Below are 57,671 nucleotides of genomic sequence, written 5' to 3'. Positions count from 1 at the left end.
AAGGCGCATAAATCATTGGATGTGTTCATCGATAAATATAGGTCAAGGATAGGAAAAAGTTTTGTTATATACACAAAAGATTATCTTAAAGAGGGAGATATAGAGTATTTGCCGATGTATTATACTCAGTTTTTGGATGAAATATAAAAATTTGCATTAAAAATTTCTTTTTATATAGAAAAGTGATTGACATTGCAATTGCTAACGAAAAGTGTTTTCATAGCTCGCTACGTCTACGAAAACTGATAATTTCTAAGCTTACTCACCTGTGGTCTCATATCCGTTCGCTTCGCTCAACTAGATGAGCCCACGGTCGGTTCGTTGCGCTAAGAAATTAAAGCAGTTTTCTCCGAAGGCTTCGCTCTGTAAAAGCACTTTTCTTTTATTTAATAGTGAAAAGAAAATTTTGATCTTAAATGTACATAGAAAATAAAAATCACTTTTCTAAATTTGCTCGATGTAAATTTTTTAACTGTAATCAATATTTTGTTCATGCTAAGCGGAAAATTTTATAAAATAACTCGATCAACTAAACGTGCCCCACCATAATCCCCTTTAAAATCATCTTGCACCACGTCCCATACTGTGTTATAATAAAGTTATAATCAAGGGAGGTTTATCATGAACAAGAAAATTACTTTTTTTGAGTACACTATACTCAAGCTGATCGTTGCGGGACTATTCTTGCTATTGTATTTTAATCCGGGTGTTTTTTGCCTTGAAGAAAATGTCATGCCTGATGCGGTTATTTACTGCAAGGCGGCGTCTTTAATATTTTCAATTCTAACTATTTCTCAAATTTTTGACGCAATTTATAAAGCATCTCTTAAGAACTAATCTACATAGAAGTCTTTTTTAAGGCTTCTTTTTTTTATAAAATGGCTCTGCCATACGCATAATTTATCTATTATATTAATATTTTTATAATTTTCTCTTGACAAAGCGCATCTAATTAATTATAATTACTATAGGAGTTTATGTACTATAGGAGGTGTATATAAATGAAGAGAACTTATCAACCTAAGAAAAGACAAAGAAAAGTTGAACATGGTTTTAGAAAAAGAATGGCAACTAAGTCTGGTAGAAATGTCTTAAGAAGAAGAAGATTAAAAGGAAGAAAGAAATTATCTGCATAATTAGCTATGCAAAGATATTTGAGTTTAAGAAAGAAAGTAGATATTAACAGGGTTTTCTTGTCTAAAAAGAAGGCCTTTAACGAGTCGTTTACAATATATTACCGCAATAACAATCTAGATAACCCTAGGTTTTGTTTTGCTATAAGTAAAAAGTACGGCAAGGCGAATAAGAGGAATTTATTAAAAAGAAGGCTAAAGGCGATTATCGAAGCTAATCAAAATGATTTTGAAAAGTCTTATGACATCGTTATTTCGGTTAAACCCTCTGTTTGTGACTACGATTTCTACAAGATTAGAAAAAGATTTCTTTCTTTGTTAAGAAAAATAAATGTTTTAAAGGATAAAGCTTATGAGTAGGATTATGGTTTTATTGGTGAAATTTTACCGCTTTGTGGCACATAAGATTTTTCACAAGAGGCCCAGTTGTATTTTCACTCCAACTTGCTCTGAGTATGCGATGGAAGCTTTTGAAAAATATGGTTTTTTCAAAGGCTTGTATTTGTCTGTAAAAAGGGTTTTAAGATGCAATCCATGGTCAAAGGGCGGCTATGACCCGCTTGTATAGTTTTCCTTTAGGCTTTATTTATCGTTAGGAGGATTTATATGTTAGGTAAAATTTTAGGTTACCTTTTTAATTTCATATATGATCAGCTTGCTAGCATGGGCGCGGAGCCTGCAAACTTCTCGTTTTTAGCGATGACTATCATAATCTCGACTGTTGTCGTGAAATTATTGGTTCTACCCTTACAAATTTCTTCTACTAAGAAGATGAAGAAGACTGCGGATTTGCAGCCTAAGGTTAAGGAGATTCAAGAGAAATATGGATATGATCAACAGATCGCTTCTCAAAAGGTTATGGAGCTTTACAGAAAAGAGGGCGCGTCAATAACTGGCGGCTGTCTTCCTCTACTTGTTCAGTTCCCTATCTTGATTGCGTTCTTCCAAGTTTGCCAAAATCCTGCTGTTAACGCATTTGGCGAAGCAAAGTATGCTGCGATGCAAAAGACTTTCTTCTGGATCAAGGATTTATCTTTAGTTGATCCGTATTGGTACGGCCTTCCACTAATTGCAACGCTTGTAACTCTGTTAATGAGTGTGACTACTCCAAAGGTCGGTATGACTGACCAGCAGCAAGCGAAGTCCATGAACATAATGCAGTATTTTATGCCATTAATGACATTTTTCTTTACAATTAAATATCCTGCAGGACTAGCTCTTTATTGGGCTGTGTCAAGCCTATTTGCTGCAATTCAACAATTTGTACAAAATAGGGTCATTAAAAAAGAGGAGGTAATTGTAAGTGAAAAGTAGATTTGAAGCAAAAACTGTTGAAGACGCTATAAAGAAGGCTGAAACTCAGCTTGGTATGAGTAGAGAGCATTTCACTGTTGATGTTATAAATGAGGATACTAAGGGCTTTTTAGGCATCGGCGCAAAGGACGCTGTGATTGAGGTTATCTACGAAGAAGTGAGTGAATGTCACTGCGGATGCCATGACCATGAACATGAGCATGACCATGAACATGAACATGAACACGAACACCATAATCATGAAGAACATGAAAATCATGAGCACCATGAAGATAATCATGACAATGCTGATGAAGAGCACATAAAGATATTAAAAAATTTCTTGGACGAGTTTTTAAGGCTATTTGAGGTAAAGGCTTCGTACGAGATTAATGAGTCTGACGAGATGATAAGCGTTTTTATCGATGGCGAAACATCTGATGATACATCGAAACTTATCGGCAAAAAGGGTTCTGTACTGGACTCTATGAACACGATAGCGCAAATCCAGCTAAACAAGAGTTTAACTGAGTTTAAGAGGCTTTACATCGACATCGGCGATTACAGAAAAAAAAGACAAGAAAAAGTTAGAGAGCTTGCTATACAAGGTTGTGAAAGGGCTAGAAAGTATGGTACTAAGGTTTCATTAGAGTACATGACTAGCTATGACAGACGTATCGTTCACGAAACCTTAGCAGGTATTGAAGGCGTAAAAACATTTTCTGAGGGCAACGAGCCTCACAGAAGAGTTTGTATCATAGCGAAGTAATTAGGAGGCTTATATAGCCTCTTTTTTATTTATGTGAATGGCAATGTTTATGCTAATGGATTTGCCACGATTAAAAAAAAAGAAAATTTACTTTGATAAATTTTCTTGCGATTTTAAATAATGATTTTTAAAATCTATATTAAAAAATACATAGCGTGTACACATCACGCACTAATATGATAAGAGAAGATAAAAAGAATAAAAAGGAGAAGAAATGAGAACGATTTGTGCAATATCAACTGCTATGCAGCCGGGCGCCATCGCCATCATCAGGATGAGCGGGGCGAATAGTTTTGCTATTGCGAATAAAATTTTTCGCTCGGCAAGCGGCAAAGATGATTTTAAAAATAAATACATGTACTTCGGCAGGATCTACGACGGGGACGAATTCGTGGACGAAGTTCTAATCACGTTTATGAAGGCGCCAAATACCTACACTACAGAGGACATGGTCGAAATTTATTCGCACGGTAGTGTAATTAGCCAAAGAAAAATACTTAATCTCTTACTAAAAAATGGCGCAGAACTTGCTGAGCGTGGTGAATTTACGAAGAAGGCCTTTATCGGCGGCAGAATCGACATCACACAGGCTGAGGCTGTCGCTGATATGATCAATGCCAAGACCGACATGAGCTATAATTTGTCTTTAAAAGCTTTTGATGGCTCAGTTCGTGACTTTATTAATGGCCTTGCAGATAGCCTTAAGATGCTCATTGCAAATATCGAGGTCGCTATCGATTATCCAGAAGAAGACATAGAGGAAATTAGCTACGAGCGCATCACAAATACTTTGACAGATGTGAAAAATAGTCTTGATGAGCACATCAAGCGCGCATCTACATCGACGCTTATTAAGGACGGCATCAAAACGTCCATAGTCGGCGTGCCAAATGTAGGTAAATCCTCGCTTCTAAACACATTTACCCGCGAAGAAACTGCAATTGTCTCAAATATCGAGGGCACTACGCGTGACATGATCACTGAGTACATCGACCTTGAGGGCATCAGCCTTAAACTTATGGACACGGCTGGCATTCGTGAGGCATCGGACGAAATTGAACGCATGGGTGTCGCCATATCGAAGAAGGCAATCAAGGACGCTGACCTAGTTCTAGCGGTTTTTGATTATTCAAAGCCAATGACAGACGGCGATAAAGAAATCATTGACATGGTTCAAGATAAAAAACACATATATATACTAAATAAGGTAGACGAAGGCGAAAACGGCGAGTATCTAGACCATTTCGAGCAAAATGCAAAATACATTTTAACGAGCCTAAAGACCGGCGAAGGCTTTGAAGCGCTTAAGGACATGATTAAGGAGATGTTTTTAGGTGGCGAAATTACTCAAGATGACCTTGTTTACGCCAATATCAGAGAGATGGACCTCTTAAATAAGGCACACTCTGCCATAAGCGAGGCACTAAATGATGCCGAGCATAAACAAGTCTACGATCTACTCATAGTCAACATCAGAGGCGCTCTCGATAGCCTTCTTGAAATTCTTGGCGAGAAGCTCGACAGCGAGATACTTGATAAGATTTTCCAAAACTTTTGCATCGGCAAATAGACTAAAGGAAGGGATTTTATGCAAAGAAGAGAAAAAACATATATTAGAGGCACGTTTGATGCAGTCGTAGTCGGCGCTGGACACGCTGGCTGCGAGGCGGCACTAGCACTTGCCCGCCTTGGCAAGAAAACTGCCGTCATCACCATCAGCCTTGACGCAATCGCTGCGATGAGCTGCAATCCTAACATTGGCGGCACTGGCAAGGGTCACCTCGTTCGTGAGGTCGACGCACTTGGCGGCGAGATGGCGAAAAACATCGACAAAACTTACATTCAGTCGCGTATGCTAAACACCTCAAAAGGCCCAGCCGTGCACTCTTTGCGCGTTCAGGCGGATAAGCAGGCCTACCACCGCGCGATGAAAAAGACGCTTGAAAACGAGCCTAACCTTACCATAATCCAAGGTGAAGTGGACGAAGTTCTTTTTGATAATGGCACAGCGACTGGCGTTCGCATGACAACAGGCGCTGTACTTGAGTCGAAGGCAGTAATTTTGGCGACAGGCACTTACCTTAAAGGAAGAATATTTGAGGGCGAGCTAAATTACGAATCGGGCCCCGATGGCCGCTTCCCTGCTCGCTATCTATCAGCGTCTTTAAATGAGCATGGCATTGATTTACGTAGAATGAAGACAGGAACACCAGCCAGAGTCCATAGGCGCAGCATCGACACGTCAAAGATGGCTGTACAAGAGGGCGACAAGACCATAGTCCCCTTCTCATTTATGAATGAGGCGGACGCTATTAAGAAAGAACAAGCAGTTTGCTACCTAACTTACACTACTAAGCCAATGCACGAATACATTTTGGCGCACATGGATCGCTCGGCGAGGACGCTTGGCGACATAACTGGCGAAGGCCCACGCTATTGCCCAAGTATAGAGGATAAGGTTCTTCGTTTCAAGGACAAGGATCAGCACCAAGTTTTCATCGAGCCAGAGGGCACGGATACTGATGAAATGTACATCCAAGGCGTTTCGACTGCCCTTCCTGAGGAGATGCAAGTTGAGATGTATAGGATGATAGAGGGGCTTGAGCAATCCGAGATTATGAGAAGCGCCTACGCGATTGAGTATGACTCGATCGACCCCACTTCCCTAAAGCTTAATCTTGAGTCCAAAAGTCATGATAATCTATTTTTCGCGGGCCAAATCAATGGTTCTTCGGGCTACGAAGAGGCCGCTGCTCAAGGCATCATGGCAGGCATCAATTGCTATCTAAAGCTTGAGGGCAAGGATCCATTCATTATCAAGCGTAGCGAGGGCTACATAGGCGTTCTAATCGACGACCTCGTTACGAAAGGCACAAACGAGCCGTATCGTATGATGACGAGCCGCTGTGAATATAGACTAAGTCTAAGGCAGGACAACGCTGATATGCGTCTTACCGAGTACTCTTATAAGATAGGTCTCGCAAGCGAAGAGCGTTATAATCGCATGCTTGAGAAGAAGAAACGCATCGATGGCGAGCTTGAACAATTGAAATCGAAATCCATTGGCCCTAAGGAAGAGACAAACGCTTACCTTGAAAGCCTTGGAACGACAGCGCTTAAGACAGCAGTAACGCTTGAAGAACTGCTTCGCCGACCAGAAATTCATTATAATAATCTCGCTAAGTTTATGGAGCTCGCACTAGATAAACCGGACGAAATACTTGAGCTCGAGACAATTGTCAAGTATGACGGCTACATCAAGAAGCAAAATAAAGAGATAGAGAACTTTTTAAAGATGGAAGAGCGTTCACTTAAGGACTTTGATTATAGCTTAGTCAAGGGACTAAAGACCGAAGCAAAAGAAAAGCTCGAAAAGTTTAGACCTTCAAACCTTGGTCAAGCATCGAGAATCAGCGGCGTTTCGCCAGCCGATATAAACAACATCATTATATATATGGAAATAAATAAACGCAAATGATTTATTTAATAATTGGCATCGCCTTGCTAACGGTACTCGCCTTCTTCATCATGTGGAAGAAAAAATTAGTAGTGAGCGAATACACAGTAAAAGCGCCGGTGGATATGGATTTGCTAATACTATCAGATTTGCACTCGATGGACTTCGGAGAAAATCAAAGAGAGCTGCTTGATATAGTCGATAGCATTCCCTTTGACGCGATACTAATGCCTGGCGATATATTTGATGACAAGGTCGACGACAAAAAGGGATATGAATTTATAGAAGGCATTAAAAAATACAAGTGCTACTACATTTTAGGCAATAACGAGATCATCTCCGGAAAGGCAGAGCTGCACATGAATAAGCTCGCGTCCATGGGCATCAAAGTTTTGGACGATGGCAAAGCCATTATCAAAGCAGATGAAAAAGAAATAGAAATTTGGGGTTTTAGAGATAGACACCCTTGGCGAATGAAAGATTATGCGGCGCATGTGGCTCGTAAGCTTGATTCTGACACGGATAAACATGATTATCGCATAGTTCTCTCGCATAAACCATTAACGAAGGATGAGTTTAAGGACTTAAATGCGGATTTAATTATCGCGGGCCACGCACATGGCGGTCAATGGCGCCTACCTCCTATAAATAACGGAGTTTTCGCGCCAAACCAAGGACTATTTCCAAAGTATGCTGGCGGCGTATATGAGGCGAACGGCAGATGCGAAGTCGTTTCGAGAGGCCTCGCGCGCGGACTAAAGCTTGTGCCTAGGCTAAACAACCCGCCCGAGATAGTTTTACTACACTTAAGAAAATAATGTTCCACGTGGAACATTTGAAAGGATATATATGCTAAAAGATTATTTGAATGAGATTAATATAAACGCTACGGAGAAGCAAATCTCTGAGCTTGAGCGCTTCAAGGACTTGCTTGTGGAGAAAAACAAGGTCATGAACCTAACTGGCATCACCGAGTCAGACGAGGTTGACAGGCTTCACTTTTCCGATAGCGCCTACCCACTTACTTTGCCTGAATTAAAAAATGCGAAGAAAATAATAGACGTAGGTACAGGTGCCGGCTTCCCTGGCATAGTTCTGAAGATACTCGCTCCAGAAAAAGAAATTTTACTTAACGATAGTTTATTAAAAAGATTAAAATTTTTGGACGAAGTTATCTTGGATTTAAACTTAAAGGATATAGAGACAGTTCACGCAAGAAGCGAAGACCTTGCCCACGTCGCAGCACATAGAGAAGCCTACGACGTAGCCATCTCAAGAGCAGTCGCTCGCCTAGCCACACTTACTGAGTATATGCTCGGCTTCGTGAAAGTCGGCGGATTTATGCTTTCGATGAAAAGCGGCGATATAGATGAAGAAGCAGCTGAGGCAAAGAAGGCTGTGACTGCAATGGGTGGAGAAATTGTAGATGTGCACAAGTATAGGTTATTTGATGAGTTTGATAGATCGATAGTGGTGATTAAAAAAGTTAGAAATACACCAAAGAAATATCCTAGGGGTAAGAATTTAGCAAAGAGTTCACCAATTATCTAGTTCGCATTCGATTTGCGCCTAAGGCTCGTTCCCTCCTCGACAATGCTCGAGTACTACGTGTACGCTCCGCTTGCCTCGTCAGTCCACTTCGCCTTATCCAGCATAGCGTAAAGGTTCTTGTCCGTTAGGACAAGGTTCTTCATCGCTCTGCGAACCAAGCTTCGTATGAATACAATTTAGATAAAATTTTTGAAGAATCACGTTTGTGGTTCTTTTTTATTCTTCCTATTATATATACTGTTAAAAAATGGATCAAAGCAATTTTAGATGTGTAATAAATTTTCGTTATTATCATCAAATTAATCACTTTTCGAGTACTATCGCTAAACAAACCCATTTTATCATTTCAATCAAAATGTTCCACGTGGAACATCTATCGTCACAAAACCATTTCCATAAAAAATGTTCCACGTGGAACATTTATATAAAACCATAAATAAAATTGATTTGTCAATCTTCCTATTGAATTTTAACCATAAATATGCTATTATTAACTTAGAGGTGATTTCATGTCCAAAACTATTGTCATATTTAATCAAAAAGGCGGCGTCGGCAAAACAACGACAGCCATCAACCTAAGCTATGCGCTTGCAAAGCTTGGTCAGAGGGTCTTGTGCGTCGATATGGATGCTCAGTCAAACCTATCGAGCGGTCTTCTTGAAGACTACAGCGAGGCTAGTTCCTCCACATACACGCTTCTTACAGACGATAAAAAAGACATCAGATCACTAATAAAGCCGACTAAGCTAGATAAGCTCCATGTCATCGATTCATCGACAGACATCGCGGGCCTTGAGATTGAGCTTGCACAAAAAGGCGATTGGAAAGACATTTTAAAGCGCCGTTTGGACGAGATTAAAAGTGATTACGATTTCATTTTTATAGACTCGCCGCCGTCACTTGGTATCCTTTCAATCATGAGCCTTGCAGCAGCAAACTCAGTCATCATCCCGATACAGGCAGAGTACTACGCACTTGAAGGCGTTTCGAAACTCATTAAGACCATAGAGCTAGTCAAAGAAAATTATAATCAGGCACTTACAATCGAAGGCGTTCTGATCACTATGTTTGACGCAAGAAATAATCTTCACACCGAAGTCTTCTCCGAGGTACAAAACTTCTTTGGCGCGAAGCTCTACACAGCTGTCATCAACCGCAACATCCGTCTTGCAGAGGCGCCCAGCTACTCGATGAGCATTTTCGAGTACGACAAAGCTTCAAAAGGAGCCGAAAATTACATGAATCTAGCCGAAGAATTTTTACAAAAGCAAGGAAGGTGATTATATGGCGAAAAAACTTGGCAAGGGCCTAGGCAGCCTCCTAGGCGTTGAAAGCATCACAGAAATCACAGAAAAGTCCAAAAACGAGCTAGTGGATATGGATATGGCATTGGTAGTGCCAACCCAGGCACAGCCGCGTCAGCTATTTAACGACGATACCATCAAAGAATTGGCAGAGTCCATAGAGAAAAACGGCTTACTTCAGCCAATAGTACTTAGACCAATGGCGAGTGGCAAATATCAGATCATAGCCGGCGAAAGACGTTACAGAGCCTTTAAAAAGCTAGATAGAAAAGTCATCCCAGCCATAGTCAGAGACTATAAAGATGAAGAAGTTGATAAGCTTCAACTCGTTGAAAATGTTCAAAGAGAGGACTTAAACCCTTATGACGAGGCCATTGCTTATTTAAAATTAAAAGAAAAGTACGGACTAAAGCAAGAGGACATCGCCAAAGCAGTTGGCAAATCCCGTCCATATATTTCAAATATGACAAGGATATTATCCCTTGAAGATGAGATACTTGAAATGCTTAAGATGGGCGAGATTACAGTATCACACGCAAAACTTATCTTATCACTTGATACAAAAGAAGAGCGATTAAAACTTGCTCATAAAATAAAAGACGCAGGCCTAACAGTTAAAAAGACAGAAGAAAATACACGTAAGCCAAAGAAGGAAAAGCCAGAAGACATCTACATCAAAGACATCCGCGAAAGACTTGAAGACTTTTTATCAACAAAAGTTTTGATCAAACACACAAAACGCGGCGGCTCCATCACCATCGATTATTACACAGATGATGACCTAACAAGGCTTACAGACTTAATCACGGAGGATTAGTATGGATCTACACGTATACATCGTCGATGCCTTCGCAACATGCCGCTTCGGCGGAACACCCATCGGCGTAGTTGCCGACGCAGAAGGCCTTAAAGAAGAAGAGTACCAAATCATCGCAAACGAGCTCAGAGCAAGCCTCACAGCCTTTGCAGAGCCAGTAGACCAAGACGTTTTCAGAACTAGATACTTCACTAGCAAAACCGAACTCGAAGGCTCCGGACAAGGCTCACTTGCGCTATTCTACGTGCTTACAAGCCTTGGCTACATCAAAGCCATTGAGAATGGTGTCAAGCTCGTCTACGAAGTGAACAGAAATTCTAAGAAGAAAGTCTACATCTATTACAAAGACTACAAGATAGAGAATTTAGAGATAGAAGTTTCTCGTCCAGAGATATTAAATACCTCGCCCGACATTTCAAATATGCTTAGCTCCATGAGCCTTTCAACAGCAGATATCGGTATCGATGGCGCAAAAGATGCCAGAGCAATGGTCGTGAAAGCAGAGGAGAATACACTCATCGTACCAATAAGGACGAGACAAGCACTTTATGGTTATACACTAGACGAATTCAAATTCAGAGACGCAGCTAAGAGCATAGGCGTCGAAAACGTACACCTCTTCTACCAAGCGGAAGACGGCTTCTACTATGTAAGGAATTACACAAAAGACCTTGCCTTCGAAGAAGATTCGTCCTCAGCATACGCTAATGCGGCACTGCACTATTATTTGATAAAAAATAAATTAACCACAAAGCTCAAAGCCAAGATGCTACAAGGCGAGACCATGAACAGACCGTCAAGAGTGCAAACGCGCTACTTAGAGGATAAGGATTCAGCGTTTATTACGGTTATGGGAATGGCACGGATATCGCTAGACGGCATTTTGAATATTTAAATTAATTCGCATTCGATTTGCGACTGGAGATCGTTAAGTCCATGCACCAAGAGAACGAGCGCTAGCGATGTTCGATTGGCTATGCATGCCTTATTCCAGAGATCACAAAGGTATGGAGCGAAGCGAACATAGCTTTGATTGATCTTACGGATCGTTTTTTTCAATGCTCACGTACCATTAGTACGCTGCGCTTGAAAAAAATCTCCACTTCGTCCCATACTAAAAATTTGCTCTGCGAAATTCGAAATATGATAAGTTCTTTCCTATTATATAGGCAATAAAAATTTAAAGAAAAAATTAAAAAATAACAAAAAACAAAAGCAAAAGAAAATTTATTCACATAAATTTTCTTGCGATTCAAAATGCTCACGCATTTTAAATCTAAATCACGGCTCAGCCATTCCACATACAAAAAAATCAAGGAGGAAAATTATGTTAATCGAAAAAACACTAAGAGATTATTTAAAAGAAGTTAGATCAGACTCACCAGCACCAGGCGGTGGCTCAGTTGCAGCATATTCATCAGCACTAGGTGCATCACTTACAAACATGGTCATGGCGCTAACAGAGAGCAAAAAAGCCTTCGCGGAACTACCAGAGTCCGAGCAAAACACAATGAAAGACTACTCCAAAAAACTAGTAGCAGTATGCACAGAGCTTGAAGACATCGTAGACACAGACTCAACAGCATTCAATGACGTAATCAAAGCACTTAAGATGCCAAAAGAAACAGACGAAGAAAAGAAAATCAGATCAGAAAAAATACAAGAAGGCTACAAAATCGCGCTAGAAATACCATTCAGATGCGCAGAATTAGGCCTAGAAGCCATGGCAATGCAAAAGATATTCGCACAAAACGGCAACATCAACGCAATCACAGACGTTGGCGTAGGCTGCCTACTATTACAAACAGGCGTTGAAGGCGCATTACTAAACGTTACAATCAACCTAAAATCACTTAAAGACGAAGCCTTCAGAGAAGAAACAAGAAAGAAAGTCGAAGACATGCTAGATGCTTCCAAAAAGTATAAAGAAGAAACACTTGCGATAGTATATAAGAGATTAGCAGAGTAAATATCACTTAAATTAAATAATACAAAACATAGACGCTTCACACGAGGCGTCTTTTTTTGCGTGTAGAATGGTCTTGCCACTTCGTAAGCTTGTCCCTCTACAAAATAAGACTATTGCTTAAACAAAGAACTTGTCCCTCGCAAATGTCCCTCGCAAAAAAAGAAGTCGGCCCTCAACAGAATGAGCATATAACAAGCTTACAAAGAATTAGATAAAAATGTCGCTCTAAAAAGGCCCTCTACTTATAAAACATGGCCCTCTACGAAATGAGATTATCACTTAATCATAAGAATTGTCCCTCAGCTTGTCCCTCACAAATGTCGCTCTACTTTGTTTTAAAATGTCGCTCTAGAGAAAAACGATGTCGCTCAGGAAAATGAGCATATAGCTACATCACAGGAAAATGTCGCTCGCAATGTTGCTCGCAATGTCGCTCAGGATGTCGCCCGCAAATGTCGCTCACAAAAGTCCCACGCAAAACCATTGCCATCATCCAAACAAAAAGGCAGTACACACGTACTGCCTTTGGGGATGGTATATTAAAGGAAAGCCAGGGGTAAAAGAAATCAATAATGAAGGAGGATTTCTTTATTTAACCCAAGCTTAGACATAGCCCGCGTCTAAGACCTCGATATAAGTAAATAATTCGTGATACGAGACTTGGGTAGCCCGCCCACAGACGGACCTACGAAGGAGAATCCCCTTGCTTCCCATGTAGCCACTAAAGTAAACTACATTGCGTATTATATTATAAAAGGAAGATAAAGTCAAGAAATTTATGCTTCAATACTATGCACATGGCTCTGCCACTTCGTAAATCATAGACAAATACACGTACATGTGAAAGATTGAAAATATTTATACCAAATATTCATACATATATAACCCCTATATATAATAAGAAGATTTTTTTGCAAAATCCTTTTTGCGATCTAAAATACTTGCGTATTTTAAATCTATAAAAATATTAATAATAAACATTCATACATATATAAGCCATATATAATAGGAAGACTTTTTCTAAATAAGATAAATTCTACATGCAAAATATATCCCCCTATTTAAAAGAAGGCTTTTTTTGCAAAAGCCTTCCTAATTATACGCAAGTAGTGATTTGCAAAAGTCGAAACACGCGCGAAATCAGTTTAGTAAAAATTAAAACGCATGCAAATCGAGTTTTGTAACACACTCTTAACAAACAAAACACATTTTCTGTGGTATAATGTAATTGTAAATAAAGTACCACTAAAATTGTTTGTAGCAAGAAAAGTTTGAAAGCGCCCACTTGTTCGCAAGAAACGGACATGAAAGCGTTTTTTCAAAGAGCAAATCGCTTTGTAATATATCTGCATTGTTACAGTTATATTACAGATAAAGGTTTTCTCTTGCAATATTCTTTTTTAGATGGTATAATACATTAAGAGTGTAGGCTTTTCCTACACAAATACAAAAGGAGGTCATTAGACATGAGTAAAAAATTACTTGCACTACTACTTGCATTAGTCATGATAGTAGGCTCATTTACTTCAGTTCTTGCTGAACCTGCTAAAGAACCTGTCAAAGAAGATAAGAAGACAGAAGAAAAAGCAGGAGAAAAGAAGGATGAAAAGTCTGAAGAAAAGAAAGACGAAAAATCCGAAGAAAAGAAAGAAGAAAAGACTGAAGAAAAGAAAGAAGAAAAGAAGGAAGAAGTTAAGGACGAATACCTAGCAAAAGCTATCGACGTTCTTAAGAAAGCTGGATTCATTTCCGGTTATTCAAAAGATTCAGACGACTTCAAGGTTGAAAAGAACGTAACTAGAGCAGAATTTGCTTCTATGATCGTTAGAGCTAAGGGACTAGAAGCTTCAGCTAAGGCTTTAGCTAACCTTCCTACAGGATTCAAGGACGTTCCAGCTAACCTTTGGGCTAACGGATACATCGCAGTTGCTAAACAACAAGGTTTTGTAAACGGTTACCCTAACGGAACATTCCAACCAAACAAACAAGTTTCTTACCAAGACATGGCTACAATGCTAACTATCGCACTTGGTAAAGCAGAAGCTGGTACAGTATATCCAGCTGGCTACATCGTAAAAGCTCAACAACTAGGTTTATTCAACAAAGTTGACGTTGCAGCTTATACAGATATGGCTACAAGAGGAAACGTTTTCAAGATGCTTTACAACATGGTAACAAGCAAAGAATTTGGCGAAAGAAAGATCGTTAAAGCTATCGTTCTAGAAAACAAGAGAGTTGAAAACTTAGCTGACGATGAAATAACTGTAGAAGTTCTTAAAGTTGTTCAAGAAGCTAACTGGGTAGAATCTAACAGAGTCAAGAGAGGCGACCAACACACTTACAAACTTGACAAAGATCTTAAGCTAGATGCAGAAGATTTACTTGGTAAAGTAATCGATATCACAACTAACAAAGACGATCAAATCGTTAACGTTACAGTTGATAAGACATTTGACTATGTTGAAGGTGAAATTGTAGATGTAACACCAAAGACATTCAATGTTGATGGAACAAAATACACAGTTGATTTTGACGAAAGATATGATTCAACAGATGAAAGAATCTTCAGAACTTATCTAAACAACAAAAACTATGCATACAGAGATTTTGCTAGAGATTATAAGAAACAATATGATTTTGCAAGATTTACTGTTAAAAATGGTAAAGTTATCTTTATCGATGCTTACCAATTCTATGACATAGCTCCAGTAGCAGAAGTTAAAGATGGTAATGTGTTCTACTATGACGACACTAGAAGCGCTAAGATAACTCAAGCTCCAAAACTAACAGGAGACATTATCTTCAAGTCAGGAGATGTTTACTCAGTAGGAGAAAGAAAAGAAATTGTTAAAGATGATGTTCTTCACTTCTATGAAAACTATAGAATAAACAGAAACATTAAATGCGCTATCGTTAGAAAAGACGCAAAAGTACAAACAAAATTAGTTAAAACTCACTTAGACAAATTGGGTACACAATGGGCTGTTGGTGAAAAGGATGAATACTGGTTAAATACAGATGAACCATTCAGACTAATTGCAAGCTATGAAGGAAAATACTTTGATATAATTACTTCAAGACATCAATTAAAGAAACTTATCGGTGAAAATGTTAAGATATTAGTTGCTCTTGATGGATCAGCTCAATTAATCCAATCTGACAAAGCTTGGAAAGACGGCATCCACGCAGTTAAGAGGATAACATCTGCAGGAGAAGTTAACTTACTTCCTCCAAGAACAGATGCTTTCTGGACTAAAGAAACTAGAAACACTAGATATATTCAACCGCTAAAAGTTGTTAATAACCAAAGATTATTAGACTTCAATTATGACGACATAGTTTATTATGAAGGATCAGAAGAAAACGAAATCGGATATATGGGACTTGTATTACCTAAGAATAACATTCTAAATGCTAATAAAGAAGTATTAGCTAAAGGTTATGCAGATAACTTCCAAAAAGCTGCTATTACAGCTAGATATATCACAAGCGGTTTAAAAGATTACAGATACTTTGATAACTTAAACGCTTACTACGTTGATAAACGTGGCAACTTACAAAACATTCCTGATTTTGCAGCATTTGCAAAAGATCAAAAGGATAATGCTAAACTTGAAGCTTATGTAATGAGCGAAGGTGAATTAAAGACTAACCTAGAAGGACTAGGACTTGAACTTTATAACTTCCTAAGCAATTCTAAAGAAATAGCAAGCGTTGTTGTATTCAAGAATGCAGTTGAAAAGATTGGCGTTAAGACAGTTTATGCAGTAGTTGCTGACGAATGGACTAAGTACACAGATGCACCTACTACAGATGTTAGATTTGTAGACGCAGATGGAAAAGTTTATGATGTTGAATTAGACTTTAGATTTGGTATCAGAAACTTTGTAAAGGGCGATATCGTTGAATTAAATCTTGACAAGACTACACTTGAAAAAGACCAATTAAAGGGTTATGTAGAAAAAGTTGTTATCTACAATGATTCTAAAAAATCTCCATGGTATCCAATTGAAACATTAAGACCAAGAGACACTTACAAGATTGGCGGAGTTGAAAAATACTTCTCAAAAGACACTCAAATCTTTAATAAAGAGTTTGGCGATCTTGTACAAGTAGCTTATGAAGATGACACTAACTTTGTTCTAGCTATTAGATATAAATCAGTAAAAGCTAACACAGTATATGATGTACTTGATCCAGCTACTGATTCATTAAATTTAGTATTAAGAAATAGAGATGGCGGACAATCAGTTTACAGAGTTAACGCTGGCACTGAATTCAGAGGACCAAAGAACGAAATGTATCCTGAAGGAAAGATTTTAGGATTCGGTTCATCATATTTAATGCAAGCAACTACTGGATTTAAAGCATTATATGAAAATGGTGAAGTAGAAGTTGTTGTTGATAAATATACTAATGCAGCATTAATGGTTAGAGGTATCAGAACAGGAGCTGAAGTCGAAGCTAACATCCATGAAGAATATCTAAAGAAAGCAGAACAAATTATAAAAGATCTTGGTAAAAAAACTTATCCAGCTGGAACAACTGGTGTAGCAACTTTATTAAGAGATGAAATAATTGAAAAGCTAGTAGAAGCAGGATTAAAACAAGAAAAGAATGCTGCATATAAAGCTGGAGATAAGGTTAAATTAGATTCAACAAGTGGTGGTAATAAAGTAGATGCTGATGGAAACGGAGTAATGACAACTGAACTTTCAAGCGCACCAGCTAAATCTATAAAAGTTGAAACACCATTCCACATGGCATCACAAAAAGAAGAAAATCAAGCTAAAGTTGATGAAGCTAAGAAATTAGCTAACAATGGTAGCATAACTTTATCAAAACCATTTGATATTACTAAAACTGCTGATAAAGAAAGAGCAGCAGAAGAAATAGCTAAAGTTATCAATGCAAAATTAACATTAGCAAACAAGAAATTCTCATTTACAAAAGCTGACATTACTAACTTAAAACCAGTTGCTGCAGATTCAAATGCATACACATTTGAACTAGTATATGGTTCTTCAGATCAAGGAAAAGCAGAATTAACATTTGATATAATGTTAACTGACTAATAAGTTAAAACTTAACTAAAATAAAAGAGGAGGGTCTTATGACCTTCCTTTTTTTGTACATAATTTTGTATTAATGTGTAATATGCCAAGTGTAAAATTGCTATGTATGATATTTCATCCTAATTATTCTATTTCATTTTCATTCATTTTCTTTTATAAAATTCTATGCTATCTAATATCATATCAAGTTTTAATTCATTGCATGCTATTGAATATAATTTAAAAACTATTTCTAGTGTAGAAATAAACTTTAACTTATTCTTGTATAGGTAATTAATCTTGTTCATATTGCTTAAAGCTAGATATTTATGCTTTATATGAAATTATAATGAAATTATGATGAATCTATAGAAAATAGACGCATCAAAATCGATTTTAAGGGGCATTAAATTATTTTTAGGTATAATACTACCCATTTATTAATATTAGGCTTATTTTGGCGGTATATGATTAAATGATCTCACAAAATCCATCGCACGAGCTTTATTTACAAAAGAAGACCCATAGCACTCCTTTACTCACAAAAGGGAGCTACGGGTCTTTTTAGATTTAAAATACGTAAGTATTTTAGATCGCAAGAAGACTTTTTTGGAAAAAGTCTTCATTTATATATGGTAATATATGGGATTATATATAAGGCGATTTATTTTCTTATCTATCTCTTTTTGAAACAAGAATCCATTCCCCCATCTCTTGTTTCAGAAACTCGCCTTTTTTTGAAACAAGGCTTTTTTTCTTGCAATCTTGTTTCAAATTGATCTTGAGGTGCAAATTTTTCACCTCAAGTTTTAAGTTTTTTCTACAAGTATCTTGTGGACGAAAATTTCGACCTCAAGTTTTAAGTTCTTTTTACAAGTATTTTGAGGTCACAAAATGTGACCTCAAGTTTATCGGCGCAAAGACATTGCCATTACCATTACCATTACCATTGCCATAATCATCATCTCAAGGCATAAAAAAAGGGGGAGTACTCTTGGTACTCAATCCCCGAATTTCTCGTCATAAGCTTTACTGATTCTGTCGCAGTCTTTGATTCTCTCTCTGATTGTTCTTTTCTTTGCGAGTACTGGTATTTTTGTTAGGCCTTGGATGTGCACGTATCCGTCTTCAATGTCGTAGATTAGCGATCTATTTAGGTAGATCATGCTGCCGTCGCTTTTGGAGCGTAGTTTTCTGCATTTAATGCCTACTAGTCTTGTGTCTCTAAGTACGATTGCGAGGCCGGTTTTTTTCTGGGCGATGCTTTTCGCCCACTTTTTGTACTGTTTTTCGTCTGTCATGTGCTCTCTAAAGAGTCTGGTGATTGCTGTCCTTATGGAAATGTGTAAGTTTTCAGCGCTCATGTCTTGGTATATGGCGACTGTCGTGTTTATTCCTTCACTATCGTAAGCTGGGATTAATGCCGCCAACATCTTTTCTGTCATAATTTTTTCCTCCTTATTATAGGTCTATTATAGTCCTTTATATTTTCTTTGTCAATAGCTTTTTCTTATTTTATGTCAATATTTGTCTATTATTCTAATTTTCATACTTTAGTATTATGTTCCTGTTCTTTGTATAATTTTCTGAGTTTTTTAAGTAGCCCCGATATTTTCTTGGCGGCGGTGCTTTTTGAGTATCCAAGTGCACGCCCTATGTCTTCGTAGTTCATCTCGGTGTAATAACGTAAATAGATGAGTTTTTCTTCTTCGTATGTGAGCTCTTTAAAAACTTTGCCTAGTGTGTCGTTGTAGAATAGTTTTTCGAAGTCGTCCATGCTGGTTTCGTCTTCTACGAGGAAGGCGTCGTCTAGTGGCTGTGTGTCTATGCCTTTTTTGTATTTACCTAGCAAATGGTATTTCATCCTGGATTTGATGTGTGCGAGTGCGTGTGCGCCTTTTTTGATGTCGAAGTCTTTGAGTGCCTCGAGCGCCACGATTCTGAGTTCTTGGATTAAATCTTCTACTTCTTTGTAGTTTGGGTAGTAGCGTCTGATCTGCGCGAGCATGAGTGGTTTGAGTGCTTCTATGGCGTCTGTCGCTACGCTTCCATTTTCCTGATAGATTTCTGCTATTTTGTCAAAATTAATTTTCATCTTATGTCCTCCTTTTCATTTTCTTAAGATTATTGTAGCGACTTGTACATGTGTTTGGCAAATGCTACCTCTCGCATAAATATTGGAACTCTCTGCAATTTTTAGACATTTCGCATATAAATTGGACGTTTGTGTGCGCACTTTCCATTATTATGGTGTTTATATGCGCGGGAAATATTACTCTGTTTTTGTATATATTAAGTGTAGGGCGAAAAGCTCTGGATGAAAGGGGGTGAATATTGTGAGTAAGGTAAGTGTAAAGGTTTTCTTTACTAATGAGCTTAACGGTGTTAAGAGAAATCTTTCTAGAACTGTTAACTATGTTAATAGTACTGCTTCGAATGATGATCTTGGCGCTTTTAAGGGTGCATTTTCTGCGCTTTTAGGTAAAGAGGTTAAAAGGGCTGTTAAGATCTCTGTTGAGGAATTATAGGTCTAAGCTATGTTTTTAGAAAGGGGGTGAAATGATGAAAAGATTACAAATGAAGTTCAAATGTGAGGACGGTAAGGCATATAACATGTCTCTACAAAATCCTAAGGACGGCATCCTTGCTAAGGATGTTAAGGACGCTTTCAATACTATTCTTGAAAAGAAACTTATCGTGAATAAGGATGGAAGTGAAGTTGTGGCTATGGATGGCGCAAAAATCATAACTACTACTACTGAAACTCTATTTTAGTTGAAAACTCATGTCGATAAAATAAAATAGTGCAGGTAATTAAGGGGGTTCGTATCGAAAGATATGGGCTCTCTTTTTTATTTCGCATTCACTTGGCGATCTTGGCTAGTTTCGAATTTTTTACTCATTGCGACGAACTTTATGTTCGAGTTAAGTCCATGCACCAAGAGAACGAGCGTTAGCGATGTTCGATTGGCAATGCATGCCTTATGCCAGAGTTTACAAAGAGACGGAGCATAGCGAACGTCGATTTGAATAAACTTACGGCCATTCGTAAAAATTCTGTCCTACGCCAATCTCATCCAAGTGTTCTGCGTAGCGCAAAGGTTCTCGGCCATTTATGGGCGAGGTTCTTCACTAACGGGATAGGGGAAGAAAAGAATATTCATGTCTAATGAAAAATAATTAAATAGTGCAGGTAATTAAGGGGGTTCGTATCGAAAGATATGGGCTCTCTTTTTTATTTCGCGTTCGATTTGCGATCTTGGCTAGTTTCGAATTGTTTTGTCGCTGCGACGAATTATTCATACGAGTTAAGTCCATGCACCAAGAGAACGAGTGTTAGCGATGTTCGATTGGCTATGCATGCCTTATGCCAGAGTTTACAAAGAGACGGAGCATAGCGAACGTCGATTTGATTAAACTTACGGCCGCTCCAAAAAATTCTGTACTACGCCAATCTCATCAAATCGCTTCGCATAGCGCAAAGGTTCACGTCAATTCATTGACGAGGTTCTTCAAGAACGGTTTAGGTGAAGAAACATACTTCGCGTAAAACATTTAGAATAGCTAATAAATATCTTGCACGCTTTAGGACTTTGTGGTATAATAGCAACGTATATTATAAAGGAGAGGATTACATGAGAAGTAATAAGAAAGCTATAATACTAGCACTAATCATGTGCCTAAGTATATTCATGAGTTTCGGCCAAGCTGTAGTAAAAGCTGGCCCATCCATAGACTTTGGCACTAAGACAAAAGAGGTCATCTTCATGGTTGACAGAAGCATGGCAACTGGCAAGGAAAGACTTGCTGAAATAAAAAACGAAATCAATGAGCTTAGCGAGAAGCTTATTGAGAGCGGCTCTAATCTAAGTGTTTCACTAATCTACTTCAACGGTAGAGCAGAAACTCTTGTAGAAAAGGCAAAGGATGCAGCGCTTATCAAAAACGCGAAGACTCCGGAGTTTGCACTAGGTTTTTCAAATCCGATAGCAGCTATCGAAAAGGCGAGAGCTATCGAAAAAGCACAAAAGAACTACCTTGTGCTTTACACATCGAGCTACCCAGCAATTGGCCCTATCACAGAAGACGGCCCATACACAAGTCGCGACCACTTCTACTTCGGAAACGCAAACGCGCTTAAAAACGCAGCTGATGAGCTAGGAAGTGATTACGACTTAATCACAGTTCTTGACATGGCTCGTTTGAACAATAAAGACTACGCTTTCACGAAGAAACTTTATACTGACTTATCCAAGAAAACTTATTTAGCTGGTGATTCTAAGGGTATCCTTGACTATGTTCATGGCGGAGCTGCTATAGACAAAGTAAGTGAAGATAAAAGACCTATAGTCTTCGTTCCAGGCATTGCAGGCAGCGAGTTATACTCCATTGACGAAAAATACGTAAGCGACGAAGAACGCAAAACTGGCATGATCTCATCTGATAAAGAATTTATTGGCAAGAGAATCTGGATCCCACTTGGATACGGAAAGTCTGAGCTAAGTGAGCTTCTTAATATAAAAAACAATGCATACGGACTGCAAGAAGGCGACCTTAGATATGCTAAGTTAATAACAAGACACACTGGACCTGCGGCATCATACACTTTGCTTATAGATGCGCTTATCAAGCACTTCCCAGATAGACCGGTATATCTATTCTCATACGATTGGAGAAAGTCTAACGAAATTACAAGCGAAAAACTTGATGCCTTCATCGACAGCATTAACGAAGGTGGCAAGCTAAAGGTTGACCTTATCGCGCACAGCATGGGCGGCCTTGTATCAAGCCACTATCTAGCTAAGCACGATGACAAGGTTGATAAATACATCTCTTTCGGTACACCATACGAGGGTGCTCCGCACGCTTACAACGAAATGACTAACGGCAACATCTTAGGAGGTATCGCGGACTTTTTCCTTAACAATTTCCTTAACATAGACAGCAAGGTTGTTCAAGACTACGACGGACTTCTTGAGCTATATCCAACAAAGAAGATGCTTGATAAGTATCCATACCAAGTTGTAATGAACCAAAAGCAGCTTGACAGCGAGCTTTTAAAGAACAATTTTGTGACATACGACTCACTTGTGAACAAGCTTCACCTAACATTTGCCTCGAGAAGCCTTGGATCAGATGACGTTCAAGAGCAAATGCAAGCCTACTTAGGACACGAAAGATTCACTGAGTTCTTAAGACGTGCACAAGCTTACAGAGAAATGGGCAGCATGGACGAAAGCGTTTACATGCTTCACAGACCAAATTCCATGTTCATAGTTGGAGATGGCATGGACACACAAGTTAGCGGCTACTACACAGAAAACGTAAGTGGTCTTAGCAAGGTTAAAAAGCTTATGACAAAGGAAGGCGATGGTCTAGTTCCGCTATACTCAGCAACTATGGGTATGGAGCTTGACGAGATGCCAGAAGAGCTTAGATCAAAGTTCAAAGTTGTTAAAGGAAGCCACATGGGCATACTTATGGATGCTAAGTGCCTAGACATGATGTGTCACTTCTTATTAGGAAGATAATTCAATAGTATAGGTAATGAAGGGAGCTGTATCGAGGGATGTGGCTCTCTTTTTTTATTTCGCATTCGATTTGCGATCTTGGCTAGTTTCGAATTATTTTGTCGCTGCGACGTATTTTTATACGACTCGCTCCAAAAAATTCTGTACTACGCCAATCTCATCAAATCGCTCCGCGAACTAACGGTATGTGGAAAAAAGTGAGTTGTCGACAATTTGCCCGTAAGTGAGTCGCTTACAAAATGTAACCATCTGAAAAAATTATAAAAAACTATTGACAATATGTGTAATAATACGTATAATATATTTGGGAGGTGCTTTATGAAATCTTTATCCTCGAGGGAGATTTTGAAGATACTCAGGGAACATGGATGGCAAGAAAAGGGTCCTCAAGAGGGTAGTCATTTATTTATGATACATCCTAAGCATCCAGAACTTGGTAAGGTGACCATACCTCATCCAAGAAAAAGCTTCCCAATAAAAACTATGAGGAGTATCGAAAAGCAAACGGGAGTTAAATTTTAACTCCCTCCCCAATATTTTAAGGAGGTAGTCTTATGAAAGAGTATAAGGACAAGTATATCTATCCAGCGATATTTGATTATGCTGACGATGGAATATCTGTAGAGTTCCCAGATTTGCCAGGTTGCTTAACTTTTGGAGATACTGAAGAAGAGGCTTTGTTGATGGCTAAGGAAGTTTTAGGTCTTTGGATGAAGAATGTTGAAAGCGATAACGAAGATGTACCAAAGTCAAGCTCTTTACTGGATATAAAGCTTGAAGACAATCAAAGGGCCGTACTGATCGATGTATGGATGCCTCTTGTTAGAAAGGCTATAATGAATAAAGCTATAAAGAAAACACTAACTATACCTCAATGGCTGGACATAAAGGCGAGGGAAGAGGACATTAATTTTTCTCAAGTATTGCAAGAGGGACTAAAAAGAGAATTGAATATCAAATAGAATTAAGATTGACAATATTGTAATATTCTGTTATTATAATATTGATAGAGGCAGTGTTATTAGCCAACGAGAGGGGATGCTTTATTAAGAAGTGTTCCCTCTCGTCTTTTAAGGAGTTAGAAAATGAAACCTTTTAAAACTATTGATGAGCAAATTAATATACTTAAAGACAGGGGTCTGGTTATTGACCTTAAAAATGTAAATGAACTACTTTTTAAAGACAAGATATATGAAGTATATTCCTTTTTTGGGCTTGATTTAAGTTGCAGCAAGTTGCACATCTGTGATTATTTGGATAGATTTACGATGTAAACCCAGTGAAATAAAGCTTTTTATGAAGTTAAAACAGAAAATTTAAGTTGCAGCAAGTTGCAATACGAATTCTCTGACATGGATTTGAGTTTTAAGACCATGATTGATATCGATATGGATGACTACATCAGAAGAACGAGTGCTAAGACCATTAAAAAGACGGTTACCATTCCGAGCTACTTAAATGAGATGGCTAAAGAATATGGCGTTAATTTTTCAAAGGTCTTGACTGAAGGCTTGAAGAAGGAATTGAATATTAAATAAGTAAGAGGGCTATGAGCTCTCTTTTTTTCTCTTTCGCATCCAGATTGCGCCTGAGACTCATTCACTCTTCGGCAATGCTCGAGTACCATTAGTACGCTCCGCTTGCCTTAGAGCTCAATTTCGTCTCATGCATCAATCTGCTTTGCAAAAGAGATGTGGTGAGAAGTGAGTTGCTTAAATTTTATAAGTGACTGAAAAAATATAAAAAACTATTGACACGTACTAATAATACGTGTATAATATAAGTGTAAGGAGGAGGACATACTATGGCCCGCACAAAGCCTTACAGAACAGTTGTTAAAGCAATGCGAAAGGCAGGATGGCGTCTAGACCATACTGAAGGATCTCATGAGATTTATTATAAGGATGGCCGTATCTGTCCTGTCAAATGCAATAAGAAGGATATTCCTTCTGGAACTTTAACAAGTATTGAGAGGATTACGGGGCTTAAATTTTAGCCCCACCTCTATAATAGGAGGTATTAAGATGAAAAAGACAGATGCTTATCCATGTGTTGTTAGATATGAGGACAATACTTATTATGCCGATTTTCCCGATTTTGATGCCTGTTTCACTGATGCAGATAGTCTTGGAGAATTATTTGTTAATACAAAGGAAGTTTTGAATGGAGTTTTATTCACTATGCTTGATAATGGTCTTGCTCTTCCAAAGACAAGTGACGGTAAAAGTATTAATCTAAAGAAGGGTGAATTTGTACTCTTAGTTGAAGCGCCTATTGCAAGTATTGAGGAAAGGCTGAATAAAAAATCTATAAAAAAGACTTTGAGTATACCAAAGTGGCTAAATGATCTTGGTATGAAAGAAAATGTGAATTTTTCACAAATTCTGCAAGAGGGATTAAAAAGGGAATTGAATATTAAATAGAATAGACTAGCAATATTATAATATTCTGATATTCAAAAGAGGTGTATCATTATGAATAAAAAAGATAAAACTAATTATGAAACTCCAAACGCTGAGACTATCGAGGCTATAAAAGAAGTCGAGGCGATGAAGAAGGATCCATCTATTGGCAAGACTTATGAAAGTATCGATGATATGTTTGACGATTTAATCCTGGAAGACCTTATAAATAGCGGCTTTGAAGGGGAAGAGCTGCTTAATGAGTTTAAAGAAATTAAAAAGAGCATGCCAATGGCCGTGAAAAAATTAAAACGTGATGTTTTGAATGAGTATAAAAATGGCGAAACTATTGACTATGAGGAGCTTTTTGATGAATAAGCTAGTACTATTTAAATTTAGTTAAAAGTTTAAAAAAAATTATTTGATGGCTAAAGAATATGGCGTTAACTTCTCAAGGGTCTTGACTGAGGCCTTGAAGAAGGAATTAAATATTAAATAAGTAAGAAAGGCATGTCATTAAACATGCCTTTTGCTATCTAAAATGAAAAATAGGGGGAATTTTCCCCTTAATTTTCACTCTGGTGTTAATAAAATCAATTAACAAAATATATTTAAGAAATGAAAAATGATAAGGCGTATACCTTATCATTTTTTATTTTTCTTCATTTTTTAAAGCATTTATAAACTCTTGCGGGCTCATGAACTGAACATCGTTGAAATAAACACCTGTGCAGGCTTTTTTAATATTGCACACATCTCTGTGTGCATTACTATTATTGTCTTTAGCTAAATTTTTGATTTTATTACTAAATTTATAATACTCGATATTTTTCTTATAGACTAGAATATAGCCTAAATTTTCTCTAACTATAGACAATTTTTCATCTATTATGTCAATATATATAAGCAAGCTGTCTCTTATCTTTCCGTATAAATCTTTGCTCTTTGGATTTTCTGTGCTTTTAAACTCTACGAAATAATCTTGTCCATTGAATGAGATAACGCTGTCGTTTGATTGACTATCTTTAATTTTATGTTTTTTGCAATATTCTTCTTTTACTTTGTCAAAATTGATTCCTTTGTATGAAGATTCGATAAAGGGCACTGTCTGATCCATTGACATGACTGAAATGCTGTCAATTACGTCGCTATATGAGTCCAAGTAATCTGTTAATTGCTTAGGCTTCATCGTTTAGAACCTCGTCAAGTTTGTCTAGCGGCTCTGCCAATAGTTTATATATCTTTGCTGTATTATCTGTTACATCGTCAATGTTTGAGCCATCAGAATCACGTGTAACTAAGTAGTACTTTGTTTTATCATCAACATCGTACTTCATTGAATAAACTTCTATGGCTCTTAAAAAGTATGGGCTGTGTGTATTAAGCAGTATGTGCATATTAAAAACTTTGTGAATTAATACGATGAGCTCTGCTAAAACTAATTGCCACTTTGGATGCAAATGTATTTCTGGTTCATCTAGTATTATAGTGCCTTTTTCTTCTAAGGATCCATTTTCTAAAAGTGTCTTTAATATAACGAAAGCCTTTAACCCTGTTGCTATGTTTCTTACATCTAGTTCAAGCTTAGTAAGTGGATCAGAGTATGTGTAAATGTTAAGATTATCCTCAAGTTTACCTAAATTGATACTTTCTAATTTTTCTAATATAGTATTTAGTTTTTCATTTATTTTAATGCCTTCGATAGCGTCGTTATTTTTTAATTTTAATTTTTCGCATAAGTCATCTCTGTGTGAGCCAAAACTTGTTCTAATTATCATTCTTGTATTTAAATCATCCAAAACGTATGGGTCATCGATGTAAACTATATCTTTTACTAGTTCTATAGGCTTGTCAATGCTCTCAACTTTATCGTTATTAATATTTACTTTAACTGCATCGCCTTTTATCTCAAGACTTACAGAGCCATTGCCGCCATTAAACTTATTTATGATTTCTGAATTAAACTCATTGTTAAAAGATATGTTTATGACACTGTTAAGAATAGCTGTATCTGATAACTTTAAACTTTCTACAATTCTGTCAGCAGTATCTGCAATAAATTCAAGATTAGCTGAATTTTCTTTATCTAGTTCTAAATAACTTAGCAAATCTTTTTTAAGTAAATTTTCATCTTTTAAATACTCTTCTTTTTTAGAAAGTACTTTATTTGCAAAAGCTTGTATCAATTCACTATCATATAGTTTTTCAGCTTCTTTACTGTTTGTTACAGGCAATTTTGAAAGCAAGTTTAAAATATTAAATATTCTTCTTTCTTTTATCTTTTCTTTATATGATTTCAATCCATGAAATATAGCATAGAGTGCCTTACCTACAGTACTCTTACCGCTAGCATTCTCTCCAGCAAGGACAGTTATGCCGTCAATTTCTACTGAAGCATTATTAAAAACTCCAATGTTATTTAATTCTAGTTTCATAGGCACCTCCATGTCTGATATGATATCTAATATATTGATTTTATCATAAAAAGCTTTAAAAATCAATATTTTGTATTTAATTAACTAAAAAAGAAGTTCAAGGTGCACTCTAACTTCTTTATGTGTATGAATTTTTTTATTATAATGGCAAATATGCCGCAGCCATCGCTACGATGAGCGCTGGAAGCATATTGGCGACGCTAACTCTCTTATCGAAAAGCAAATTTATGCCGATGCAAGCGATTAAGACGGAGCCAACGAGTGAAAGGTAGTCAATTGCAAGGTCTGTCATGTATGGGGCGATGAGTTTAGATAGATAGGTGATCGACATCTGCAAAATGAAGACTGGAACGAAGGAAAATGTCGCTCCCTTACCCATTGACGCGGACATGACGAAGACGACGATGAAGTCCAAAACTGCTTTTAGAGCCAAAGTTGAGTAGTCGCCTGCGATGCCTTCTTGCATGGATCCGACTATTGCCATGGCGCCGATTGAGACGGTTAGTGACGTTGTGACGAAGGCGGCGATAAAGCCTTGATCTGAATCGCTTTTTGTCTTTTTCTTAAGATAGGCACCGAAACGCTCGAAGCCCTCTTCTATGCCGATGATTTCGCCAATTAGCGCGCCTATCGCAAGTGATATCACTAGGAGCATGGTTCTGCCGCTTTTAAGTGTACCCTCTGAGATGCTGAGCATGCCTTGCATTGAACCTGCAAGTCCTATGAAGAATATGCTCACGCCGGATGATAGTACGAGCGCTTTTTGCACTTTTTTATTTAGTATTTTTGAGAATATCCTTCCCAAGATGCCAGCGGCGATGATGGCTGCGCAGTTAATTAATGTGCCTAGACCCATTAGCAAAGCGCTTTCTTTAAAACTTCTCTAAGTGCTTTTGCGTCAGGTGCGTATAAAACTTCATAATTTTTTGGTTTTGCGCCGAAGTAGATGGCTCTCATGCCGCTTGCAAGTGCGCCGAAAACGTCTGAGTCGATGTTGTTGCCTATCATTGTGGACTCCCCTGGTCTAACGCCCGCTGCTTTCATAGCGCCGAAGAAAAATTTTGTATCGGGTTTACCATAACCAAAGTCGCCTGAAGCGAATACGTGGTCCATAAGCGTGTCAAGACCAAGTGTTTGCGCCTTTCTGTGCTGAATTTCGCTGATGCCGTCTGTGATCACACCAAGCTTGTGGCCGGCAGCCTTTAAATCTTTTATAAGCTCTAGCATGCCGTCAATTGCTTCTGTGTAGTCGAAGCGTCTTTTCAAAAATGCCGCGAAAAATTCTTCTTTTGTAGTTTCGCCCAAAATGTCTTTCACATCGTCATAAACCCCATTCTTGAAAAGTTCAAGCCTTTCTTCCTCGTAAGGCTCTTCCATAAGTAAGTAGTCAAGTGGGTCTATGCCGATGGTTTCGTTGCAGGCAAAGTCCATGTGCCTAATCATGCGCGAGCGAAGCGCAGTTCTTATGCGGCCTCTAAACTCGTCCGCGTCCATGTCGATGTGCAAATCCATCTGTGCACGCTCGAAAATTAATAGATTTGTTTTTGCTGTATTTAATATAGTATCATCAAGGTCAAAGAATATCATTTATATTTACCTCCATATTTTTTATTTATTATTTATTGTTTATTTCATATATATTATAGCACAATTTTGAATAAACTATCATAGCAATATGCATTTATTATAATTGAAGAACTTATTATGGCGAAAAATATATAATTCATTCAAGAGAGCTTTGGCTCTTTTTTTGTGCAAAGACAATGAATAGATATTTCGCAGAGCAAATTTGATGATTGAGCGAAGTGGATTCTTCCTATACCCCGTTATTTTGCGAAGCGATTTGATGCACGGGACGAAGTGGAACGGAGCGGCCGACCGACATCGTACATAGAAGTACGTTGAGGGAGGGCGCGCAGCGAACAAGTTCCGTGGGCAAATCGAACGCAAAAGAACTTGCCAATAGCCTGTGATTGTGTTATAATCTTATATATATAAGGAGGTTTTACTATTACCACGGTATCAATCAATAAAAAATTTTTCTCCTATATAATTCCGTCGCTCTCAGCCATGATCATCTTTAGCCTATATTCAATGGTTGATGGCTTTTTCGTGAGCAAGTACGTCGGCGTCGAGGCTCTAAGCGCGGTTAATCTTTCAATGCCTTTCATCAACATCGTTTTTGCGCTTGGGATAATCGCTGCAGTCGGCTCGCAGACTATGTGCGGCGTTTTTATCGGCAGAAAAAATTACATGAAGGCTAATAAAATTTTTAGCTTCAACATAAAAACTGTAACGATTTCTTCAATAATATTGACAGTGCTTTTTTATTTTAATATGGACAGGATTGCGAGACTTTTGGGCGCAACCGAAGATCTGGGGCCTTTGGTCATCGAATACCTAGGTCACATCGTGTATTTTGTGCCATTCTTAATGATTTCATATAATTTTGAAGTTTTGGTCAAGGTCGATGGTTTTCCGCGCTTGGCGGTCGCAACGGTCATCACATGCGGTTTAAGTAACGTAATTTTGGACTACGTCTTTGTTGGTCTCATGGGTCATGGTCTTGCAGGTGCAGCAGTTGCAACGGGTATATCGCAAGTAATCTCTACAGTTGTCTATCTAATTCACTTCACAGTTGGCAAGTCAAATCTTGAGTTCGTAGAGGTAAAATTCTCTTTTGATACGCTCAAATCCATATTTTCCTTAGGTGTTGGCGATTTCGTTTCAGAGGTCGGCATCGCGATGATAGTTTTATTTTATAATATATTCATAATCAAATATTTGGGCGAAAAATCCATTGCGACATTCTCTGTCATAAGCTATGTCAATAACCTTGCCCTCACTTGTTTTGCGGGCATAACGCAAGGCACTCAGCCGCTTCTAAGCTATTATTATGGTAAAAAAGACTACGATAGTCTCAAAAAGCTATTTCGTTTAGCAACTGCGGCGATATTTGTAACGGGAGTCGTGTTCTTGGTGGCATCACAGCTATTTCCAGAGAGGATATTTAGAATATTTTTGGACGTGGACAAAGAGACCCTTAGCTACTCGGTCGAGTCGCTTCGTAAATTCTCGATATCTTTCATGATAACAGGCTTCAACGTATTGATAGCAGCCGTTTGCGTGTCATTCTTAAAGCCAAAGTACTCAGTTACCATCAATATCTTGAGAAGCTTCGTGACCATATATTTGGCGCTTTTCGTCTTGACCATGGTCGAGCCAACGCTAATATGGTTCGCTTCAGCACTGTCAGAGGCAGTTACACTTATCTTTGCATATTATTTTTATAAAAGATTAAGTCGCGAAAATCAAGAAAAGTACGAGTAATTTCTTGATTATGCGAAGCATCAAGGTTCTCGGGATCCATCCAAAGCTTTAGCTTTGATGATGGGTGAGGTTCTTCTTTATCTAAGAAATTAAAATTTGTTTATGTAAACAGCTCTTGACACATATAATTATATGTGCTACAATATGATTGTAGGAGGCAAAGAATGAAGAGTTATAGCTCGAGGGAACTCATAAGGCAATTGATGGACGATGGCTGGTATTTAGTCGATATAGAAGGTAGTCACCACCAATTTAAGCATAAGCTTAAAAAGGGACGTGTTACTGTGAAGCATCCTGATAAGGATGTGCCAATACCAACATTAAAATCAATTGAGAGACAAGCGGGGCTAAAGTTTAAATAGCCCTGTGCTTCCTATTTATAAAAGGGGTGTTTTTATGAAATTAAAAGAAAGATATTGTTATCCTGCAAAATTCATCTATGAAGATGGCAGAGAAATAGCTGTTGTATTTCCTGATTTAGATGTTGCTACAAGTGGGGTAGATGATGAAGATGCTCAAATGTCAGCACGTGAACTACTAGGCATGGTTATGAATGGCTTAGAAGAAGATGGTGAAGAGATTCCAGCGCCTACGCCATTAAACGAGTTAAAGCTTGAAGATAACGAAAAGAGCCTTCTTGTTGATGTATATATGCCAAGTATTAGAAAGGCAAATATAAACAAGAGTGTAAGTAGAACTGTGACTGTGCCTGCGTGGTTAAACGCAAGGGCGATGGAGTATGACATTAACTTTTCTCAAGTACTACAAGAGGGACTAAAAAGAGAATTAAATATCAAGTAGATAGTATATGAATAGCACGTTTAGGCGTGCTATTTTTATATAATCAAACAGGTTTTGCAGAGCAATCGGATGGATTGAACGAAATGGAGCTTCGAAGCAAGCTTGGCCGTAAGTTTAATCAAAGCTATGTTCGCTTTCGCTCCATACCTTTGTAAACTCTGGCATAAGGCATGCATAGCCAATCGAACATCGCTAACACTCGTTCTCTTGGTGCATGGACTTAACAACCTTTGCGCTATGCAGAGCGATTTAATGAGATTGGCGTTGTACAGAATTTTTCAATAATATTTTGTTATTTTTATATAATCAAACAAGTTTTGCAGAGCAATCGGATGGATTGAACGAAATGGAGCTTCGAAGCAAGCGCAGCGTACAGATGGTACGTGAGCATTGCTGAGAAGCGAATGAGTTCAAGGCGCCGATTGAATGCGAAACCCTATTCTTTAAAATTTTATTCTTTGGACCACACCTGCCACTTCTTCATCTCCCTCCGTCTCAGCTCTTTTTCATTATTATTATCTCTATACTCCTTTAGTTTTCTTATCAAATCCACTTTGCCCTCAGGGAATTTCGCAAGTAGTGGCAAGGGATTGGTTTTGTGCGTTGCCTTGATGACCGTATTTATCTCAAGATTTTCAAGTATATATATTTCTTCGTCTAAAACTTCTTTTATAGAAAGTCTTGTAAATTCTTTCGCACGAACGATGTCCTTAAGAGGCGCGCGCTTAAATATTACAGTCGTCACGAAAACTATTTCGAATGGCTTTATCTCGTTTAATAATTTTGCTGTCTCAATTCTATGAGCCATAGTCATCTCTTTACCGCCAAGGCCTAGCATTATGTAAACCGAGTAGCTAATTCCAAGCCTTTCAAGCTTTTTGCAGGCTCTTAGGCTATCATTCACGCTGTGACCTTTTTTGTGAAAGTTCAAAACTTCATCCGAGCCGCTCTCAAGACCCAAGCATAGCCTATCCATACCCATAGCTTTAAGCCTAAGCAGCTCCTCATCAGTTTTACGAAGAACGTCACTTGCGCGCGCGAACATTGATATGTACTGGGCTTCGAAGTATTTATGTATAAGAGCAAAGACATCTTCAAGGAAAGAGGCTTTTACGCATAAGGGATTGCCCTCAAGTAGTGTAAATTTCTTGGGGCTGCGCTTCATCTTGTCATATTTAATTTTTTCATTCCTAAGGTAGTCCTCAATTTCATCAAGTTTAAAAATGTGAAATTTTTGCCTAAAATTCAGATCGCAGTAGAGGCATTTTTGGTAGGAACAGCCAGATGTCACGGGCACCATCACATTGTGCATCTCGGGCATCGGCGTGTACATGTAGATTGGATAAAAGCCTTCCATTATATATATCACCTCTTGTAATAATATTACCACTAATGTATTTTTATGTCAAAATTCTTATATATATATATATTATTCAAGTTTTTATTCACTAAAATTTTAATTTTACAAAAGAAAGTAATTATTTATCTTTATTCACTAACACCATTTTTCTTAGATAAAATGTGATGATTGGGCGAAGTGGACCGACGAGGCAAGCGCAGCGTACTAAGCGTACGTGAGCATTGCTGAGGAAGGAACGAGCCCAAGGGCGCATTTTATCAAGAAACCTTAAGTTTTTCTTAAAAATATTTAAGAAAAACTTAAGGGAAAATTAAGAAATAATTAAGATTTGTGTATTATAATAAACTCATAAAGATAAAAAAGGAGTGAAAACTATGAAAGAAATTTTAAAGGTAAATTCTGTAAGCAAGGTTTACGGCTCTTTCTACGCACTAAAGGATGTCAACATGTGTGTAAACGAAGGCGAGATCTATGGTCTTGTCGGCAAGAACGGCGCTGGTAAATCTACTTTACTTAAAATCATAACTGGCCTTAGCTACCAAACAAGTGGCTCAATCGAGCTTCTTGGCGATGCGGGCGCAAATATTAACATAGCGAGGAGAAGGACAGGCGCTCTAATCAACAGGCCTTACTTCATTCCAACGCTTAGTGCAAGGGACAATCTTGAGTACATCGCGATCAACAGGGACATCAAGGACAGAAAGAAGAAGGTAGGCGAAACTTTGGAGCTTATCGGCCTTGAAAATACTAAGAACAAAAAGGCGAAGAACTTTTCCTTGGGTATGCAACAAAGGCTTGCCATCGGTATCGCGCTTATCGATGATCCGGTCTTTCTTATCCTAGACGAACCGATCAATGGTCTTGACCCTATCGGTATCAAGGAGATCAGGGACCTTATCAAGCTTGTTAATCAAGAGAGAAAGACTACTGTCATGATCTCGAGCCACATCTTGAGCGAGCTTAACATGGTTGCTACTAAGTACGGCTTCATTGACAATGGCAGACTTATCCAAGAGATTACTAAGGATGAGCTTAATGAAAAGCTTAAATCGTCTACAAAGATCAAGGTTGACGACGCTGCCAAGGCTACTATAGTTTTGGAAGAGGACATGAAGCTTCACAATTACAAGGTTTTAGCTGATAATGTTATAGCTATCTATGATAATGTTAATAGCAGCGCCATATTCAAGGCCTTCCAAGACGCAGGCGTTGAAATCATCGAGATAAATCAAGTTAAGGAAGAGTTTGAATCTTATTTCTTAAGCTTAGTAGGAGGTAGAAGAGATGTTTAATTTTATGAAAGCAGAATTATATAGAATCAGTAAAAGAAAATACAATATAGGTTTATGGCTTTTTGGTTTTGTGATGTGCGCCTTTGTTTTATACATCTTTGCAGGTCTTCAAAGGAGCGTCACTGGCGAATGGGGAGTAGATCGTGACCTTTCAATGATGTTCTTTACATTAGGTCAAATACTATCCTTAGCATCCGTACTAATACCTCTAATGGTGAACCTTACAGCGCTTGAACCATACGCATCGGGCGCCATCAACAACAACCTAGCACTTGGCCAATCAAGGATTAAAATTTATTTAGCAAACGCAATTATTTCCTTCCTATACGTTTTAGTCTACATGATCATCATGTGCGCTATACTTATAGGAGTCGGCGCAATCATCGCACCTATCAGCACTATGTCATTTGCAGATATGATGAAGAACTTCCTTATAGGCTTTGCATATTTACTACCATGCTTATGGTTTTATGTGTCACTTGTTTTGTTCTTCCAAATACTTACAAGACACAGATCATCAGCTATCGCCATCTCTTATGTTGCCATGTCGATCTTCCAACCAGTACTTTATATAATTATAAATAAATTTAAATGGGATCCAAGATTAATAATCTTAGCACCATCAAGAATTGTACAATCAATAACTGGAATGATGGGAAGCTACGATCTTGCCTTTTTACAAAGCTATAATTATACAGATAAGATTTTGAATGTTTACAATAATCTTTATATCATGCTTGGCTGGATAGCTCTTGTTTGGGCTGGCATCTACTTTGTAGGTAGAAAAAGAGAATTTTAATGAAGAGGATATTTCCTGCAATCATACTAGCAGCGGCGCTAATTTTTTTAGTAGCCGCTCTTGGCTTAGATTTGATGAGCGTAATGCTTATACTATTGGGACTTGTTATTTATCTTTGCTACACCATATATATATCAAGAAAAGAGCTTAAAGAGTTTCGTGAAAACCTTGAGGACAAGGAAGCAAGCGAGATTAAGGTCGCTTTGCAAAGCTATTCTTATACGGGTGAATTGAATGAGATCTGTAAGATAATTGAAGCGATTATTGACTCGAAGAACACCATGGGTCAAAAATACAACGCCTCTATTGAAAACCAAAACCTGATGATTACAAACATCTCGCACGATTTTAGAACGCCTCTTACGTCCATCATGGGCTACATCGATGTCTACGAGAAGACTAGGGACGAGAAGTACCTTGAGATTATCAAGAAGAAGGCCGAGGAGCTAAAGGGTCTCATCGACGGTTTTTATGATTTTTCAAGGCTTGTGTCGAAGTCCTACAAGATTGACAAGAGGGTCTTTAATCTCGATGACTTTATCAAAGAAGAGATAGTGAATTACTACGACTACTATATCGCCAAAGGCCAAATGATTGATGTCGAGCTTGATAGAGTGAGATGCTTCCAAGATGAGAAGAATCTTAAGATAGTTGTAGACAATTTAATATCAAATATGATGAAGTACTCCGAAGGCGAGGACAAGATTGAGCTAAAGCTGAAAGATGGCTACTTTGAGCTAAAATTTTCTAATCTCGCTCAGATTGAAACGGATGATAGTATAGAGAGAGTTTTCGAAAGGAACTACACTATAGATAAATCGAAGAATGATGCGTCGAGCGGATTGGGACTGAATATAGTCGAAAATTTGTGTGAATTGATGGGACTAGAAGCATCGGTTGATTACAAAGACAATATTTTTGCAATTACAATTAAAGGTAAAGCACTTAACAAATAAGTTTTAATTTAAAATCACTTCGTCCAATCCATCATAGCGCAAAGGTTCTCGTTTATTTATAAACGAGGTTCTTCTTTTGAAGAAGAAGCTGGATGGTGGCGGTGTAAAATTTTGAGCTAAGTAAGGGCAAAGCACTTAACAAATAAGTTTTAATTTAAAATTAATTCGTCCAATCCATCGTCCCTGAAGAAGAACTTGGTATTGCGACTAAAAGAAAATTTGATTAATATAAAAAGATTTAATATTAGTGAATAAACAAAATTGACTAAACAAATAAAAAATAAATTCATAATAAAACTCATTGAAGCGAATGATATTTAATTATCATCGCTTCTTTTTTTGCGATTTTTTCACTATTTTCATAGAAAAATAAAAAATATGTTTATATTTTCATTTACTGGGTATAAATAAGTCAGAGATAGTCAAAGGAAGTGATATTATGGAGTATAAAGATTATTATAAGATATTAGGTGTCGACAAAAAGGCCTCTGATGCTGAGATCAAGAAGGCTTTTAGGACGCTTGCCAAAAAGTATCACCCTGATTTGCATCAAGGTGACAAGGCGAACGAAGAAAAATTTAAGGAAATAAATGAGGCTTACGAGGTTCTTTCTGACAAAGACAAGAGACAAAAGTACGACGCTTTTGGCTCGAACTATGACTTTAGAGGCGGACAAAACTTTAACCCAAACGATTTTGGTTTCGGCGGTTTTGGCAATGCTGGTAATGGCGGCACTTACTACAGATACGAAACAAACGGCTCTGGTGGCGACTTCTCTGACTTCTTCAATATGTTCTTTGGTGGCGATTCTCAATCAGCTTCAGGAAAAGGATCAGGCTTTAATATAAATGACATTTTTGGCGGAAAAGCGCAATCTAATAAAAAATCGGGCTTTAATATAAATGACTTATTTAGAGGCAAGGCAAAAAAAGAGAGACAAAGATACAATACTGAGCTATATATATCGCTTGATGAAGCTTATAATGGCTCGAAAAGGTCAGTTTCTTTAAATGTTGACGGCAAAAATATTAATATAAATTTAAATATACCAAAGGGTATTACAGCTGGCAAGTCCATAAAAGTGGCGGGCGAAAAATGGGGCGTAAGTGGCGACATCTATTTCAAAATTCAATTCTTGAAGGACAGCCGCTACGAACTTGACGGCCTTGACATCAAAACTAGCGTCGAGATCTACCCGTGGGGCGCGTATTTCGGCTGCGAAAGAGTGGTCGAAGTCTTTGACAAGAAGATCAAGATCAAGGTGCCAAAGGGCTACGACGTAAGCAAGCTTATGAGGATCAAGGGCAAGGGCTTTACTGATATGAAGGGCGCAACAGGCGATTTATACATCAGATTTAACATGGTGAACCCAAAACTTGATGAGGAAAGCGAAAAATTATACAAAGAATTAGAAGAAAAATATAAATAAATATAATAGAAGGTGATATTATGAACATGGATAAATTAACGAAAAAAACAATTGAGGCGATAAATAATTCGAACGAGGCTGCGAGGTCACTTGGCAATCCTGAGATAAGACCAGCGCACCTACTAAAGGCACTACTTGAAGACAAGGAAGGCCTTATCAGAACTACGATTGAGGCGATGGGCGTAAATGTAGACGGCATGCTTATGGATGCCCAAGGTATCATTAATAATTTCCCTAAGCAAAGTGGTTCAAACATATACACATCGGCTGAATACAACAAAGTTTTGGAACTAGCAGAAGAAGAGATGAAAAACTTTCAAGATGAGTACCTAAGCGTTGAACATCTATTCTTAGGTATTATGGAAGTGAAAAATGCGAACATCGATGCCATTTTCAAGAAATATAATATAACGAGAGCGGCATTCTTAGATACTTTGAAGGGCTTTCGTGGCAATCAAAATGTAACGAGTGATAACCCTGAGATGCGTTATCAAGCGCTTGAAAAATACGGCAGAGACCTTGTGGAATACGCAAGGAAAGGCAATATGGACCCAATTATAGGCCGTGACGATGAGATCAGAAACGTTCTTATGATTCTTTCGAGAAGAACAAAGAACAATCCTTGCTTAATCGGCGACCCAGGCGTTGGTAAGACAGCCATAGTCGAAGGTCTAGCACAAAGGATAGTTAAGGGCGACGTGCCAGAAAATTTGAAAGACAAAACAATTTTCGAGCTTGACATGGGCGCACTAATCGCTGGAGCTAAGTACAGAGGCGAGTTTGAAGAGAGATTAAAGGCAGTTTTAAAAGAAGTCGAAAAGTCTGAAGGCAAGATAATATTATTCATAGATGAAATTCACAACATCGTCGGCGCTGGCAGAACTGAAGGCTCTATGGACGCTGGAAACCTTCTAAAACCGCTACTTGCAAGAGGCGTACTAAGAACCATCGGTGCGACAACCATTGACGAATACAGAAAATACATCGAAAAGGACAAGGCACTTGAAAGAAGATTCCAAAAAGTTATGGTCACTGAACCATCTGTTGAAGACACCATCAGCATCTTGAGAGGTTTAAAGGAAAAGTACGAGGTTTATCACGGAATCAGAATTTCTGACCCCGCTGTTATAGCTGCCGCAGTGCTTTCAGATAGATACATCACCGACAGATATTTGCCAGACAAGGCCATCGACCTAATGGATGAGGCCTCGGCGATGATTAGAACTGAGATTGACTCGATGCCAGAGGAGCTTGACTCGAAGAGAAGGCTAATTATGCAGCTTGAGATCGAGAGAGAGGCTCTTAAAAAAGAGGACGACGAGCGCAGCATGAAGAGGCTTGAAGAGCTTAACAAGGATTTGCAAGCACTTCAAGAGGAATACGACATTAGTCTAAAGAAATGGCAAGAGGAAAAAGACAGGATAGAAGACGTTAAAGAGCTTAAGAAAAAGATAGATGAGACAAAATACGAGATAGAAAAGGCTCAAAGAGAATACAATTTGGAAAAACTTTCCGAGCTAAAATATGGTAGATTAACGAAACTTGAGGCAGAACTTAAGGAAAAGAACGAAAATGTCAATGAAAAGCAAAAGTATCTAAAGCTTGAAGTTACTGAAAACGAGATCAGAGACGTTGTATCGAAATGGACTGGAATACCTGTTTCTAAGCTTGAAGAGAGCGAAAAGGAAAAACTACTAAAACTTGACGAGATACTTCATCAAAGAGTAGTCGGTCAAGATGAGGCGATAGAAGCTGTATCGAACGCCATCATCAGAAACAGAGCGGGACTATCAGACCCGAACAGACCTATCGGCTCATTCATATTCCTAGGACCAACTGGCGTAGGTAAGACAGAATTAACAAAGGCCTTGACACAAGACCTATTCGACGATGAAAAGAACATGATTAGAATTGATATGAGCGAGTACATGGAAAAATTCGCTGTATCTAGGTTAATAGGCGCACCTCCAGGATACGTTGGCTACGAAGAAGGCGGCGAACTTACTGAAAAAGTAAGAAGAAAACCATATTCGGTAGTATTATTTGACGAGATAGAAAAGGCGCATCCAGATGTATTCAACATACTTCTACAAGTTTTGGACGATGGTAGACTTACTGACAATCAAGGCAGAACAGTTGATTTCAAGAACACCATCATCATCATGACAAGCAACATCGGTTCGCCAGATATACTTGAAGGCATTAGCGAAGACGGCAAAATTACAGACGAAACAAGAGAAAAAGTTAATGACGAGATGAAGGCCGCATTCAGACCAGAATTCTTAAACAGAATCGACGAGATTGTTATGTTTAAGCCGCTTATGAAGGCAGAAATCTTTGACATAATCGAAAAAGAAGTTGACAAGATTAGAGTTAAACTTGAAGCAAGATCCATCACATTGAGCATATCAGAGGCCTTGAAAGAGTATATCCTTAAAGAAAGCTACTCATCAGCCTTTGGCGCAAGACCAGTTAAGAGATTCATCCAAAGAACAGTTGAGACAAAACTTTCTAGAATGATTATAGCTGGAGAAGTGCTTGACGGCGAAGCTATCACAATGGACTACGACGGAAAAGATATTACAGTAAAGAAAAATTAATATTTGCATAAGAAAAAGAGCTTGTACAAAAAATGTACAGGCTCTTTTTGTGTTTATTTGCTTTCATATTTTAAAAATCTCTTAGAAAGATACAAGGATATTAAGATCTCCACCGTTGCATAAAAAGCTAATAAGCCTAAATCGTGAAGATTTATAAATCTTAAGTTGTTTGACTCAATCGCCAAAAAGCTTAGTCCAACTATTTTGAGTGCCCTATACGCAGTTCCCAAACCAAGTATAGTAAATATGCTAGATAAAAGCACTATGATGCCGAAGGACTTTATCCTTATGGCAAGTGCGCTGAATATGGCGATTATTGGAAGTGATAATATTATGCTCATCATTATATAGTAAAAATATATGCTAAAGTTTATACTAGAGAAATTTGCTATAAATTTTCCTCCTATATAAAATAAGAAGAAAAAATATATTTGGCATAGACTCACTATGAAGAAGGCTAAAATCGTCTTTGCTAATATAAAGGACATATTCTTTTTTGGACTCAGTCTTATGAATTTAAGTCCTGCTTTGTGCTCAACTGACCACAAACTTGCTACAACGATTGCAATTAAAGGTATATAGAAGAAGGAGAAGTAGAATAAACTCACTTGAGCCCACAGACTTTGCCACTCGTGCGTTAGTGAAGCCTTGTTACCCATGTAGTTTATAAGCCCAAAGGCGTTAGCTAATAAGGGTATTATGAGGCTTACTAGCAAAATATTTATAAATTTTATCTTTTTTAATTCTAATTTTAACATTTTTCCTCCTAGTCCTTCCATAAATTATATGATTTCATTGTCTTTATATAAATTATCATAAGCACTAAAAATGCAAAGGCAATGATTATGGTGTAGAAATTTATTGGGTTTAGCACTTGAACGAAGTTTTGGTTTTCTATCACATAAGAAACATTCAAAAGAGATGCCATCCAAGCAAATGGGTTGATAAATGAAAGCACTTTAGATGTTAGCATGGTGATGATACCTGTAAGACCGCCTCTGATTGAGATAAATGAAAGGGTATATACTTTATTCGATTTCATCTCCACTATCATGAAAAATCCCAAGAAAAATAAATTTATTATCAGTGCTGATAAGTTTACAAGTAGAAATCTTAGGAGCATTTCGCTGTTCATATTGAAGTTTACTGATTTTCTTGCGAGCAAGATAAAGAATAGAGCTTCAAGCGCTTGCAGCAAAATTAATTTTAGGGATAAATTTTTAAATTTATTTATAAGTATATGATTAACTTTCTCTCCGAGCATAATTTGAATTTTCCACATATTATTTTTTTCTTCAATCTCTATAACTTTTTTCACAAGGGACGAGATCAGTATTGGGTTTATCAGTAGTGATATAAATAAATAAGTGTCTAGGATGTAGGCAAGTGGATAGGCACCTTCTGCAAACGATTTCGAGTGGCTAACGCCTGCCACCATCAGCATTTGAGCGATAAAAACTACTATTATTAAGAAATTTATTCCAAGTCTTTTATATTTTTTCCTCTCTAAATTTTTCATCTTAAGACCTGCTTTCTTCAATAAATAGCTTTTCTAGACTTTCTTTTTCTTCCTCTATCCTGTATATATCAACTTTTCCTGTTAAAAAATTAACTATATCTGCAATATCTTGGTTAGATTTTTTACCTAAAATTATTTTTTTCTCACTTATGCAGTCTATGTCAAGGTCTAAAAGTTCTCTAGCCTTGTCATTATCAGAAGTAATCATTGATATATATGGCGGATGAAGCCTTCTGTATTCGTCCAGACTGCCATTGTAAGTTAGGTTACCCTCTTTAAGTATACCTATGTGAGTGGAAATTTTTTCGATTTCATCAAGTATGTGCGAAGAGATAAGTATGCTGGTAGATGTGTTTTTCACGATGTTTTTAAATAAATTTCTCATCTCCTCAATCCCTTGAGGGTCTAGGCCGTTGATTGGCTCGTCTAATATCAATAGTTTTGGGCTGCCCATCAGTGCCATGGCTATGCCTAGCCTTTGCTTCATGCCTAGGGAGTAGTTCCTAGCCTTTTTCTTGCCCACATTGTTAAGGCCTACTAGATCTAAAGTTTTATTGATGCTCTCTTTTTTAATTCCTTTTAGGCTTGCGACTATCTCAAGGTTTTCGTAGCCACTTAGGTGCTCGTAAAATGATGGATTTTCAATAAGAGCGCCAAGATTTTTATTAAAATCCTTTTGGTTTTTGGCGTTTACCTCTTGATCGAAGACTTTAACTGTGCCAGCGTCTTTTTTCACAAGACCAAGTACAATCTTCATAAGAGTTGACTTGCCGGCGCCATTCTTACCGATAAGGCCATAGATAGAGCCTTCTTCGATTTCCAAAGAATCAATGTCTAGGACCAATTTTTTGTTGTAAGATTTTTTTAAATTTTTTACTTCAAGTATTTTTTTCATAATCATTCCTCCTAAAATTATAATAGCACGCATAGATAAATATAAAGTTTACACAAGCTCACTTTTAGATAACAAATTCAAATAAAGCTAAATATATTAAAAAAATGTTGTATAATAATCTTAATGAGGTGGGGTAATGGATTTTAGAAGTAATTTTAGTATATTGTTAGTCGATGATGAAAAAAGTTTATTAGAAAATTTATATAATTTTTTGAAAGATAAAGGCTTTAAAGAGGTTTATACTGCCAAAAACTTGAAGGAGTCCAGATTTAAATTAGAAAATTATAAAATCGATTTGGTGGTTTTAGACTTAATGCTTCCAGACGGTAGTGGCTTTGATTTATTAAAGGAGATAAGAAGCGCGTCTAATTTAGCGGTTATCATACTTTCAGCGCTTGATGGCATAGATGACAGAAGAGAAGGCTTTGAGAATAAGGCGGACGACTACCTTGTTAAGCCTTTCTTCCCAGATGAGCTGCTTTGGAGGATAGACGCAGTTTTAAGAAGAATTAAAAAAATTAAAAGCGACGAGAAAATAAATTTAGGTAAAGTAGTTTTTGATAAATCGAGAGGCATACTTGAAAAGGGCGGCGAAGAAATTCCCTTGACAGCAAAGCAATTTAAAATTTTGGATTATTTATCCCAAAATATAAATACAATAGTTTCAATTGACCGAATTTTAGATAATATTTGGAAAGACTCTTATGGCTACGAAAACACCTTGATAACGCATATATACAGGCTCAGAGAAAAGCTTGAGGATGATCCAAGAAATCCCAAGATTTTGATCACAATAAAGGGTCTTGGCTACAAACTAATTAAAGAGGATTAAAATGTTTAATTATATATTAAAAAGATTTAAAAAAATTGTCATCAGAATACTAAGTTTATTGTTTTTTCTATTATTACTACTTATGATATTTTTATACTTAAACTATAGATTAAATAATAAATATCCAAACCCTAATTATATTTACTCCTATGTGAATGAACATAAAACGGATACTTATCTAAACGAGAAAAATATAGCGTTTTTACAAGAAAAAGATATTTGGGCTATAAGACTGGACAAAGAGGGAAATCTTATAGAGAGCTTTAATAAGCCAAAAGAGCTTAAGAACAAGTTTGATATAAGAGATGTGGCGAGATTTGCGAGATACTACTTAGCTGATTACCCTGTATTTACCTATGTTTTAGACGATGGCATAATTGTCTTTGCCTATCCGAAGCATTCCTTGGACAAATTGCCTTCAAACTACTACAGTTACAGTAAATTTATTTTCAATATAATACTTGTTTTGGCATTTTTAATTTTATTCTTATTATTTGTCTATGTATTTTATAAGATAGATATTAAAAATATCCTTAAAAATATACTCCCACTGCAAAGAGCCATAGATAAGCTGTATGAGGATGACTACGAAAAGCTCGATGAATACGGCGACTTGAAAGATTTGACGAAAACCATAAACGAGGCGAATGAAAAATACAGGGAGCTAAAAAAGTCTCAAGGCAAGTGGATTAGAGGCGTGAGCCACGATGTGAGGACGCCGCTTGCAAAAATTTCTTGGGAAGTAAACAAAGAAAATCCAGATAAAAAACTTATACAGGACGAGGTTTTGAAAATTTCAAACATCTTAGAGGGGCTAAACCTCACTATATCACTCTCTAGCATTGATAAAGAGAATTTTACTAGTGAAAACCCATTAAAAATAATCAGAAAACTTATAGTTGATAAACTAAATGAAAATCCAGAGCGAGAAATTATTTTCGAAAATAATATTAAAACAGATACGAAAATTAAGATGGATGAGAATTTATTTTACAGAATGCTTGAAAATATCTTGAAAAATGCACTTAATTATACAGCTGGCAAAATTAAAGTTACGCTTGGAGAGGGTGAAGACGTGATAAGTATCACTATATCGGACGAAGGCAGTGGCGTAAGTGAAGATATTATCAAGAGAATTAACCAAGAAGATTTGACAAATATTACAAAACATGGCTTAGGTTTATTCATTTCTAAGCAAATAGCTGAGCTACACGACGCGAAATTTATTATAAAAAATAAAAACTCAGGTTTGGAAGTATCATTTATCTTTGATAAATAAAGTGAATAAAAAGGAAAAGAGCTTGTACAAAAAATGTACAGGCTCTTTTTGAAGGAGATATTTCAAAATGAAAAAATATTTTCATCAAATTATAATTAATGTTTCCTTTGAACTTTCTTATAGCTCCTTAGAAGAAAATAAATTATTGCAAGGCCAATAATTAGTCCCACGGCTTTCAAAATTAAATAATTATCCATATGTAAACCTCCTTAAGGTGCTTAGGAATCACTTGAGCGTGATAAATCGTTCAATTATATATACCCAAAATTTTTAATAATAAACATAATTTATAAATAAATTCGTGCATTTCCTTGACAAATTATTTTTCTTGTGCTACAATCATCAATGTAATAATTAATATTTTATCACTAGGGGAGCCATTGGCTGAGAGATTTATCGACCCTTACGACCTGATCTGGTTAGTACCAGCGTAGGCAAGTGCGAGAAAACTCCTAGTGACATCATTAGGGGGTTTTTTTATGAAAAAAATTAGTACAAAAATATTGACTGAAGCGGCTGTAATGATTGCTTTGTCAATAGTTCTTGGTAGATTCAAGATTTTTGAAATGCCTCAAGGCGGCTCAATCACTCTTGGACAAATGATTCCACTTTTATTTTTCGCAATAAGACATGGCGCTGGCTATGGTATAGTTGTTGGCGCTGTTTATGGCGTTCTTGACATGCTTTTAGGCGGCTACATCTACACACCTATCCAAGCTATACTTGATTATCCATTAGCTTTTGGCTTACTTGGACTTGCTGGATGCTTCTCTAAACAAATTGTTAGCGAAGGAAAATCATTCTACGTACCAGTTGCTGTTATAGTCGGCGTTCTAGGTAGATTCATCTGCCACGTATTATCAGGCTACATCTTCTTCGCAGAATATGCAGAAGGATCAGGCCACGGCCCACTTATGTACTCAGTTATTTATAATGGTACTTTCTTGGGAGTGGAAGCGGTAATTGCGTTTGTAATTATTTTAATTTTAGCGAAAAATGTTCTTTTATACGGATTGGATAAGAGTAGATAGGATTTACTTCGCAAAATCTGATTTTATTGGATAAGAACTAAGATCTTATTCTTATGAAAATTAAAATTATATATCTTTTGCATTGGCTACTATGGATTAAATTCTATAGTAGCCTTCCTTTTTTATTCGGATTTTGCGTTATTCCTCGAAAAGTGCATTGCACATCGAAAATTATTTTCTCCGAAGGCTGCGCTCGTGAAAATCAATTTTCTCACTATTGCTGTGAAAATAATTTTTCTTAGGCTCTATAAAATACTGGTAAAGTCGCCAAGAATGAATTTTCATCTCACATATAAAAGAAAAGTGTTATTAACGAAGTGACGCATCTGAACAAATTGTGAAATTTATTAGCGAAGAGCGCTGCCCAAGTGTCTTGCACCAAGGTTCTCGTTCTTAAGAACGAGGTTCTTCAAAATTCATCTAGTGAAGTGAAACGTAACGAATATGAATTTTCAAGCGATCGAGCTTTTAGAAATTTCCAATTTGAGAAGCCTAAGTCACGAGTAATACACTTTTCGTTATAGTAGCAAATCTATTTAAATAGAAAAAAGACAGGTGCTCAATAATATCAAGCACCTGCCCATCTCTTATTTAATTACACCTTCAACAAGGTATAACTTTTTAAACAATATTTTCTTGAATTTCAAAGTTAGCGTATCATCCATTGCCCTGACAGCAACAAAGACGTAAACCTTGAATCCATCTACTTCATAAAGACCGTAATCATCTTTATTACTAGGTTCTTCCAATTTCACGATTGGTGTTACTTCGCCTGCACCTCATTCGGAGCAGCCCGATAAATCAATCGTTACAGTGTTTTTTCCTTCGCTCTTAAGAGCACTCTTAAAACTATCTTCAAGAATAATCTTCATAATTGTAACCTCCTTTAATAGAGTTTAGTCCACAATTTCTTTTCTGTTGTAAATTTCTTCGTTTAATACACCAGTTCTCTTCGAAGCTATAACCCCAGCAAGTAGTGAGTCTGAGATGTTTAGAGCAGTTCTACCCATGTCTATGATTGGTTCAACTGAAATTAGTAGACCAACTAAGCCAACTGGGAAGTTTAGTGCACTTAAGACAACTATGGCAGTGAAAGTCGCTCCACCACCTACGCCTACAGTACCGAAGCTTGCTAGTACGCATAGTAGCGCTACTTCAACAAGAAAAGCTATTGACAATGGATTTATACCCATAGTCGGAGCAATCATAACAGCAACCATAGCTGGGAAGACTCCGGCGCAACCGTTTTGGCCCACGCTTGTACCAAGTGTCGATGCTAGGTTTGCTATGCCCTCTGGCACACCTAAGTTATTTTCTGCATTGTTTATGGTAATAGGTAGTGTTGCTGCAGATGATCTTGATGTGAAGGCAAATAATAAATTACTCATAGATTTTCTATAGAATGTGAATGGATTTAGTCCAGATGTCAATAGATATAGCATGTGAACTATAACCATGATTATCATTGCTGCGTAGCTGATTAGTATGAAGTTTACAAGCTTTAGTATAGCTTGCCAATCAGATGTTGCAGTGATCTTGATCATTAGAGCTAATACGCCGTATGGTGTTAGTCTAATTATGATTCTAACAAGGTGCATGATGACATCGGAAATGTCCTGTACCCCTTGAATGAACCTATCTGCCACGTCCTTTTTATAATTTTTAAGCTGCATAGCTGCAAGACCTATCATGAAAGCAAAGAAAACAACAGCAAGTGTTGCGTTATTGCCTTGACCAGTCAATGCATAGAATGGATTTGTTGGTATGATATTAACGATTTGCTCTTGCATAGGAAGTTTGCTGAAATCAGCTTGCTTTTCCATAAGCACCTCTTGTCTGTGCAATTCGTTTTCACCAGAGTTTAGTCCATCGGCATTTAGTCCAAAGACTGCTGATAATGAGCCAGAGACCATAGCCGCGATAAATACTGTGATTAAGAAGACAGCCATAATCCTAAATGTGCTCTTGCCCATGCCGCTTTCTTGCATAGCAACTGATTTAACGATGCTTATGAAGATTAGTGGGAAGGCTACCATAGTTAAAAGTTTTACATAGGCACTGCCAACTATAGAGATCCAGGATACTGATGTTCCAAGGACTTCCTTGTCTTTAACGATAATTTGTAATAGCACGCCAAAGATGATGCCGACTGCTAAAGCTATCAAAACTCTTGCGTTGAAGCTTAGGTTTAGCTTCTTCATGTAGCCAATTGCAAATAGCATACATGCAAAGATTGCAATAATTAGTAATATAAATAATAAAGTCATTTTTCATCCCTCCTTAGCTGCAGTTTATCACTTTTTTTATTACTTGTCAAGGATTGCACATTATAGTGCTATTAATGCTTATATAGTAAGATAAACACATAATTAACAAAGATAATATTATTAATTAACAACTTGCGAAAAGCTATAAAAAAACTAGAAAAAACTCTTCACATAAAAAATATTGGTGCTATAATATCAAAAAAGGAGATTGATGAAATGAAAATAAAAGAATTTTTACACAAGAAAAATGTACTGGTATCATACAAGGTCTACCTTATTGACGTGCTTGGCAACATGGCGATGGGCCTATTTGCATCGCTACTTATCGGCACCATACTAAACACGATCGGCACACACACTGGAGCGAAGTTTTTATCTGAAGAGCTTTGGCCACTTTGTAAAGACATGACTGGCCCAGCCATTGCCGCGGCGATAGGGGTCGCACTAAAGGCGCCAAACCTAGTTATGCTCTCATCGCTTGCAGTTGGCTACATAGGAAACCAGCTCGGCGGACCAGTTGGCTGCCTTATCGCATCGGTCGTTGCGATTGAGCTCGGCAAACTTATTTCAAAGGAAACCATGATAGACATCATTGCAACACCACTAACTGTAATACTTTCAGGCTTTGCCATCGCAAAATTCGTTGGCCCGTCCATAAACATGATGATGGTGGGACTAGGCGATATAATCATTGAAGCGACTAAGCTAAGACCATTCTTTATGGGTATCATAGTTTCTTTGATAGTCGGTATGGTTTTGACTCTGCCAATATCGTCGGCGGCTCTTTGCATGATGCTTGGGCTAAGTGATCTCGCTGCAGGCGCTGCAACTGCTGGCTGCTGCGCGCAAATGGTGGGTTTCGCCGTGATCAGTTTTAAGGTGAATCGCTTTGACGGTCTTCTTGCTCAAGGACTCGGCACAAGCATGCTACAGATACCAAACATAGTAAAGAACTGGAAGATATGGCTTGCGCCGTCACTTGCGTCCATGATAACTGGACCAATAGCGACTTGTGTATTTCAATTAAAAAATACACCGCTTGGCGCTGGTATGGGAACATCGGGTCTTGTGGGCATTTTAGAAACCTTCAATGCAATGCAAAATACAGATATGACCATGACAATGATTGGAGTTCTTTTGACATATATAGTGCTGCCAGCGGTTTTATCATTACTATTTCATAATCTATTTAAAAAATTGGGATGGGTTAAAGACGACGACTTATTACTTTCGCGTTAAATTATTTTTTATTCCAATTAGACATATTTAAGGACTATACTATAAAATGTGTAGTCTTTTTTATTATAATGGGTATTATTAACTGTAATAATTAAAATAATATTTCGTAGAAAAAATTTGATGATTGGGCGATGTGGAATCTTGATATAATTATACAAGTCACTTAAACTCTTAGTTTGCAGAGAAGTTGAGATGATTGAAGAACCTCGTCCATAAATGGCCGAGAACCTTTACGCTATGCGTTGTACAGAATTTTTTGGAGTGAGACGTATAAACATACGTCGCAGTGACAAAAAATTCGAAACTAGCAAAAGAGCTCAACTTAATGCGAAATAAGTGAGCATTGCTGAGGAAGGAATGGGCTCAAGGGCAAATTTTTTTAGAAAGATAAGGAGGTATTTTATATGGCATGTACAACTATTCTAGTCGGTAAAAATGCGAGCTACGACGGCTCAACTATAGTCGCAAGAAATGAGGACTCACCATCTGGCATCTTCTGCGCAAAAAGATTCGCGGTGATGAAGGCAAAGGACCAACCACGTAAATACAAAGCAGTTATTTCAAAGGTTGAGATCGATTTACCAGACGATCCGATGGACTACACTTATTCGCCAAGCTCTGACACAAAAGAGGGCATTTGGGGCGCTTATGGCGTTAACGCTAAAAACGTTACCATGAACGCTACTGAAACACTTACTACAAATGAGCTAGTTATGGGCGCTGATCCACTTGTTGAGTACCATAAAGATGAGGACGGAACTGAGCATTTTGGCGGTATAGGCGAAGAAGACCTAGTTACTATCACACTTCCATACATCAAGAGCGCTAAGGACGGCGTTAGAAGATTGGGCGCACTTCTTGAAAAATACGGCACTTACGAGATGAATGGTATTGCCTTCCAAGACGAAAATGAAATTTGGTGGCTTGAAACAATTGGCGGCCACAACTGGATGGCAAAGAGGGTTCCGGACGATGCTTATGTAATTATGCCAAACCAATTAGGCATAGATGAATTCGATTTTGACGACGCTTATGGCGATGAAAAAGAATATATGTGCTCAAAATCATTAAAAGATTTAGTTAAAAAAGCGCACCTAGATAAGAGAATGAGTGAAGAAGAGGTATTTAACCCTAGAGACGCCTTTGGTTCACACGACGACTCAGACCACACATATAACACACCAAGAGCTTGGGTTCTACTACGCTATTTCAATCCAAAAACATTCTTCTGGGATGGCTACGACGCAGATTTCAGACCAACTGACGACAATTTACCATGGGCACTAGTTCCAGAAAAGAAAATTACTATAGAAGAAGTTAAATGGGCACTATCTAACCATTATCAAGGTACACCTTATGACTGCTATGCAAAACACAAAGACGAAATGAAGGCAGGAATATTTAGACCTATTGGTATAAATAGAAATAACGTTTTGGGCTTAACACAAGTTAGAGGCTACATGCCAGACGATTTGAAAGCACTTCACTGGCTAGCACTTGGCTCTAACGTTTTCAATGCGATAGTACCATTCTACACAAAGGTTTCCAAAACTCCAGACTACGTTGGAAAGGCAGTTACAAAGCCATCTACAGACAATTTCTACTGGATCAACAGGATTATAGGCGCGCTTGCAGACGCACACTTTGCTGAAAATGCTTCAAATGTTGAACGTTATCAAATCAAGATCAATAATAAAATGAATGAATTGATTAATAAATTTGATGAGGAATATGCTAATGCAAAGGACAAAGAAGCCTTCTTTGAAAAAGCAAACCAAGAAATATCAGACTTTGTAGAAAAAGAAACTTTGGATTATTTGGATAAAGTATTATTTACTTCATCTTGTCTAATGCGCAACGGATTTTCGCGCAGCGACGCTTAGTTCTTATCAAAATTGCGACTAAGGCTTGTTTCGCTCGTTTGTGCCTTGCGGAGTGCGTCTAGCACGCCTCAGGCACTCACTCACTGTACTTCGCCTTATTCATCAATTTTGCCAACAGAACTAGAATTGCGGAGACATTGTTAAACTGTTATAATTTAATTTTACTAACGATTTTTAAGCTAATTTAATGACATTGTATTGACAAAGTCTTTATCAAGTGCTAGAATTATATTAAGGAAGGTGATTTTATGAGTAACACTAACTTAAATGTAAGGATAGATAAGGACATAAAAAAGGCTGCGGAAGAAGTTTACGCTGAACTTGGCTTTAATATGTCGACAGCCATAAATATGTTTTTAAGAGCAAGCATCAGAAAAGGTGGCATTCCTTTTGATTTAAAACTAGATGTGCCTAATAAAGAGACTTTAGAAGCGATTGAAGAAGGAAGACGCATGGCACTTGATCCAAATGTACCTTCTTATGATAATATCGAAGATTTAAGAAAAGCACTAGATGTATAAAACAAAGCTGTGAGATTATTTTTCTCACAGCTTTTATTTTTGCTCAAAATTTATTTTTTAAATCGTTTAAATAATATTTTTGCGACGATAATCACAAAAATAATTATTACTATTCAATCCGCACTAATCCCTCTATCACCATTACCATGCGATTCATCTTTCACCTCTGTCACTTCTTTTGGCTCTTCGCTCACATTTTTCCTTGCATTTTCCTTATACACATCATTTGCGAAAAATATTTTGTACTCGCCGTAGCCTTCCTTATCCATGTCCTCAAGCGGTACAAAGCGCAGAGCAGCGCCATCGATACAGTATCTTAGTCCACCCATCTCCTTAGGTCCGTCACTAAAAACGTGGCCTAGGTGATTCTTGCCGTGCTTGCTCTTGATCTCGACACGCCTCATTCCATGCGATTCGTCCCTGTTGTAGCTAACGCTGTCACTATTTATAGTCCTCGCAAAGCTAGGCCAGCCGCAGCCTGCATCGAATTTATCCTGTGAAGTAAAAAGCACTTCACCAGTTAATTTATCCACATAAATCCCAGCTCGCCACTCATCATTTAGTTCAGACGTATGCGGATGCTCAGTTCCTTCCTCCCTCATAACCTTGTAGCTAAGCTCATCCAAGAGCTTTTTTGCTTCTTCATCTGAAACTTCTTTGTACTCTTTTTCGAAAATGGGCTCATCAGCTTCAGCTAAATTGATATGGCAGTAGCCGCCCGGATTTTTCTCCAAATAATCTTGGTGGTAGCCTTCTGCTAATACGAAGTTTTTCAGCTCCTCGACCTCAACAGCGAGCTCGCCGTGAATTTTTTCTTCGTATTTATATACCTTGTCAATAATTTTTTTATCAGCTGGATCACTATAATAAATTCCAGTTCTATACTGTCTACCCCTGTCGCCGCCTTGCTTATTGACACTTTTTGGGTCAATGACCTTAAAGTAGCGAAGAAGTATTTCTTCTAGGCTCACAAGGCTTTTATCATAAGTTATTTCAACGGTTTCAGCGTGATCAGTCTCTTTAACTCTCTCGTAATTAGTGCTATCACCCTTGCCATTAGCGTATCCTACTTTTGTGCCCATAACACCACGTATTCTATTGAAATAGCCTTGCATGCCCCAAAAACAGCCGCCAGCTAAGTGTATGGTCTTGTTGTTATTATTCATAAAATCACCTCTATTTTCTCTCGTTAACAATATCTTCAAGTATCTCAAAGGACTTCGTAAGCTTGTCATACTCAGGAATATAGCTTACCGCAATCAATTCATCAAAACCGTAATCCCTCTTGAAGCCCTCATAAGTCTTCTTCGCGTCCTCATAAGTGCCGCCAATGTGCAGACCGCGCATAGCCTTAAGAGCAAATTTTTGCATGCTTGTAAGCTCTGGCGCGTCGTTCGGGTCAATCTTTTCGAACTCATCGCGATTGTCCACGTCTAGTATCTTTAAAAACACTTGCATCGCGTGAAACTCAAGCTCAGCCGCGTCCTTTTTATTCTCGCCAATGTTAGCAGAAACGCCTAAACTTGTGTATGGCGCGTCAAGGTACTTACTCTTTTTGAAATTATCTCTGTAAATGTCAAAGGCCGCTTTAACGGTGTGCGGCGCGAAATGGCCTGCGAATGAATATGGTAGACCAAGCTCAGCCGCTACATAAGCGGAGTTTATGGAGCTACCCAAGATAGTTATAGGGACTTTTGCGCCCATGCCAGGATAAGGCGCGCTCTTTAAGCCACTTGCATCGCCATCGAAATATTTTAGCATTAGGCGGATAGCGTCTAAAAACTTTTCTTGCTTATATGTGTCACGATAGATTATTTTTGCAGTTTCTATATCAGTGCCGGGTGCTCTACCTATGCCAAGGTCTACTCTGTGAGGGAAAAGCGCTTCCATAGTTCCGTAGCGTTCAGCAACTTGATATGGCGTATGATTTGGTAGCATCACGCCGCCTGCGCCGACCTTGATGCGCTCTGTTTGGCCTAGTATGTGAGTTATAACAAGTTCAGTCGCGCTCGATAGTACGGCGGGGCTGTTATGATGCTCAGCGACCCAATATCTTTCAAAGCTTCTTGAGTCCGCAAACTGAGCGAGTTTCACGGCTCTTTCGAAAGCCTCCTTTTTTGTTTCGTCCTTGTATTTCGGTACAAGATTTAGTATCGAAAGCTTAGTCATTTAATCACCTCTATATATCTATTTATCTAAATTTCACCATGCTTATGGACTAGCCATGACCAATAAAAACGAAGTGGCAAGGTCATAAACATAAATCTTATTTATAATATAGATACCCAATCGCTCTTGAAAACATTGCCCCATAGTGATATAATTAAGCTAGGTGATGAAATGAGAATTAGAAGAAACACGAGTGTTTACATAAATTTTGAGGGCAGAGGCGAAGGCCAAAGGGACAGGTCTAAGGTCTATGCTATCGTCTTAACTTTGGTATGTTTAGCGCTTTTGGCGATTTTTTATTTTTTGTATAAATACACGACAAGCCATGTATATATAAAGGAAGCGAGTGAGGATGCGAAAGTTTACGAGGAAATTTACAAGGATACCGTTCTTGACCGCGAAAAGTTTGACAAGGCCGACGAAAAATTTAAAATGAAGATAGATGATGCAAGTTTCATAAGGGCGCAAGCTGAGTATTTTATGCCAATTGAGCCGAAAGAGAAGCTTGACAAGAATTTCGCCAAGTCATACAAAAAAGTTTTTGAGGACGAATACCTTTTTAATGGCGATGCAAAATTGATACCAATGAAGCTCTTGAAAGCGCTATCGCGTAACGAGATAAGACTGATTAAGGCAGAAATTTTGGCTCGCCATGGCTATGAGTTCAAGACGAAGGAATTTGCCGATTACTTTAAGCAAAAATCGTGGTATAAGGTTGATGAGCATTATAATAGTGCGTTTTTATCGACGACTGAACAACAAAATATAAAGTTTATTATGGAGTACGAGCGCCAATTAGACAAAAAATAAAATTTCTTAAGAAATTTGCTCGGTGTATATATACTGATAAAATATTTAGGCAAAAAAAACACCCTCTTTACTGATTTTCAAGTAAGGAGGGTATTTTAATTTTTTTCTCTCAATTAAATTATTTAATCTTTTCTATCTCTCTACCAAAGTTTCTCGCTATATACATACTCGTTTCGCCATTTGTCTCGCTTACTATGAATGGGAACTCGGCTATATTTGTGGCGGCGCCCCATGCTCCGTCCTTATTTACTGCTATTACTGAGAAATCGCGCGGCACTTCGCCCTTCGCCCTAAGTTTTGCGTCTAAATCACTAACTGCCTTTGTCGCGGCGTCTTGAGGACTTAGTCCACTCGCCATTAAACTTACAATTGCATAGGATAATGTTCCTTTAATTATATCTTCGCCGACGCCTGTTGCAGCTGCGGCGCCTACTTCGCTGTCCGCATATAGACCTGGACCTACAAGCGGCGAGTCACCCACGCGGCCCATTTTTTTCATAAAGAGACCCGAGGTCGACGTTCCCGCGACGCATCTTCCGTCCTCTGCGATGAGGCCACAGACTGTATCGTGGCCCTTATAAACCTTTGGTTTTTTTGCCCTTTCTTCGAGCCAGCGCCTCTTTGCTTCGTATGTAAGCATCTCTTCTTCCTTAAAACCCATGTCTTTAGCGTGTTTCAAGGCGCCTTCGCCGACTAAAAAATTATTGTATTCATTATCAATGAGGGTATAAGCGACTGAGACAGCGCTCCTCATATTTCTAAGGCCAGCAACCGCACCAAAATGCAGATTGTCCCCGTTCATGATGGCTGCATCGCACTCAACCACGCCATCTTCGTTAGGTAGGCCGCTGTAGCCGACCGAGTGAAAATCTTCGTTCATTTCAACATCTTTTATTAAAGTGATTAAGGCTTCTTCAAGCGCAGCGCCCTTTAAAAGCGCCTCACGTGCGAGCTTTGTGCCCATCAAAGCCATTTTCCAAGTTGCTATAATCGTCATAAGTCCTCCTAAAAATCAGAAAAATTAGTCTTGCGCAGAACTTTTTTGTCCTTCATCTCAAGAATTCCCTTGCTGATAACTGTGTCAATACCATCATTATCATCAAGCGCCATAAGGTCCAGTGAAAGCCCTTCCTTGATATCGCCAGTAATTTTGTCTATTTCAAGCGCCTTCGCTGCGTTTGTCGAGGCAAGTTTAATCATATCCTTTAGCTCATAGCCATAATTTTTGCAAAGCATCTTTATAGTATCGAAAAGCTCTGTAATCTTTGCAGCGCCTATACCTAAGAGCTCTTTGTCCTTGGACCAGATAGGCACAGAGCCGTTTGAGTCGGATGAAAGCGTGATTTTATCGAATGGCGCGTTCTTTATCGCGTAGTCGATCGCATCAAGACCATCGTCACCTGCAGTGAAATCCGCGTATCCACCCATATTCATAAACTTAACGGCGTCGTCAACTATGTTTTTGCAATGCGTTGGCCTAAAGACCTTGATCGGAATTTCGTGTTTTTCAAGGACTGCGAAGACTTTTGAAAGGCCTTCCTTACCAAGTCCGCCCGTATGCATGTGTAATTCACCCACTTTGCCGGCGAAGAGGCCACCTAGGTAGCACTCGCTCGCTAGCCTTACGAGTTCGTCCTCTGTGACGTAACTTGCTCTGTGGTCTGAAATTGCTAGCTTACAGCCGATGATCTCACTTATGTAAGTGATGTCCTTTTTAACCGAGCCCGTTATGGTTTTAGAAGGAAACTCGTAGGCGCCAGTCAGTGCAAAGGCTCTGACGTTGTACTCATTTAGCGCCTTGACCTTGGATACGAGATTTTCGACCGAACGCGTCGTGCTGTCAGTCCCAAGCAGGCCAACGAGCGTCGTCACACCCGCCATAATTATGTCCTCGTACTTTATCTCGGGAACGCGCGACGTAGGGCCCATCTCTCCGCCGCCACCAGTCACATGTACGTGGCCATCGATGAGACTCGGAAAAACTCTTTTTCCCTTTAAATCAATCTCCTCAATCCCATAATAATTTTCTATATTTTCCTTTATCATAGTGATATTGCCATCTAAAGACAAGATGTCAACACCATTACCATTATAATTTGCATTTTTAACAAGCAGCATAAATCCACCTCCACTAAGTAAATCATAGCACAAAAGCATGACTATGACAATAGTTTTGGGTATAATAAAGTAGGTGATTTTATGAAAAAGACAAATGCGATGCGCCTACTTGACGCGGCGGGCGTAGATTATGAGGAGTTTGAATACGATGCGAGCCTTGGAATCAGTGGAACTGACGTCGCTCGCACTCTTAATGAAGATGAAAGAATGGTTTTTAAGACCCTAGTTACTGAGACGAATAAAGGGGAACATTTTGTTTTCATAGTGCCCGTGGCGATGGAGCTCGACCTAAAAAAGGCGGCTAAGGCGGCTGGCGCAAAGAAAGTGGATATGCTTAAGCAAAGGGATTTACTGCCACTAACAGGCTACGTGCACGGCGGCTGCTCACCCATTGGCATGAAGACGAAACTTAAGACATTTATCGACGCATCGGCGATGGATAAGGAATATATTTACGTGAGCGGAGGCAAAGTTGGCTTGCAAATAAAACTCAGTCCAGCAGATTTAATTAAGCTAACGGATGCGACCGCCATTGACATAGTCAAGAGCGCTGTGTTACAATAAGGATAATTGAGGTGATTTAATGAACGAAAAATTTTCTCTAGTAGAGAGTGGATTTATAGACGAAATAAGTTCAGCGTATAAGATTTTTACGCACAATAAGACCAAGGCTAGGGTCATCAAATTTGAAAATGACGACGACAACAAGGCCTTTATGATAGGATTTAGAACGATTCCAGAAAATTCAAAGGGCATAATGCACATAATTGAGCACGCAGTTTTGTCGGGCTCGAAGAAATACACAACGAAGGAGCCCTTCATGGAC

General features: G+C 38.1%; 59 protein-coding genes and 1 riboswitch (2 of these 60 cut by a window edge). Of the genes, 43 read left to right on the top strand and 16 right to left on the bottom strand.

Features of this window, described 5'->3' with window-relative positions:
• The 16 genes from AC2UOP_RS04170 to AC2UOP_RS04095 all read left to right on the top strand — a co-directional run.
• On the top strand, positions 1-147 hold the 3' end of the coding sequence (locus tag AC2UOP_RS04170) for an ATP-binding protein (protein ID WP_484832741.1). Its footprint begins 1,191 nt before the window's first position; the window shows 147 of its 1,338 coding nt (coding positions 1,192-1,338); the start codon falls outside the window, past its left edge; it ends in the stop codon at positions 145-147.
• 474 nt (positions 148-621) lie between these two features.
• Positions 622-837, top strand: coding sequence for a hypothetical protein (locus AC2UOP_RS04165; protein WP_019214995.1), 216 nt, complete (start codon positions 622-624; stop codon positions 835-837).
• A 164-nt stretch (positions 838-1,001) separates the two neighbouring features.
• On the top strand, positions 1,002-1,136 hold the full coding sequence (rpmH, locus tag AC2UOP_RS04160) for a 50S ribosomal protein L34 (protein WP_019214996.1): 135 nt from the start codon (positions 1,002-1,004) through the stop codon (positions 1,134-1,136).
• Positions 1,137-1,142: 6 nt separating this feature from the next.
• The gene (gene rnpA, locus AC2UOP_RS04155; RefSeq protein WP_283162600.1) at positions 1,143-1,493 is read left to right on the top strand and encodes a ribonuclease P protein component; all 351 of its coding nucleotides are present in this window, start codon (positions 1,143-1,145) and stop codon (positions 1,491-1,493) included.
• The gene (gene yidD, locus AC2UOP_RS04150) at positions 1,486-1,701 is read left to right on the top strand and encodes a membrane protein insertion efficiency factor YidD (RefSeq protein ID WP_019214998.1); all 216 of its coding nucleotides are present in this window, start codon (positions 1,486-1,488) and stop codon (positions 1,699-1,701) included. The genes rnpA and yidD overlap by 8 nt, the downstream gene beginning before the upstream one ends.
• Before the next feature lie 38 nt (positions 1,702-1,739).
• Positions 1,740-2,447, top strand: a complete 708-nt coding sequence (locus AC2UOP_RS04145; RefSeq protein WP_484832740.1) for a YidC/Oxa1 family membrane protein insertase — start codon at positions 1,740-1,742, stop codon at positions 2,445-2,447.
• Complete coding sequence (jag, locus tag AC2UOP_RS04140) at positions 2,437-3,195, top strand: RNA-binding cell elongation regulator Jag/EloR (protein WP_484832739.1); 759 nt, start codon at positions 2,437-2,439, stop codon at positions 3,193-3,195. The genes AC2UOP_RS04145 and jag overlap by 11 nt, the downstream gene beginning before the upstream one ends.
• 214 nt (positions 3,196-3,409) lie before the next feature.
• Complete coding sequence (gene mnmE, locus AC2UOP_RS04135; RefSeq protein WP_484832737.1) at positions 3,410-4,765, top strand: tRNA uridine-5-carboxymethylaminomethyl(34) synthesis GTPase MnmE; 1,356 nt, start codon at positions 3,410-3,412, stop codon at positions 4,763-4,765.
• Between the two features lie 18 nt (positions 4,766-4,783).
• On the top strand, positions 4,784-6,673 hold the full coding sequence (gene mnmG / locus AC2UOP_RS04130) for a tRNA uridine-5-carboxymethylaminomethyl(34) synthesis enzyme MnmG (protein ID WP_484832736.1): 1,890 nt from the start codon (positions 4,784-4,786) through the stop codon (positions 6,671-6,673).
• Complete coding sequence (locus AC2UOP_RS04125) at positions 6,670-7,470, top strand: metallophosphoesterase (RefSeq protein WP_484832735.1); 801 nt, start codon at positions 6,670-6,672, stop codon at positions 7,468-7,470. The genes mnmG and AC2UOP_RS04125 overlap by 4 nt, the downstream gene beginning before the upstream one ends.
• A gap of 46 nt (positions 7,471-7,516) precedes the next feature.
• Entirely contained in the window at positions 7,517-8,203 is a 687-nt protein-coding gene (rsmG, locus tag AC2UOP_RS04120; protein WP_484832734.1) for a 16S rRNA (guanine(527)-N(7))-methyltransferase RsmG, read from the top strand.
• A gap of 509 nt (positions 8,204-8,712) precedes the next feature.
• Entirely contained in the window at positions 8,713-9,483 is a 771-nt protein-coding gene (locus AC2UOP_RS04115; RefSeq protein WP_484832733.1) for a ParA family protein, read from the top strand.
• Between the two features lie 4 nt (positions 9,484-9,487).
• Positions 9,488-10,324, top strand: a complete 837-nt coding sequence (locus AC2UOP_RS04110) for a ParB/RepB/Spo0J family partition protein (protein ID WP_484832732.1) — start codon at positions 9,488-9,490, stop codon at positions 10,322-10,324.
• A 1-nt stretch (position 10,325) separates the two neighbouring features.
• Complete coding sequence (locus AC2UOP_RS04105; RefSeq protein ID WP_106018360.1) at positions 10,326-11,219, top strand: PhzF family phenazine biosynthesis protein; 894 nt, start codon at positions 10,326-10,328, stop codon at positions 11,217-11,219.
• A gap of 432 nt (positions 11,220-11,651) precedes the next feature.
• Positions 11,652-12,293, top strand: a complete 642-nt coding sequence (locus tag AC2UOP_RS04100; protein ID WP_484832731.1) for a cyclodeaminase/cyclohydrolase family protein — start codon at positions 11,652-11,654, stop codon at positions 12,291-12,293.
• A gap of 1,466 nt (positions 12,294-13,759) precedes the next feature.
• Positions 13,760-17,368, top strand: a complete 3,609-nt coding sequence (locus tag AC2UOP_RS04095; protein WP_484832730.1) for an S-layer homology domain-containing protein — start codon at positions 13,760-13,762, stop codon at positions 17,366-17,368.
• Between the two features lie 980 nt (positions 17,369-18,348).
• On the opposite strand, the gene AC2UOP_RS04090 is transcribed toward AC2UOP_RS04095, so the two are convergent.
• Both AC2UOP_RS04090 and AC2UOP_RS04085 read right to left on the bottom strand, forming a co-directional pair.
• On the bottom strand, positions 18,349-18,792 hold the full coding sequence (locus AC2UOP_RS04090; RefSeq protein WP_484832729.1) for a hypothetical protein: 444 nt from the start codon (positions 18,790-18,792) through the stop codon (positions 18,349-18,351).
• A 101-nt stretch (positions 18,793-18,893) separates the two neighbouring features.
• Positions 18,894-19,442, bottom strand: a complete 549-nt coding sequence (locus AC2UOP_RS04085) for a sigma-70 family RNA polymerase sigma factor (RefSeq protein ID WP_484832728.1) — start codon at positions 19,440-19,442, stop codon at positions 18,894-18,896.
• Between the two features lie 241 nt (positions 19,443-19,683).
• Here AC2UOP_RS04085 and AC2UOP_RS04080 point away from each other — a divergent pair, with 241 nt between their 5' ends.
• The 10 genes from AC2UOP_RS04080 (at position 19,684) to AC2UOP_RS04035 (ending at position 25,658) form a co-directional block, all read left to right on the top strand.
• Entirely contained in the window at positions 19,684-19,875 is a 192-nt protein-coding gene (locus AC2UOP_RS04080; RefSeq protein ID WP_019215015.1) for a DUF1659 domain-containing protein, read from the top strand.
• Between the two features lie 31 nt (positions 19,876-19,906).
• Positions 19,907-20,122, top strand: a complete 216-nt coding sequence (locus AC2UOP_RS04075; protein WP_484832727.1) for a DUF2922 domain-containing protein — start codon at positions 19,907-19,909, stop codon at positions 20,120-20,122.
• An 860-nt stretch (positions 20,123-20,982) separates the two neighbouring features.
• A complete protein-coding gene (locus tag AC2UOP_RS04070; protein WP_484832726.1) occupies positions 20,983-22,878 on the top strand; it encodes an alpha/beta fold hydrolase in 1,896 nt (631 codons plus the stop codon).
• A gap of 318 nt (positions 22,879-23,196) precedes the next feature.
• The gene (locus AC2UOP_RS04065) at positions 23,197-23,400 is read left to right on the top strand and encodes a type II toxin-antitoxin system HicA family toxin (RefSeq protein WP_070600626.1); all 204 of its coding nucleotides are present in this window, start codon (positions 23,197-23,199) and stop codon (positions 23,398-23,400) included.
• A 32-nt stretch (positions 23,401-23,432) separates the two neighbouring features.
• The gene (locus AC2UOP_RS04060; protein ID WP_070600625.1) at positions 23,433-23,840 is read left to right on the top strand and encodes a type II toxin-antitoxin system HicB family antitoxin; all 408 of its coding nucleotides are present in this window, start codon (positions 23,433-23,435) and stop codon (positions 23,838-23,840) included.
• A gap of 123 nt (positions 23,841-23,963) precedes the next feature.
• Positions 23,964-24,152 carry a hypothetical protein gene (locus tag AC2UOP_RS04055; RefSeq protein WP_484832725.1) on the top strand — a complete coding sequence of 63 codons (189 nt, stop codon included), beginning with the start codon at positions 23,964-23,966 and terminating at the stop codon, positions 24,150-24,152.
• A 78-nt stretch (positions 24,153-24,230) separates the two neighbouring features.
• The gene (locus AC2UOP_RS04050) at positions 24,231-24,416 is read left to right on the top strand and encodes a type II toxin-antitoxin system CcdA family antitoxin (protein ID WP_154648855.1); all 186 of its coding nucleotides are present in this window, start codon (positions 24,231-24,233) and stop codon (positions 24,414-24,416) included.
• Positions 24,417-24,682: 266 nt separating this feature from the next.
• The gene (locus AC2UOP_RS04045; RefSeq protein ID WP_070600620.1) at positions 24,683-24,874 is read left to right on the top strand and encodes a type II toxin-antitoxin system HicA family toxin; all 192 of its coding nucleotides are present in this window, start codon (positions 24,683-24,685) and stop codon (positions 24,872-24,874) included.
• A 28-nt stretch (positions 24,875-24,902) separates the two neighbouring features.
• Positions 24,903-25,301 (top strand): type II toxin-antitoxin system HicB family antitoxin, encoded by a 399-nt coding sequence (locus AC2UOP_RS04040; protein ID WP_070600618.1) that lies wholly within the window; start codon positions 24,903-24,905, stop codon positions 25,299-25,301.
• 51 nt (positions 25,302-25,352) lie between these two features.
• On the top strand, positions 25,353-25,658 hold the full coding sequence (locus tag AC2UOP_RS04035) for a hypothetical protein (protein ID WP_484832724.1): 306 nt from the start codon (positions 25,353-25,355) through the stop codon (positions 25,656-25,658).
• A gap of 274 nt (positions 25,659-25,932) precedes the next feature.
• Here AC2UOP_RS04035 and AC2UOP_RS04030 read toward each other — a convergent pair whose 3' ends face one another.
• From AC2UOP_RS04030 to AC2UOP_RS04015, 4 genes are all read right to left on the bottom strand, one after another.
• Positions 25,933-26,469 (bottom strand): hypothetical protein, encoded by a 537-nt coding sequence (locus AC2UOP_RS04030; RefSeq protein WP_070600615.1) that lies wholly within the window; start codon positions 26,467-26,469, stop codon positions 25,933-25,935.
• The gene (locus AC2UOP_RS04025; RefSeq protein WP_480021835.1) at positions 26,459-27,715 is read right to left on the bottom strand and encodes an AAA family ATPase; all 1,257 of its coding nucleotides are present in this window, start codon (positions 27,713-27,715) and stop codon (positions 26,459-26,461) included. The genes AC2UOP_RS04030 and AC2UOP_RS04025 overlap by 11 nt, the downstream gene beginning before the upstream one ends.
• A gap of 139 nt (positions 27,716-27,854) precedes the next feature.
• Positions 27,855-28,571, bottom strand: a complete 717-nt coding sequence (locus AC2UOP_RS04020; RefSeq protein WP_484832723.1) for a DUF554 domain-containing protein — start codon at positions 28,569-28,571, stop codon at positions 27,855-27,857.
• Positions 28,571-29,302: an HAD family hydrolase gene (locus AC2UOP_RS04015; protein ID WP_484832722.1), complete on the bottom strand. Its 732-nt coding sequence runs from the start codon at positions 29,300-29,302 to the stop codon at positions 28,571-28,573. Before AC2UOP_RS04015 ends, AC2UOP_RS04020 begins: the two co-directional genes overlap by 1 nt.
• 423 nt (positions 29,303-29,725) lie before the next feature.
• Between AC2UOP_RS04015 and AC2UOP_RS04010 the strand changes: the two genes are divergently transcribed.
• From AC2UOP_RS04010 to AC2UOP_RS04000, 3 genes are all read left to right on the top strand, one after another.
• Complete coding sequence (locus tag AC2UOP_RS04010; RefSeq protein WP_484832748.1) at positions 29,726-31,045, top strand: MATE family efflux transporter; 1,320 nt, start codon at positions 29,726-29,728, stop codon at positions 31,043-31,045.
• Between the two features lie 164 nt (positions 31,046-31,209).
• Complete coding sequence (locus AC2UOP_RS04005; RefSeq protein ID WP_480020397.1) at positions 31,210-31,407, top strand: type II toxin-antitoxin system HicA family toxin; 198 nt, start codon at positions 31,210-31,212, stop codon at positions 31,405-31,407.
• 34 nt (positions 31,408-31,441) lie between these two features.
• Positions 31,442-31,846: a type II toxin-antitoxin system HicB family antitoxin gene (locus AC2UOP_RS04000; RefSeq protein WP_304016749.1), complete on the top strand. Its 405-nt coding sequence runs from the start codon at positions 31,442-31,444 to the stop codon at positions 31,844-31,846.
• A 451-nt stretch (positions 31,847-32,297) separates the two neighbouring features.
• On the opposite strand, the gene AC2UOP_RS03995 is transcribed toward AC2UOP_RS04000, so the two are convergent.
• The gene (locus AC2UOP_RS03995) at positions 32,298-33,203 is read right to left on the bottom strand and encodes a radical SAM protein (protein WP_484832721.1); all 906 of its coding nucleotides are present in this window, start codon (positions 33,201-33,203) and stop codon (positions 32,298-32,300) included.
• A gap of 377 nt (positions 33,204-33,580) precedes the next feature.
• Here AC2UOP_RS03995 and AC2UOP_RS03990 point away from each other — a divergent pair, with 377 nt between their 5' ends.
• The 5 genes from AC2UOP_RS03990 to clpB all read left to right on the top strand — a co-directional run bounded on the left by AC2UOP_RS03990 (position 33,581) and on the right by clpB (position 40,282).
• Positions 33,581-34,498: an ABC transporter ATP-binding protein gene (locus AC2UOP_RS03990; protein ID WP_484832720.1), complete on the top strand. Its 918-nt coding sequence runs from the start codon at positions 33,581-33,583 to the stop codon at positions 34,496-34,498.
• Entirely contained in the window at positions 34,491-35,297 is an 807-nt protein-coding gene (locus tag AC2UOP_RS03985; protein WP_484832719.1) for a hypothetical protein, read from the top strand. Before AC2UOP_RS03990 ends, AC2UOP_RS03985 begins: the two co-directional genes overlap by 8 nt.
• Positions 35,297-36,253, top strand: coding sequence for a sensor histidine kinase (locus tag AC2UOP_RS03980; protein ID WP_484832718.1), 957 nt, complete (start codon positions 35,297-35,299; stop codon positions 36,251-36,253). The genes AC2UOP_RS03985 and AC2UOP_RS03980 overlap by 1 nt, the downstream gene beginning before the upstream one ends.
• A 439-nt stretch (positions 36,254-36,692) precedes the next feature.
• Entirely contained in the window at positions 36,693-37,682 is a 990-nt protein-coding gene (locus AC2UOP_RS03975; protein ID WP_484832717.1) for a DnaJ C-terminal domain-containing protein, read from the top strand.
• Positions 37,683-37,702: 20 nt separating this feature from the next.
• Positions 37,703-40,282, top strand: a complete 2,580-nt coding sequence (clpB, locus tag AC2UOP_RS03970; protein ID WP_484832716.1) for an ATP-dependent chaperone ClpB — start codon at positions 37,703-37,705, stop codon at positions 40,280-40,282.
• A gap of 53 nt (positions 40,283-40,335) precedes the next feature.
• Here clpB and AC2UOP_RS03965 read toward each other — a convergent pair whose 3' ends face one another.
• From AC2UOP_RS03965 to AC2UOP_RS03955, 3 genes are read right to left on the bottom strand one after another with little or no spacing between them, the layout of a single operon-like run.
• Positions 40,336-41,040: an ABC transporter permease gene (locus AC2UOP_RS03965; protein WP_484832715.1), complete on the bottom strand. Its 705-nt coding sequence runs from the start codon at positions 41,038-41,040 to the stop codon at positions 40,336-40,338.
• 8 nt (positions 41,041-41,048) lie between these two features.
• Positions 41,049-41,801, bottom strand: a complete 753-nt coding sequence (locus tag AC2UOP_RS03960; protein WP_484832714.1) for a hypothetical protein — start codon at positions 41,799-41,801, stop codon at positions 41,049-41,051.
• Between the two features lies 1 nt (position 41,802).
• Positions 41,803-42,696, bottom strand: a complete 894-nt coding sequence (locus tag AC2UOP_RS03955) for an ABC transporter ATP-binding protein (protein ID WP_019214500.1) — start codon at positions 42,694-42,696, stop codon at positions 41,803-41,805.
• A gap of 136 nt (positions 42,697-42,832) precedes the next feature.
• Between AC2UOP_RS03955 and AC2UOP_RS03950 the strand changes: the two genes are divergently transcribed.
• The 3 genes from AC2UOP_RS03950 to thiT all read left to right on the top strand — a co-directional run bounded on the left by AC2UOP_RS03950 (position 42,833) and on the right by thiT (position 45,838).
• The gene (locus tag AC2UOP_RS03950) at positions 42,833-43,528 is read left to right on the top strand and encodes a response regulator transcription factor (protein ID WP_484832713.1); all 696 of its coding nucleotides are present in this window, start codon (positions 42,833-42,835) and stop codon (positions 43,526-43,528) included.
• A gap of 1 nt (position 43,529) precedes the next feature.
• The gene (locus tag AC2UOP_RS03945; protein WP_484832712.1) at positions 43,530-44,807 is read left to right on the top strand and encodes a sensor histidine kinase; all 1,278 of its coding nucleotides are present in this window, start codon (positions 43,530-43,532) and stop codon (positions 44,805-44,807) included.
• 360 nt (positions 44,808-45,167) lie between these two features.
• Positions 45,168-45,261: riboswitch (TPP riboswitch) on the top strand.
• Positions 45,262-45,286: 25 nt separating this feature from the next.
• Positions 45,287-45,838: an energy-coupled thiamine transporter ThiT gene (thiT, locus tag AC2UOP_RS03940; protein ID WP_484832711.1), complete on the top strand. Its 552-nt coding sequence runs from the start codon at positions 45,287-45,289 to the stop codon at positions 45,836-45,838.
• 587 nt (positions 45,839-46,425) lie between these two features.
• On the opposite strand, the gene AC2UOP_RS03935 is transcribed toward thiT, so the two are convergent.
• Positions 46,426-46,587: a hypothetical protein gene (locus AC2UOP_RS03935; protein WP_484832710.1), complete on the bottom strand. Its 162-nt coding sequence runs from the start codon at positions 46,585-46,587 to the stop codon at positions 46,426-46,428.
• 147 nt (positions 46,588-46,734) lie between these two features.
• On the bottom strand, positions 46,735-48,105 hold the full coding sequence (locus AC2UOP_RS03930; RefSeq protein WP_484832709.1) for a cation:dicarboxylate symporter family transporter: 1,371 nt from the start codon (positions 48,103-48,105) through the stop codon (positions 46,735-46,737).
• Between the two features lie 216 nt (positions 48,106-48,321).
• Between AC2UOP_RS03930 and AC2UOP_RS03925 the strand changes: the two genes are divergently transcribed.
• From AC2UOP_RS03925 to AC2UOP_RS03915, 3 genes are all read left to right on the top strand, one after another.
• Positions 48,322-49,344, top strand: a complete 1,023-nt coding sequence (locus AC2UOP_RS03925) for a PTS sugar transporter subunit IIC (RefSeq protein ID WP_484832708.1) — start codon at positions 48,322-48,324, stop codon at positions 49,342-49,344.
• Positions 49,345-49,748: 404 nt separating this feature from the next.
• Positions 49,749-51,227, top strand: coding sequence for a C69 family dipeptidase (locus AC2UOP_RS03920; RefSeq protein WP_484832707.1), 1,479 nt, complete (start codon positions 49,749-49,751; stop codon positions 51,225-51,227).
• A 248-nt stretch (positions 51,228-51,475) separates the two neighbouring features.
• The gene (locus tag AC2UOP_RS03915) at positions 51,476-51,748 is read left to right on the top strand and encodes a type II toxin-antitoxin system RelB/DinJ family antitoxin (RefSeq protein ID WP_484832706.1); all 273 of its coding nucleotides are present in this window, start codon (positions 51,476-51,478) and stop codon (positions 51,746-51,748) included.
• 113 nt (positions 51,749-51,861) lie between these two features.
• On the opposite strand, the gene msrB is transcribed toward AC2UOP_RS03915, so the two are convergent.
• Both msrB and AC2UOP_RS03905 read right to left on the bottom strand, forming a co-directional pair.
• Positions 51,862-52,914, bottom strand: a complete 1,053-nt coding sequence (gene msrB / locus AC2UOP_RS03910; protein ID WP_484832705.1) for a peptide-methionine (R)-S-oxide reductase MsrB — start codon at positions 52,912-52,914, stop codon at positions 51,862-51,864.
• Positions 52,915-52,924: 10 nt separating this feature from the next.
• Positions 52,925-53,917 carry an MsnO8 family LLM class oxidoreductase gene (locus AC2UOP_RS03905; RefSeq protein WP_484832704.1) on the bottom strand — a complete coding sequence of 331 codons (993 nt, stop codon included), beginning with the start codon at positions 53,915-53,917 and terminating at the stop codon, positions 52,925-52,927.
• A gap of 171 nt (positions 53,918-54,088) precedes the next feature.
• Here AC2UOP_RS03905 and AC2UOP_RS03900 point away from each other — a divergent pair, with 171 nt between their 5' ends.
• Positions 54,089-54,727 carry a YARHG domain-containing protein gene (locus AC2UOP_RS03900; protein WP_484832703.1) on the top strand — a complete coding sequence of 213 codons (639 nt, stop codon included), beginning with the start codon at positions 54,089-54,091 and terminating at the stop codon, positions 54,725-54,727.
• A gap of 118 nt (positions 54,728-54,845) precedes the next feature.
• On the opposite strand, the gene AC2UOP_RS03895 is transcribed toward AC2UOP_RS03900, so the two are convergent.
• Both AC2UOP_RS03895 and AC2UOP_RS03890 read right to left on the bottom strand, forming a co-directional pair.
• Complete coding sequence (locus tag AC2UOP_RS03895) at positions 54,846-55,724, bottom strand: glycosylasparaginase (protein ID WP_484832702.1); 879 nt, start codon at positions 55,722-55,724, stop codon at positions 54,846-54,848.
• A gap of 8 nt (positions 55,725-55,732) precedes the next feature.
• Complete coding sequence (locus tag AC2UOP_RS03890) at positions 55,733-56,845, bottom strand: amidohydrolase family protein (RefSeq protein ID WP_484832701.1); 1,113 nt, start codon at positions 56,843-56,845, stop codon at positions 55,733-55,735.
• An 81-nt stretch (positions 56,846-56,926) separates the two neighbouring features.
• Here AC2UOP_RS03890 and ybaK point away from each other — a divergent pair, with 81 nt between their 5' ends.
• Both ybaK and AC2UOP_RS03880 read left to right on the top strand, forming a co-directional pair.
• Positions 56,927-57,409, top strand: coding sequence for a Cys-tRNA(Pro) deacylase (gene ybaK / locus AC2UOP_RS03885; RefSeq protein ID WP_484832700.1), 483 nt, complete (start codon positions 56,927-56,929; stop codon positions 57,407-57,409).
• A 19-nt stretch (positions 57,410-57,428) separates the two neighbouring features.
• Positions 57,429-57,671, top strand: partial view of an insulinase family protein gene (locus tag AC2UOP_RS03880; RefSeq protein ID WP_484832699.1) — the beginning only. Its footprint extends 2,598 nt past the window's final position; 243 of the gene's 2,841 nt are visible here — the first part of the coding sequence; its start codon is at positions 57,429-57,431; its stop codon lies off the right edge, out of view.

This window comes from Fenollaria sp., assembly GCF_057222035.1.
This window is presented reverse-complemented; position numbering and strand designations above follow the sequence as displayed.

Coding starts and splice junctions, on each gene's coding strand:
- AC2UOP_RS04005 (WP_480020397.1), top strand. CDS start 31,210: ATGAAGAGTTATAGCTCGAGGGAACTCATAAGGCAATTGATGGACGAT.
- AC2UOP_RS03950 (WP_484832713.1), top strand. CDS start 42,833: ATGGATTTTAGAAGTAATTTTAGTATATTGTTAGTCGATGATGAAAAA.
- AC2UOP_RS04165 (WP_019214995.1), top strand. CDS start 622: ATGAACAAGAAAATTACTTTTTTTGAGTACACTATACTCAAGCTGATC.
- AC2UOP_RS04040 (WP_070600618.1), top strand. CDS start 24,903: ATGAAAAAGACAGATGCTTATCCATGTGTTGTTAGATATGAGGACAAT.
- AC2UOP_RS04050 (WP_154648855.1), top strand. CDS start 24,231: ATGGATTTGAGTTTTAAGACCATGATTGATATCGATATGGATGACTAC.
- AC2UOP_RS03915 (WP_484832706.1), top strand. CDS start 51,476: ATGAGTAACACTAACTTAAATGTAAGGATAGATAAGGACATAAAAAAG.
- rnpA (WP_283162600.1), top strand. CDS start 1,143: ATGCAAAGATATTTGAGTTTAAGAAAGAAAGTAGATATTAACAGGGTT.
- AC2UOP_RS03955 (WP_019214500.1), bottom strand. CDS start 42,696: ATGAAAAAAATACTTGAAGTAAAAAATTTAAAAAAATCTTACAACAAA.
- msrB (WP_484832705.1), bottom strand. CDS start 52,914: ATGAATAATAACAACAAGACCATACACTTAGCTGGCGGCTGTTTTTGG.
- AC2UOP_RS04000 (WP_304016749.1), top strand. CDS start 31,442: ATGAAATTAAAAGAAAGATATTGTTATCCTGCAAAATTCATCTATGAA.
- AC2UOP_RS04070 (WP_484832726.1), top strand. CDS start 20,983: ATGAGAAGTAATAAGAAAGCTATAATACTAGCACTAATCATGTGCCTA.
- AC2UOP_RS03930 (WP_484832709.1), bottom strand. CDS start 48,105: ATGACTTTATTATTTATATTACTAATTATTGCAATCTTTGCATGTATG.
- AC2UOP_RS03985 (WP_484832719.1), top strand. CDS start 34,491: ATGTTTAATTTTATGAAAGCAGAATTATATAGAATCAGTAAAAGAAAA.
- AC2UOP_RS03945 (WP_484832712.1), top strand. CDS start 43,530: ATGTTTAATTATATATTAAAAAGATTTAAAAAAATTGTCATCAGAATA.
- AC2UOP_RS03990 (WP_484832720.1), top strand. CDS start 33,581: ATGAAAGAAATTTTAAAGGTAAATTCTGTAAGCAAGGTTTACGGCTCT.
- yidD (WP_019214998.1), top strand. CDS start 1,486: ATGAGTAGGATTATGGTTTTATTGGTGAAATTTTACCGCTTTGTGGCA.
- AC2UOP_RS04105 (WP_106018360.1), top strand. CDS start 10,326: ATGGATCTACACGTATACATCGTCGATGCCTTCGCAACATGCCGCTTC.
- mnmE (WP_484832737.1), top strand. CDS start 3,410: ATGAGAACGATTTGTGCAATATCAACTGCTATGCAGCCGGGCGCCATC.
- AC2UOP_RS04045 (WP_070600620.1), top strand. CDS start 24,683: ATGGCCCGCACAAAGCCTTACAGAACAGTTGTTAAAGCAATGCGAAAG.
- clpB (WP_484832716.1), top strand. CDS start 37,703: ATGAACATGGATAAATTAACGAAAAAAACAATTGAGGCGATAAATAAT.
- AC2UOP_RS04025 (WP_480021835.1), bottom strand. CDS start 27,715: ATGAAACTAGAATTAAATAACATTGGAGTTTTTAATAATGCTTCAGTA.
- AC2UOP_RS03900 (WP_484832703.1), top strand. CDS start 54,089: ATGAGAATTAGAAGAAACACGAGTGTTTACATAAATTTTGAGGGCAGA.
- ybaK (WP_484832700.1), top strand. CDS start 56,927: ATGAAAAAGACAAATGCGATGCGCCTACTTGACGCGGCGGGCGTAGAT.
- AC2UOP_RS03980 (WP_484832718.1), top strand. CDS start 35,297: ATGAAGAGGATATTTCCTGCAATCATACTAGCAGCGGCGCTAATTTTT.
- AC2UOP_RS04065 (WP_070600626.1), top strand. CDS start 23,197: ATGAAATCTTTATCCTCGAGGGAGATTTTGAAGATACTCAGGGAACAT.
- AC2UOP_RS04110 (WP_484832732.1), top strand. CDS start 9,488: ATGGCGAAAAAACTTGGCAAGGGCCTAGGCAGCCTCCTAGGCGTTGAA.
- AC2UOP_RS04115 (WP_484832733.1), top strand. CDS start 8,713: ATGTCCAAAACTATTGTCATATTTAATCAAAAAGGCGGCGTCGGCAAA.
- AC2UOP_RS04125 (WP_484832735.1), top strand. CDS start 6,670: ATGATTTATTTAATAATTGGCATCGCCTTGCTAACGGTACTCGCCTTC.
- AC2UOP_RS03905 (WP_484832704.1), bottom strand. CDS start 53,917: ATGACTAAGCTTTCGATACTAAATCTTGTACCGAAATACAAGGACGAA.
- AC2UOP_RS04090 (WP_484832729.1), bottom strand. CDS start 18,792: ATGACAGAAAAGATGTTGGCGGCATTAATCCCAGCTTACGATAGTGAA.
- AC2UOP_RS03995 (WP_484832721.1), bottom strand. CDS start 33,203: ATGGAAGGCTTTTATCCAATCTACATGTACACGCCGATGCCCGAGATG.
- AC2UOP_RS03925 (WP_484832708.1), top strand. CDS start 48,322: ATGAAAATAAAAGAATTTTTACACAAGAAAAATGTACTGGTATCATAC.
- AC2UOP_RS04015 (WP_484832722.1), bottom strand. CDS start 29,302: ATGATATTCTTTGACCTTGATGATACTATATTAAATACAGCAAAAACA.
- AC2UOP_RS03975 (WP_484832717.1), top strand. CDS start 36,693: ATGGAGTATAAAGATTATTATAAGATATTAGGTGTCGACAAAAAGGCC.
- AC2UOP_RS04035 (WP_484832724.1), top strand. CDS start 25,353: ATGAATAAAAAAGATAAAACTAATTATGAAACTCCAAACGCTGAGACT.
- thiT (WP_484832711.1), top strand. CDS start 45,287: ATGAAAAAAATTAGTACAAAAATATTGACTGAAGCGGCTGTAATGATT.
- AC2UOP_RS04060 (WP_070600625.1), top strand. CDS start 23,433: ATGAAAGAGTATAAGGACAAGTATATCTATCCAGCGATATTTGATTAT.
- AC2UOP_RS04100 (WP_484832731.1), top strand. CDS start 11,652: ATGTTAATCGAAAAAACACTAAGAGATTATTTAAAAGAAGTTAGATCA.
- AC2UOP_RS04075 (WP_484832727.1), top strand. CDS start 19,907: ATGATGAAAAGATTACAAATGAAGTTCAAATGTGAGGACGGTAAGGCA.
- AC2UOP_RS03965 (WP_484832715.1), bottom strand. CDS start 41,040: ATGTTAAAATTAGAATTAAAAAAGATAAAATTTATAAATATTTTGCTA.
- AC2UOP_RS03920 (WP_484832707.1), top strand. CDS start 49,749: ATGGCATGTACAACTATTCTAGTCGGTAAAAATGCGAGCTACGACGGC.
- AC2UOP_RS03890 (WP_484832701.1), bottom strand. CDS start 56,845: ATGCTGCTTGTTAAAAATGCAAATTATAATGGTAATGGTGTTGACATC.
- mnmG (WP_484832736.1), top strand. CDS start 4,784: ATGCAAAGAAGAGAAAAAACATATATTAGAGGCACGTTTGATGCAGTC.
- AC2UOP_RS04020 (WP_484832723.1), bottom strand. CDS start 28,571: ATGGGTCTAGGCACATTAATTAACTGCGCAGCCATCATCGCCGCTGGC.
- rpmH (WP_019214996.1), top strand. CDS start 1,002: ATGAAGAGAACTTATCAACCTAAGAAAAGACAAAGAAAAGTTGAACAT.
- AC2UOP_RS04095 (WP_484832730.1), top strand. CDS start 13,760: ATGAGTAAAAAATTACTTGCACTACTACTTGCATTAGTCATGATAGTA.
- AC2UOP_RS03895 (WP_484832702.1), bottom strand. CDS start 55,724: ATGACGATTATAGCAACTTGGAAAATGGCTTTGATGGGCACAAAGCTC.
- AC2UOP_RS03960 (WP_484832714.1), bottom strand. CDS start 41,801: ATGAAAAATTTAGAGAGGAAAAAATATAAAAGACTTGGAATAAATTTC.
- AC2UOP_RS04145 (WP_484832740.1), top strand. CDS start 1,740: ATGTTAGGTAAAATTTTAGGTTACCTTTTTAATTTCATATATGATCAG.
- AC2UOP_RS04030 (WP_070600615.1), bottom strand. CDS start 26,469: ATGAAGCCTAAGCAATTAACAGATTACTTGGACTCATATAGCGACGTA.
- AC2UOP_RS04085 (WP_484832728.1), bottom strand. CDS start 19,442: ATGAAAATTAATTTTGACAAAATAGCAGAAATCTATCAGGAAAATGGA.
- AC2UOP_RS04055 (WP_484832725.1), top strand. CDS start 23,964: ATGAAACCTTTTAAAACTATTGATGAGCAAATTAATATACTTAAAGAC.